The organism is Devosia sp. (genome assembly GCF_017744655.1).
Lineage (GTDB): Bacteria > Pseudomonadota > Alphaproteobacteria > Rhizobiales > Devosiaceae > Devosia.
On sequence record NZ_JAGIAW010000012.1, the window covers coordinates 1 to 56,517 of the forward strand.

Annotated in this window: 54 protein-coding genes, 2 tRNA genes and 1 pseudogene (1 of these 57 only partly in view); 41 read left to right on the top strand and 16 right to left on the bottom strand. The window is 60.3% G+C overall.

What is annotated here, in order from left to right; genetic code table 11:
• Nucleotides 1–149: 149 nt before the first annotated feature.
• On the top strand, nt 150–1,517 hold the full coding sequence (locus J7557_RS19115) for a type II toxin-antitoxin system HipA family toxin (RefSeq protein ID WP_291421638.1): 1,368 nt from the start codon (nt 150–152) through the stop codon (nt 1,515–1,517).
• A 191-nt stretch (nt 1,518–1,708) separates the two neighbouring features.
• On the opposite strand, the gene J7557_RS21525 is transcribed toward J7557_RS19115, so the two are convergent.
• Together J7557_RS21525 and J7557_RS19120 are read right to left on the bottom strand one after the other, a co-directional pair.
• Nucleotides 1,709–2,074 carry a substrate-binding domain-containing protein gene (locus tag J7557_RS21525; protein ID WP_367272914.1) on the bottom strand — a complete coding sequence of 122 codons (366 nt, stop codon included), beginning with the start codon at nt 2,072–2,074 and terminating at the stop codon, nt 1,709–1,711.
• Nucleotides 2,075–2,176: 102 nt separating this feature from the next.
• Nucleotides 2,177–3,103, bottom strand: a complete 927-nt coding sequence (locus J7557_RS19120) for a helix-turn-helix domain-containing protein (protein ID WP_291421640.1) — start codon at nt 3,101–3,103, stop codon at nt 2,177–2,179.
• A 155-nt stretch (nt 3,104–3,258) separates the two neighbouring features.
• Here J7557_RS19120 and J7557_RS19125 point away from each other — a divergent pair, with 155 nt between their 5' ends.
• From J7557_RS19125 to J7557_RS19185, 13 genes are all read left to right on the top strand, one after another.
• Nucleotides 3,259–4,422: an amine dehydrogenase large subunit gene (locus tag J7557_RS19125; RefSeq protein ID WP_291421642.1), complete on the top strand. Its 1,164-nt coding sequence runs from the start codon at nt 3,259–3,261 to the stop codon at nt 4,420–4,422.
• Nucleotides 4,419–4,952, top strand: a complete 534-nt coding sequence (locus tag J7557_RS19130; protein WP_291421644.1) for a MauE/DoxX family redox-associated membrane protein — start codon at nt 4,419–4,421, stop codon at nt 4,950–4,952. The genes J7557_RS19125 and J7557_RS19130 overlap by 4 nt, the downstream gene beginning before the upstream one ends.
• A gap of 22 nt (nt 4,953–4,974) precedes the next feature.
• Nucleotides 4,975–5,574 (top strand): methylamine dehydrogenase accessory protein MauD, encoded by a 600-nt coding sequence (gene mauD, locus J7557_RS19135; protein WP_291421646.1) that lies wholly within the window; start codon nt 4,975–4,977, stop codon nt 5,572–5,574.
• 27 nt (nt 5,575–5,601) lie between these two features.
• Entirely contained in the window at nt 5,602–6,141 is a 540-nt protein-coding gene (locus J7557_RS19140; protein ID WP_288430915.1) for a methylamine dehydrogenase light chain, read from the top strand.
• Nucleotides 6,138–6,581, top strand: coding sequence for a cytochrome c (locus tag J7557_RS19145; protein WP_291421650.1), 444 nt, complete (start codon nt 6,138–6,140; stop codon nt 6,579–6,581). Before J7557_RS19140 ends, J7557_RS19145 begins: the two co-directional genes overlap by 4 nt.
• Nucleotides 6,578–7,021: a hypothetical protein gene (locus J7557_RS19150; RefSeq protein ID WP_291421652.1), complete on the top strand. Its 444-nt coding sequence runs from the start codon at nt 6,578–6,580 to the stop codon at nt 7,019–7,021. Before J7557_RS19145 ends, J7557_RS19150 begins: the two co-directional genes overlap by 4 nt.
• A 252-nt stretch (nt 7,022–7,273) precedes the next feature.
• Nucleotides 7,274–8,629 carry an efflux transporter outer membrane subunit gene (locus J7557_RS19155; RefSeq protein ID WP_291421654.1) on the top strand — a complete coding sequence of 452 codons (1,356 nt, stop codon included), beginning with the start codon at nt 7,274–7,276 and terminating at the stop codon, nt 8,627–8,629.
• 29 nt (nt 8,630–8,658) lie between these two features.
• On the top strand, nt 8,659–9,837 hold the full coding sequence (locus J7557_RS19160; RefSeq protein WP_291421656.1) for an efflux RND transporter periplasmic adaptor subunit: 1,179 nt from the start codon (nt 8,659–8,661) through the stop codon (nt 9,835–9,837).
• Nucleotides 9,838–9,851: 14 nt separating this feature from the next.
• On the top strand, nt 9,852–12,989 hold the full coding sequence (locus tag J7557_RS19165) for a multidrug efflux RND transporter permease subunit (RefSeq protein WP_291421658.1): 3,138 nt from the start codon (nt 9,852–9,854) through the stop codon (nt 12,987–12,989).
• Entirely contained in the window at nt 12,982–14,757 is a 1,776-nt protein-coding gene (locus J7557_RS19170; protein WP_291421660.1) for an ABC transporter ATP-binding protein, read from the top strand. Before J7557_RS19165 ends, J7557_RS19170 begins: the two co-directional genes overlap by 8 nt.
• A 30-nt stretch (nt 14,758–14,787) precedes the next feature.
• Nucleotides 14,788–15,471, top strand: a complete 684-nt coding sequence (locus tag J7557_RS19175; RefSeq protein ID WP_291421662.1) for a response regulator — start codon at nt 14,788–14,790, stop codon at nt 15,469–15,471.
• Nucleotides 15,464–16,555 (top strand): HAMP domain-containing sensor histidine kinase, encoded by a 1,092-nt coding sequence (locus tag J7557_RS19180; RefSeq protein ID WP_291421664.1) that lies wholly within the window; start codon nt 15,464–15,466, stop codon nt 16,553–16,555. Before J7557_RS19175 ends, J7557_RS19180 begins: the two co-directional genes overlap by 8 nt.
• On the top strand, nt 16,542–17,117 hold the full coding sequence (locus J7557_RS19185; protein ID WP_367272915.1) for a GNAT family N-acetyltransferase: 576 nt from the start codon (nt 16,542–16,544) through the stop codon (nt 17,115–17,117). Before J7557_RS19180 ends, J7557_RS19185 begins: the two co-directional genes overlap by 14 nt.
• 145 nt (nt 17,118–17,262) lie before the next feature.
• On the opposite strand, the gene J7557_RS19190 is transcribed toward J7557_RS19185, so the two are convergent.
• A complete protein-coding gene (locus J7557_RS19190; RefSeq protein WP_291421668.1) occupies nt 17,263–17,775 on the bottom strand; it encodes a DUF6428 family protein in 513 nt (170 codons plus the stop codon).
• Nucleotides 17,776–17,816: 41 nt separating this feature from the next.
• Here J7557_RS19190 and J7557_RS19195 point away from each other — a divergent pair, with 41 nt between their 5' ends.
• The 7 genes and pseudogenes from J7557_RS19195 to J7557_RS21530 all read left to right on the top strand — a co-directional run.
• Entirely contained in the window at nt 17,817–18,191 is a 375-nt protein-coding gene (locus tag J7557_RS19195) for a helix-turn-helix transcriptional regulator (RefSeq protein WP_291421670.1), read from the top strand.
• Nucleotides 18,181–18,711: an arsenate reductase ArsC gene (locus J7557_RS19200; RefSeq protein ID WP_291421672.1), complete on the top strand. Its 531-nt coding sequence runs from the start codon at nt 18,181–18,183 to the stop codon at nt 18,709–18,711. Before J7557_RS19195 ends, J7557_RS19200 begins: the two co-directional genes overlap by 11 nt.
• Nucleotides 18,708–19,403: an MIP/aquaporin family protein gene (locus J7557_RS19205; RefSeq protein WP_291421674.1), complete on the top strand. Its 696-nt coding sequence runs from the start codon at nt 18,708–18,710 to the stop codon at nt 19,401–19,403. The genes J7557_RS19200 and J7557_RS19205 overlap by 4 nt, the downstream gene beginning before the upstream one ends.
• The gene (gene arsC / locus J7557_RS19210; RefSeq protein WP_291421676.1) at nt 19,400–19,822 is read left to right on the top strand and encodes an arsenate reductase (glutaredoxin); all 423 of its coding nucleotides are present in this window, start codon (nt 19,400–19,402) and stop codon (nt 19,820–19,822) included. The genes J7557_RS19205 and arsC overlap by 4 nt, the downstream gene beginning before the upstream one ends.
• Nucleotides 19,779–20,522: an arsenical resistance protein ArsH gene (gene arsH, locus J7557_RS19215; protein WP_291421677.1), complete on the top strand. Its 744-nt coding sequence runs from the start codon at nt 19,779–19,781 to the stop codon at nt 20,520–20,522. The genes arsC and arsH overlap by 44 nt, the downstream gene beginning before the upstream one ends.
• Nucleotides 20,523–20,642: 120 nt before the next feature.
• Nucleotides 20,643–21,866, top strand: a complete 1,224-nt coding sequence (locus J7557_RS19220) for an MFS transporter (RefSeq protein WP_291421679.1) — start codon at nt 20,643–20,645, stop codon at nt 21,864–21,866.
• 456 nt (nt 21,867–22,322) lie between these two features.
• Nucleotides 22,323–23,042, top strand: a pseudogene (locus J7557_RS21530) (alpha/beta hydrolase); the annotation flags it as partial.
• Nucleotides 23,043–23,217: 175 nt separating this feature from the next.
• On the opposite strand, the gene J7557_RS19235 reads toward J7557_RS21530, so the two are convergent.
• The 4 genes from J7557_RS19235 to J7557_RS19250 all read right to left on the bottom strand — a co-directional run bounded on the left by J7557_RS19235 (nt 23,218) and on the right by J7557_RS19250 (nt 26,434).
• Nucleotides 23,218–24,027: an alpha/beta hydrolase gene (locus J7557_RS19235; protein WP_291421685.1), complete on the bottom strand. Its 810-nt coding sequence runs from the start codon at nt 24,025–24,027 to the stop codon at nt 23,218–23,220.
• Between the two features lie 127 nt (nt 24,028–24,154).
• Complete coding sequence (locus J7557_RS19240) at nt 24,155–24,811, bottom strand: ferritin-like domain-containing protein (protein ID WP_291421687.1); 657 nt, start codon at nt 24,809–24,811, stop codon at nt 24,155–24,157.
• A gap of 11 nt (nt 24,812–24,822) precedes the next feature.
• Nucleotides 24,823–25,479: a ferritin-like domain-containing protein gene (locus J7557_RS19245; protein WP_291421689.1), complete on the bottom strand. Its 657-nt coding sequence runs from the start codon at nt 25,477–25,479 to the stop codon at nt 24,823–24,825.
• Nucleotides 25,480–25,651: 172 nt separating this feature from the next.
• Nucleotides 25,652–26,434 (bottom strand): DUF4394 domain-containing protein, encoded by a 783-nt coding sequence (locus J7557_RS19250; protein ID WP_291421691.1) that lies wholly within the window; start codon nt 26,432–26,434, stop codon nt 25,652–25,654.
• Nucleotides 26,435–26,587: 153 nt separating this feature from the next.
• On the opposite strand from J7557_RS19250, the gene J7557_RS19255 reads away from it, so the two are divergent.
• The 6 genes from J7557_RS19255 to J7557_RS19280 all read left to right on the top strand — a co-directional run bounded on the left by J7557_RS19255 (nt 26,588) and on the right by J7557_RS19280 (nt 32,535).
• The gene (locus tag J7557_RS19255; RefSeq protein ID WP_291421693.1) at nt 26,588–27,142 is read left to right on the top strand and encodes a sigma-70 family RNA polymerase sigma factor; all 555 of its coding nucleotides are present in this window, start codon (nt 26,588–26,590) and stop codon (nt 27,140–27,142) included.
• Nucleotides 27,139–27,837 carry an anti-sigma factor gene (locus J7557_RS19260; protein ID WP_291421695.1) on the top strand — a complete coding sequence of 233 codons (699 nt, stop codon included), beginning with the start codon at nt 27,139–27,141 and terminating at the stop codon, nt 27,835–27,837. The genes J7557_RS19255 and J7557_RS19260 overlap by 4 nt, the downstream gene beginning before the upstream one ends.
• A 390-nt stretch (nt 27,838–28,227) precedes the next feature.
• Nucleotides 28,228–28,521 (top strand): hypothetical protein, encoded by a 294-nt coding sequence (locus J7557_RS19265; protein ID WP_291421697.1) that lies wholly within the window; start codon nt 28,228–28,230, stop codon nt 28,519–28,521.
• Between the two features lie 65 nt (nt 28,522–28,586).
• A complete protein-coding gene (locus tag J7557_RS19270; RefSeq protein WP_291421699.1) occupies nt 28,587–30,296 on the top strand; it encodes a type I secretion system permease/ATPase in 1,710 nt (569 codons plus the stop codon).
• Nucleotides 30,293–31,606 (top strand): HlyD family type I secretion periplasmic adaptor subunit, encoded by a 1,314-nt coding sequence (locus tag J7557_RS19275; RefSeq protein WP_291421701.1) that lies wholly within the window; start codon nt 30,293–30,295, stop codon nt 31,604–31,606. Before J7557_RS19270 ends, J7557_RS19275 begins: the two co-directional genes overlap by 4 nt.
• An 11-nt stretch (nt 31,607–31,617) precedes the next feature.
• Nucleotides 31,618–32,535 (top strand): hypothetical protein, encoded by a 918-nt coding sequence (locus J7557_RS19280; RefSeq protein ID WP_291421703.1) that lies wholly within the window; start codon nt 31,618–31,620, stop codon nt 32,533–32,535.
• Nucleotides 32,536–33,524: 989 nt separating this feature from the next.
• Here J7557_RS19280 and J7557_RS19285 read toward each other — a convergent pair.
• Both J7557_RS19285 and J7557_RS19290 read right to left on the bottom strand, forming a co-directional pair.
• Nucleotides 33,525–33,601: transfer RNA gene (locus J7557_RS19285), tRNA-Arg, on the bottom strand.
• 50 nt (nt 33,602–33,651) lie between these two features.
• Nucleotides 33,652–34,719 (bottom strand): LacI family DNA-binding transcriptional regulator, encoded by a 1,068-nt coding sequence (locus J7557_RS19290; RefSeq protein ID WP_291421705.1) that lies wholly within the window; start codon nt 34,717–34,719, stop codon nt 33,652–33,654.
• Nucleotides 34,720–34,953: 234 nt separating this feature from the next.
• On the opposite strand from J7557_RS19290, the gene J7557_RS19295 reads away from it, so the two are divergent.
• The 8 genes from J7557_RS19295 (at nt 34,954) to J7557_RS19330 (ending at nt 43,752) form a co-directional block, all read left to right on the top strand.
• Nucleotides 34,954–36,198, top strand: coding sequence for an ABC transporter substrate-binding protein (locus J7557_RS19295; protein WP_291421707.1), 1,245 nt, complete (start codon nt 34,954–34,956; stop codon nt 36,196–36,198).
• A gap of 101 nt (nt 36,199–36,299) precedes the next feature.
• Nucleotides 36,300–37,241 carry a carbohydrate ABC transporter permease gene (locus J7557_RS19300; RefSeq protein ID WP_291421709.1) on the top strand — a complete coding sequence of 314 codons (942 nt, stop codon included), beginning with the start codon at nt 36,300–36,302 and terminating at the stop codon, nt 37,239–37,241.
• Nucleotides 37,238–38,170 (top strand): carbohydrate ABC transporter permease, encoded by a 933-nt coding sequence (locus tag J7557_RS19305; protein WP_291421712.1) that lies wholly within the window; start codon nt 37,238–37,240, stop codon nt 38,168–38,170. The genes J7557_RS19300 and J7557_RS19305 overlap by 4 nt, the downstream gene beginning before the upstream one ends.
• Before the next feature lie 4 nt (nt 38,171–38,174).
• Nucleotides 38,175–39,257: an ABC transporter ATP-binding protein gene (locus J7557_RS19310; protein WP_291421714.1), complete on the top strand. Its 1,083-nt coding sequence runs from the start codon at nt 38,175–38,177 to the stop codon at nt 39,255–39,257.
• 172 nt (nt 39,258–39,429) lie between these two features.
• Nucleotides 39,430–40,179 carry a sugar phosphate isomerase/epimerase gene (locus J7557_RS19315; RefSeq protein WP_291421716.1) on the top strand — a complete coding sequence of 250 codons (750 nt, stop codon included), beginning with the start codon at nt 39,430–39,432 and terminating at the stop codon, nt 40,177–40,179.
• A 2-nt stretch (nt 40,180–40,181) separates the two neighbouring features.
• Complete coding sequence (locus tag J7557_RS19320; RefSeq protein ID WP_291421718.1) at nt 40,182–41,324, top strand: Gfo/Idh/MocA family oxidoreductase; 1,143 nt, start codon at nt 40,182–40,184, stop codon at nt 41,322–41,324.
• A gap of 137 nt (nt 41,325–41,461) precedes the next feature.
• Nucleotides 41,462–42,520, top strand: a complete 1,059-nt coding sequence (locus J7557_RS19325; RefSeq protein ID WP_291421720.1) for a sugar phosphate isomerase/epimerase — start codon at nt 41,462–41,464, stop codon at nt 42,518–42,520.
• Nucleotides 42,521–42,600: 80 nt separating this feature from the next.
• A complete protein-coding gene (locus J7557_RS19330; RefSeq protein ID WP_291421722.1) occupies nt 42,601–43,752 on the top strand; it encodes a Gfo/Idh/MocA family oxidoreductase in 1,152 nt (383 codons plus the stop codon).
• Between the two features lie 35 nt (nt 43,753–43,787).
• Here J7557_RS19330 and J7557_RS19335 read toward each other — a convergent pair whose 3' ends face one another.
• From J7557_RS19335 to J7557_RS19345, 3 genes are all read right to left on the bottom strand, one after another.
• Nucleotides 43,788–44,654 (bottom strand): TraB/GumN family protein, encoded by an 867-nt coding sequence (locus J7557_RS19335; RefSeq protein ID WP_291421724.1) that lies wholly within the window; start codon nt 44,652–44,654, stop codon nt 43,788–43,790.
• Nucleotides 44,655–44,776: 122 nt separating this feature from the next.
• Nucleotides 44,777–45,082 carry an ETC complex I subunit gene (locus tag J7557_RS19340; protein ID WP_291421726.1) on the bottom strand — a complete coding sequence of 102 codons (306 nt, stop codon included), beginning with the start codon at nt 45,080–45,082 and terminating at the stop codon, nt 44,777–44,779.
• Nucleotides 45,083–45,110: 28 nt separating this feature from the next.
• Nucleotides 45,111–45,187, bottom strand: a tRNA-Pro gene (locus J7557_RS19345).
• 178 nt (nt 45,188–45,365) lie between these two features.
• Here J7557_RS19345 and J7557_RS19350 point away from each other — a divergent pair.
• Nucleotides 45,366–46,034 (top strand): phosphatase PAP2 family protein, encoded by a 669-nt coding sequence (locus J7557_RS19350; RefSeq protein ID WP_291421728.1) that lies wholly within the window; start codon nt 45,366–45,368, stop codon nt 46,032–46,034.
• On the opposite strand, the gene metC is transcribed toward J7557_RS19350, so the two are convergent.
• A complete protein-coding gene (gene metC, locus J7557_RS19355) occupies nt 46,016–47,191 on the bottom strand; it encodes a cystathionine beta-lyase (protein ID WP_291421729.1) in 1,176 nt (391 codons plus the stop codon). The two genes, J7557_RS19350 and metC, sit on opposite strands and share 19 nt — an antisense overlap.
• Before the next feature lie 226 nt (nt 47,192–47,417).
• Here metC and J7557_RS19360 point away from each other — a divergent pair, with 226 nt between their 5' ends.
• The 5 genes from J7557_RS19360 to J7557_RS19380 all read left to right on the top strand — a co-directional run bounded on the left by J7557_RS19360 (nt 47,418) and on the right by J7557_RS19380 (nt 53,220).
• Nucleotides 47,418–48,434 carry an amino acid ABC transporter substrate-binding protein gene (locus tag J7557_RS19360; protein WP_291421731.1) on the top strand — a complete coding sequence of 339 codons (1,017 nt, stop codon included), beginning with the start codon at nt 47,418–47,420 and terminating at the stop codon, nt 48,432–48,434.
• 112 nt (nt 48,435–48,546) lie between these two features.
• Entirely contained in the window at nt 48,547–50,085 is a 1,539-nt protein-coding gene (locus J7557_RS19365) for an ABC transporter permease subunit (RefSeq protein ID WP_291421733.1), read from the top strand.
• Between the two features lie 9 nt (nt 50,086–50,094).
• Nucleotides 50,095–51,222, top strand: a complete 1,128-nt coding sequence (locus J7557_RS19370; RefSeq protein WP_291421735.1) for an amino acid ABC transporter permease — start codon at nt 50,095–50,097, stop codon at nt 51,220–51,222.
• Nucleotides 51,223–51,226: 4 nt separating this feature from the next.
• A complete protein-coding gene (locus J7557_RS19375; protein WP_291421736.1) occupies nt 51,227–52,027 on the top strand; it encodes an amino acid ABC transporter ATP-binding protein in 801 nt (266 codons plus the stop codon).
• A gap of 161 nt (nt 52,028–52,188) precedes the next feature.
• Complete coding sequence (locus tag J7557_RS19380) at nt 52,189–53,220, top strand: amino acid ABC transporter substrate-binding protein (protein WP_291421738.1); 1,032 nt, start codon at nt 52,189–52,191, stop codon at nt 53,218–53,220.
• Here J7557_RS19380 and cls read toward each other — a convergent pair.
• The 3 genes from cls to J7557_RS19395 form a co-directional block, all read right to left on the bottom strand.
• Nucleotides 53,217–54,668 carry a cardiolipin synthase gene (gene cls, locus J7557_RS19385; RefSeq protein WP_291421740.1) on the bottom strand — a complete coding sequence of 484 codons (1,452 nt, stop codon included), beginning with the start codon at nt 54,666–54,668 and terminating at the stop codon, nt 53,217–53,219. The two genes, J7557_RS19380 and cls, sit on opposite strands and share 4 nt — an antisense overlap.
• Nucleotides 54,669–54,746: 78 nt before the next feature.
• Nucleotides 54,747–55,796 (bottom strand): cysteine synthase A, encoded by a 1,050-nt coding sequence (locus tag J7557_RS19390; protein WP_291421741.1) that lies wholly within the window; start codon nt 55,794–55,796, stop codon nt 54,747–54,749.
• Between the two features lie 152 nt (nt 55,797–55,948).
• A protein-coding gene (locus tag J7557_RS19395; RefSeq protein ID WP_291421743.1) for a deoxyribodipyrimidine photo-lyase crosses the window boundary here: on the bottom strand, nt 55,949–56,517 show its 3' end. 844 nt of this gene lie beyond the right edge of the window; the window shows 569 of its 1,413 coding nt (coding positions 845–1,413); its start codon lies off the right edge, out of view — the gene reads right to left on this strand; it ends in the stop codon at nt 55,949–55,951.

Sequence of the window (56,517 nt, forward strand, 5' to 3'; positions counted from 1 at the left end):
CCGCCAAAAACAAAGGAGAAACCTAGACCCTTGACCACAGCAACCGACCCAAAACAAAACTAACAGGCGGGTCACTTCTCAATGGAAAACCCGGGTCACTTCTCGGCGGAAATCAACAGCTTGGTTGATTCAACCACGCAGGTCTCGTCTTGAGTCTGGGCCCTGCGGTGGTGTGGACCAAAACGACGGGCCACCCCCGGCGACTAGGAACGGTTGTACAAGATGGTCAGAAGACCCTTCTGGAGCTTGATGCAGATTCTGCTGATTTGCCTGGCGTCAGTGTCGTGTATCCAAGCAGCGTCGCGGGACAGCGCTTGGAGTGGCAGGGCGACATCGAGGAGGCACTGCATCCGGCGCTGATGCCGTTGGTTCCTCCAATACGAAATGACAACCTTCAATACCGCATCGGCGCCGATCGACTTGGTCTACGGCGGGAAACGCCAAGCAAAGAGTGGCGCTTACTGACGGCAATCGGTCATGGTTCAATCGGCCATTTGGATGTCTTCGTTTCCGATGGCGAAGCCAGCCGATGGTATGACCGTGACGCACCAGCAGCGCCGGTCGATTTAAGAACCAGCGACCTGGTTCACCTCGCTACGCAGACTCTCGACAACCCGTTGGACCCGATTCCGCTCCGAGAACTCCTCAAGATCGTTGGGCAAGCGCCCTCCCCAGGCGGAGCAATGCCAAAGCTGCTACATCGCATGGTGTGGCCCGAGACTGGCCAACCGGTAGACGCGCTGATCAAGTTCGAGAAGGCCGGCCCGGGCAAGTACCAGGACATTCTTGTCCTTGAGGACTGGGCATACGGAGTTCATGAGCGTTTCGGCCTACCAGTGCCTGCCCGCGTCTTGCTCCATGATGACTATGGCAATCAGATCCTCGCCACGACGCGTTTTGACCGAATAGAGGGACGTCCTGTGCCGTGCGAATCCCTGTACGGCGCTCTCAAAATCCTGAACCGCAAGATTTTCGAAACACCGTTCACCGACGCATTCAAGACGGAACCAAATTTCTTGCAGGTGTCTCAGGCACTCATGTCGCCGCGGACCGGCATGAGTGCAGATCCAGGCGCAGACGGGGCGTCGATGTTTTCACGCATCGTGCTCTCGTTTTTGATCTGCAACGGCGACCTGCACTTGAAGAACACCTCAATTCTGGGTGGTCGGGGCCAAGCTAGATTGTCGCCGGTCTACGACCCAGCCCCCATGCGCCTTTACGGCTCTGGCGATGATAACCTGACGGCCATTAGCTTTGGAGGATTGCGGTTCTTCAGGTCGAAAATCCCGGAGGGGTTTGGTGCTAAGCTGGCAGAGCTGGGTACGCACTTTGGCTTGCGTCCGTCTCGTGCCAAAAGCGTCATTTCAGATGCTTTGGAATTAACAGCGCGCGCTACCGAGGAAATCGCGATGGCAGGTGCGGCCGAGAACATTGTTTTGGCTTTCGGCCAGCTGCAAGGGCCAGTTCGTGAAGAGCTGAAGGCTGCAGTTTTGAGAAACACACACGCTGGCGCTTGAGTGTTCTCGACGTCGCGCGACCCGAGCCTGCGGTTGAAGCGTGAACGAGAGTAACTCAAGGGATGCTTGATGGCGCCTCCCGACCCCGTTGCGGTCATTAGGCGCATTGTGTCCTTTGGCGAAAAGCAGACACGCGTGACGTGTCTCGTGATCAGAGAGATCCGCGTATTCTGGTGTTCTCATTCAGGCGCCTAGGAGCCCAAGCTACAATCTCGAACCACTTGTATAGGCTCGATGGCAAAATGCTCAGGGGCCTTACGGCCCTCGATGCGCTCGAGCAAAAGCCGGGTGGCCTGCATCCCTTGGAGCTGGCCTGGCTGGCCGACGCTCGTCAGGCTATGTTGGGGTAGCGCGCAATAATGGGTATTGTCGTATCCGACAAATGCAACGTCCTCGGACACCGATAGCCCCAGCTCCTTAGCAACGCCAATAACCTCGAAGGCGACATAATCGGTCCAGCAGAACACAGCGCGCGGCCGGCGCCGCCCGCTGAGAAGCCGAAGGGGCAGTGCTTCGGATGTCGGTGGCGTCCATGGCGGCGCTGACGACTTGGACATTCTTGCACATCCCCAGCTTTGCCATCTCCTCCCGGTATCCGAGTTCGCGATGGACTACGGTGACGCCTTCCGCGCCGATTGACACGTTCAAGGCATCATCGCCTAGCCGATCACGCTCCGGATGGTGTCCACCGGCAGTTCGTGAAACGTCTGAGTGTAATAGGCGGCAAAACGGCCGAGGTGGAAGAAGCCGTTCTCCATGGCAATCTGGGCAACGCCCTTGCGTGCTTCTTCGGGCTTGAGCAGGGCGCGGCGGACTCGGTCGAGGCGGTGCTGACGCAGCCAGACAAGCGGGCTGACCCCAACCGCCTGCATAAAGGCTGATCGCACGACGTGTTCCGGCAGGTCAATGGCCTGGGCGAGTTCGGTAACGGTCAGCTGGCTTTGCGATCTCGCCGCGATGATACGGCGAGCCTTTCGCACCACTGCATGTGCATAGCTTTCCGTCAGGGACTTGCGGTTGGTGCTGGACAGGAACGTGCAAAGGTCCGAAATCCGGTCGATGATGTGTTCAGGCAGTGCCGCACCCAGTTCGCGTGGCGATCTTTGCAGGTTTTCGGGCGCCACGGACATGATGGACGTGATCCAGGCGCCAAGCTCGTAAGCTCCGGGATAGGCTTCAATACTGCAGAGCGGTCCAGTCTTGCGCTTGTCGAGCGTTGGCAAGTCGTGTTCGTCTAGCGTGACGTAATAGCCTTGGGTATTCGGTGCGGTGAGCACATTGATTTCATGCCCACCCAGATGCAGGAAGCCGGGACCCTCGCGCCTGTTTCCATTGATGCGACTGTCCTCGGCCGGCGCCGGGAGCACGAGAACGACCTTGCCGCGCGGTGGGGCCGTGACCTCCGCCACACTGACATTCAGGCGTTCCTCGCTGATGCTGACGCGGCCAAAGTCGAGGCGCGTCACTGTACCTTCGAAGCGGCCGGAGCTGATCTGCGTGTAGCGCTGATCCCAGCCGATAAGGCCATGTTCCTGCTCTGAGGCGTCCGCGAAGGCGGAAATTGAAAAGGATGGTAGGGCGGGCATCGTTTTTAACCTTCGTTAGGCGAGTCCTAGCCGCCGCATAAAAATGGAGCAACAACATTTTATGCGCAAAAAATGAGCAAAACTATTTTCGGATTCGGATTTCCGTGATCGGCGCTAGCTGATGATCTGCCACCTCCACGAGATTGGAGATGGCAATGGCCAACAGATTTTCGCTTTTGACCTGCTCGGCCGTGCTGGCGCTACAGCTGGCGGTGCCAAACCTAGCTCAGGCGCAGGAAGAGCCCTTTGTTCCCGAAACTCTTACGGCCAAGGAAATGGTCGACCCTGGCCCCAAGGTGTTCGTCAACGTTCAGAACTGGGGCGGCGGGCCGAGCGTCGTGCGCTTTTACTCAGCGGACGATCTGCGTGTGGTCGGAACTGCCGACGCGGGCGCGCAGAGTCATTTCGCGATCTCAGCTGATGGCAAGACGGTCTATATCGTCTCGGGCTACTATAGCCGCCTCAGCTCAGGCACTGCCGAGCACGTATTGCGCATCTTCGATACCGATACGGCAAGCCTCACCAAGGAAGTCCAGCTTCCGGTCAAGGTGTCCCAATATACAGACGATGCATCGCTGATGCAGCTTAGTGCCGACGAGAAGTACCTCTACGTCCAGAACGCGACGCCCGCGACATCAGTGACGGTGGTCGATCTTGAAAAGGGCGAAGTGGTGCAGGAGGTCCCGTCTCCAGGCTGCTTCGGCATTTATCCGAGCCTGAAGGGCCATGCCTATTCCACCATTTGCGGCGACGGCACGTTCACGACAATGACGCTGAGCGCCGATGGCGCGACGTTCGAATCCCAAAAGAGCGACACGATCTTCGATCCCGAAGAAGACCCCATCTACCTGTCATTTGATCGTGCAGGTGCCGACCTGCTTTTCATTTCCTACAAGGGCGTCGTCCATCGCCTGTCCGATGCCGGGGGTATCATCAAGGCGGTATCGGCCACGCCGATTGCCGAGAGTGTCGAGGGCGATTGGGGGACATCGGGCTATACCGTCGTCAGCTATAACGAGCCGAACGGAATTCTCTTTGTTCCAATGGCATCCGGTCGGCATGATGGCTCGCATTACCATGATGCCGAGGAAATCTGGGCCTACGACCTAGAGAATAAGAAACTGCTTTACCGCACGCCGGTCGAGGGCATCACATCCGTCATCACCACGGATGAAGAGGTGCCAACCCTGTTCGGCCTTGATATCGGCGGCGGCAAGGTCGTCAAGTTCGAGGTGGATCCGGAGGCCAAGTTTGCCGCAAAGCCGGTCGCCGAAAACGCCACCAAGGGCTTCACCACGACCTTGGCGGCACGGCAATGAGCGGCGCCAGTCTCAACTCCCTCGTTGCTGCCGGTCTTACCGCCTTCATCAGCCTGATCTTCGCGCGGGCGGCCTGGCACAAGTTGGAAGAATTCACCGAATTCACCGGATTTGTCGCGGACTACAAGCTTTTGCCCGAGCGGCTCGTCATTCCCGCGTCCTGGGCCATTGTCGGCGTCGAACTCGCTGTCGTCGTGGTTCAATTGCTGCCGCAGGGCAGGGTGTTCGGGCTCGGTCTAGCCTTTTTCATGCTGGTTGCCTATGCCTCGGCTATGGCCGTCAACCTCAGTAGAGGCCGCTTCACCATTGAGTGTGGTTGCGGTGGAGCTGCCCAGCCATTGTCATGGTCGCTGGTCGGCCGCAATACGGCGCTTTCCGCGCTGGGACTGGCAGCGATCCTCCTCCCGCTTGGCCCGATGAGTGCGCCCGATGCAATGGCGGCCATCGCTTCCGGCTTCGCACTCTGGATGGGGTTCCTCCTCATCGAGCAAATCCTCGCCAATGCTTCAACCGCCCGGCTCACGCGCTGACGCCGCTTCGGAGACCAACGTCATGACACTCGTCTATTTCGCAATCGCCGTGCTTTTCGTGCTCGTGGTGGCGCTGACAATCGGGCTGCTCGCCCTCGGCCGGCAGGTGGGCATCCTTTTTGATCGCGTTTCGCCCATGGGCGCACTCGTCAACGATTCCGGTCCGGAAGTGGGCCAGATGACCCCACTCTTCAGCCTTGCCAGCCTCACCGGTGGCACCGTCAATATTGGGCCCAAGCCAGGCAAGGCGACGCTGGTCTTCTTCCTGTCGCCGACTTGCCCGGTTTGTAAAAAACTATTGCCAATCATCGACTCCGTTCGCAAAGCGGAATCGCGCTGGCTCGATGTGGTTCTCGCCAGCGATGGCCAGAAGGCGCAACACGAGCGCTTTATCGAAACGGCCAAGCTCGGAGACTATCCCTACGTGGTCTCGACCGAATTGGGTCTCGCCTATCGCGTCGCGCGCCTGCCCTATGCCGTGCTTTTCGATCAGCACGGGACCATTCGCGCCAAGGGCCTGATCAACAGCCGCGAGCAGTTCGACAGCCTCTTCAACGCCTATGACATGAAGGTCGCCTCGATCCAGTCCTATATCGATCAGCAGCCAGCGGTTCAGCACTAGTTCCCGAACGCATTTAGGAGAGCCGCCATGGCTAAACTCTTGGAAAATTTCTTCACCTGGATGGATGGAGCGGCCGAAACGAGGGCCCGAAACATCGCCCATCGCGCTGGGCGCCGCAGCTTCCTGCAAAAGGCCGGCTGGGCGCTGGTCGGCGGCGTGGTCCTGCCGATGCTGCCCTATGACAATTCAAATGGCGTCGCCTATGCACGAGGTCTCGGCGAGCCTGATGAGCTGCCCGAAGACTGTGAATACTGGCGGTATTGCTCGCTGCATGGTTCGCTTTGCAGCCAGTGCGGCGGATCGGTCACGCAGTGTCCGCCGGGTACCCAGCCGTCAAAGGTTGCCTGGGTCGGCACCTGCCGCAACCCCAATGACGACAAGGATTACCTCGTTTCCTACAACGACTGCTGTGGCAAGGGCGGCGGTTGTGGCGAAGGCTGCTCGCGCCAGGAAGGCGACCGCCCTGGCTATCTGATGGGGCTTGCGAGCGAGTCGAGCTGGTGCCAGGCCAATGATAACAAGGGCATTCACTGCACCGTCGCTATCGTCGTGGGTCTTGCCGAATGAGGCTTGCGCATATTTCCCTCCTGTTGCTGACGCTCTCCGGAGCGCCAGCAACTGCCGACGAGACCGGCAAGGCCCTCTTTGTCGACAGTTGCAGCGGCTGCCACCAACTTGAGGGCGCAGGCCAGGCAGGCCTTGCACCGCCCCTGACCGACAAGGCGCTATGGTCGGGCTTGGGACCGCGCAGTTCCGATTATATCGCTGGTGTCATGATCGGCGGGTTGACAGGCACCATCACCGCCGGCGGACAAAAGTTCATCGGTCTTGCCATGCCGCCGCAGGATTGGATGACCGATGAAGAACTCAAGGCGGTAGCGGATTACGTCCTTAACGATCTCAATGGCCTGACACTCGAGGTCTCAGACGAGACCCTTGCGGCGGCACGTCAATCGCCGCCCTCCCATGCCGATCTTCGCGCCATCCGCAAGGAGGCTATCCAATGATCGGGCGCGTCATCCTGTCGGTTCTTTTGCTTTCGACTGCGCCGGCACTGGCTGGCGAGCGCTCGGCGTCCGTCAACTACGTGCTGCGCTGCCTGGGATGTCATCTTCAGGACGGCACGGGTTTGCCTTCGGCGGGCATCCCTGACTTCGTGGGAAAGGTCGGCGTCTTCACGCACAACCCCGACACGAGACGCTATCTCCTGCATGTCCCTGGCGTCGTCAATTCCGGTCTCAGCGACAATGAATTGGCCGAACTGCTCAATTATATCATGGAAACCTTTGCCGGGGAGTCGTTGCCCGAAACGTACCAGCCATTTACGGCGGAAGAGGTCGCCGAGCTCATGAATGAAGACGTCGGCAATGTCGTATCCTATCGCCGGAAACTCGCTCATGATTTGAGCGCCCAAGGCTATCCCGTCGCCGACTACCCCTGGCCATAGAGACAACTTTGCAAAAGCTTCCATGGGCTTTGGAATGTTAGGGAGGGGCGACGATCGCTTCTCCGCCCTAGTTGCTGACCGAAAGTGCTTTTTCAGGTGCCGCAGAATATCTATGGCCACCATTTGCACGCAATCTGCACCATTCCTCGATGATTGCTGCACAAAGACCTGATGACTGAACCTTGGGCCGGATGCCGGTCGTGTTCATGAGCGTCTGGTTTAGTGATGTCCTCCTTCCGAATTGCAATTGTCTTGCCTGCCGTTTTGCTGGCGGGCTGCTCGAGCCTCACCACGCAATATGTCCGACCGGCACTGCCGAATACGTCGGCCTGGACCGATAGTGCAGGGATTTCCAACCCGGTCGCTGCCGTGCAGTGGTGGCGCAGCTTTGGTGATCCCAAACTCGACCAGCTTGTCGAGACGGTTCTTGCCAACAACAACGATCTGTTCGCGGCGAACCTGCGCGTGCGCAAGGCGCTGTTGCAGGCGGATCTGGCTGGGGTTGCAAGGCTTCCTCAATTGAGCGGGACGGGGAATGCGCAAGGCAATGTGCCGCTGACCGATACAAGCGCTGCCAGCAGCAATTTCAGTCTCGGACTGGGGGCGTCTTACGAGGTCGATCTCTGGGGCCGCTTGGTCAGCAGCAAGGATATGGCGGCGTTGCAAGCAGCCGCGTCAGCCGAGGATGTGGAGGCGGCGCGGACCACGGTCATCGCCTCGACCGTCGAGACCTATTGGCGCCTCGCTTATACGAACCAGGATCTGAGCGCAGCCCGCGCTTCGCTCGAGATTGCGCGTCAGGTCGAGGACCTCATCAAGAGCCAGACAGCAGCGGGTGCAGCCACTGAACTGGAACTGGCCGAGATACGGCAGACGGTCGAAAGCCAGGCCGCTTCGCTCTCCGATATCGAGCAGAACCGCGTCGTGCTGCGCAACGCGCTTGGTGTCTTGCTCAATGGGGTTGCCAATCCCGTAGCCGAGCCGCAGCAATTGCCGCGACGCACGCCGGTGCAGATCACCGCCGGTTTGCCGGCAGATCTGCTCGCGCGCCGTCCGGACCTGCGCGCTGCAGAATTGCGGCTGCGGGCGGCTTTGCGCAATGTCGACGGCACCAAAGCAAGCCTTTATCCGCAGATTACCCTGACCGGCAATCTCGGCTCGGCGAGTACCGACCTTCTCCAAATTCTCTCCAATCCAATTGCTACGCTTGGCGCCGGGCTTGCGCTGCCATTCCTCAATTTCCGGGATGGTGAATTGCGGGTGAAGGTCTCGGAGGTTGATTATCAGCTTGCCGTCACCGAATTCCGCTCGGCGCTGCTGACGGCCTTCAGTGACACGGGCACGGCGCTCAGCGCGCGCACGACTCTGAACCAGAAGTCGCAACGCTTAAGGGCTGCGCTCGAAGCCGCACAGTCGGCAGAAAAACTGACGGAAGAGCGTTACCGCGCCGGTTCTGTTGCCCTGCGGGTCTGGCTCGACGCACAGGAGCGAAGCCGGGCGGCAAATCGGGCGCTGTCGGCCAATCGGCTCGAGCAATTGGTCACCGAAGTCCAGATTTTTCGCGTGCTAGGCGGTTCACCTTCCGTCGCACTCCCAGCGGCACGCTGACCGCAGCACCCTGATTTCCGAGAAGCAAGATGATCTCTTCGAAATTTCGTTTCCTGCCGATAATCCTAATCGCAACAGCTCTTGCAGCCTGCTCAAGCTCGCAGCAGCAGACGGCTGCGACCACAGAAGAACAGGCGCCCCTTGTTTCAGTTGCCCAACTCGAAGCCAGTTCCATCACGGTCTGGGACGAACTGCCGGCGCGCGTTTCGGCTTTCCGCACTGCGGAGGTACGTGCGCAGGTCAGTGGTCTCGTCGTCAATCGGCTCTTCCAGGAGGGCACCGAAGTCAAAAAGGGACAGGCGCTCTTTGCGCTCGATTCCACGAGCTATGCGGCAGATGTCGCCAGCGCAGAGGCCACGCTCCAGAAGGCTCGTGCCGTCTTCGAGCAGACGACGGCAGAGTTCGAGCGCGCCGATGTGCTCAAGGCTAGCAACAATATCAGCGACCAAGCCTATGATCTTGCCAGTTCCCAGCGTGCGCAGGGCGCAGCCGATGTTGCCCAGGCCGAGGCCGCGCTCAAGAAGGCAAATCTCTCGCTTGACCTTGCGACGATCAAGGCGCCGATCGACGGGCAGATCGGAGCAGCAATGGTTGGCGAAGGCACACTCGCTGAAGCAACCAGCACGACAAGCCTTGCGACGATCCAGCAGATCGGCAGCGTCCATATCGATATTCGCCAGCCTGCTTCGCGTCTTGAGCATCTGCGCAGTCTTGCCAAAAGCGGCCAGCTCAAGGAACCGGGCACGATCCCGATCGAAATTCTTGCCGGCGAAGGCGAAGATGGTGTGATCGCGGCCAAGGCGCTTTTCTCCGACATCAGCGTCGATGAGGGCACCGGCAATGTGCGCCTGCGGGCTCAGGCCGAAAATGCCGACCGCCGGCTGTTGCCGGGCATGTATGTCAGGGCCCGCGTGCCCCGCGGCACCTATCCCGACGCTATCAGCGTGCCACAGCAGGCTGTCATTCGCGATACCTTGGGCATGCCCAGCGTTTTCGTGGTCGCCGACGGCACGGCAACGCCTGTGACCGTGACGCTGGGTGAGCTGGTCGAAGGCCGCTACATCGTGACGGGCGGTCTCAAGGCCGGCGACAGCATCGTCGTCGAGGGCCAGGACAAGCTTTCAACGGCAGGACCTGTTCGGACCATTCCTTTCGGCACCCAACCTGCTGCTGCGGCCCCGACGGCCGAGCCGGCCGCAACCCACTAGTTCAGGCGAACCAAATGCCCCAGTTTTTTATCGATCGCCCCGTCTTTGCGTGGGTGGTGGCTGCGTTCATCGTGTTGTTCGGCGTCATCGCCATCCCGCAGCTTCCCGTTGCGCGTTTTCCTTCCATCGCGCCGCCAAGCGTCAGTGTCTCGGCAAGCTATCCCGGTGCCTCGGCGCAGACCGTCAATGAGGGTGTCGTTATCCCGATCGAGCGCGAGCTCACCGGCGTCAAGAATCTGCTCTTTTTCGGCTCTTCGGCCGATAGCACCGGCGGCGCCAATATCACGCTGACATTCGCCCCGGGAACCGACCCCGAGCTGGCGATGGTGGATGTTCAGAACCGTTTGAAGGGCGTTGAACCGCGCTTGCCGGCCTTGGTGCGCCAGAGCGGTCTGACCGTTGAATCTGCAACATCGGGCTTCCTGGCGATCGTTACCCTCACCTCGGAGGGCAAACGCTTCTCCGCGCTCGATCTTGAGGATTATCTCGCCAAATACATCGTCCCCGAACTCAAGCGCATCAAGGGCGTGGGTCGGCTGCAGTCTTTCGGCACCGAAAAAGCCATGCGCATCTGGGTCGATCCCCTGAAGCTCGAAATGTTGGGCCTCAGCTTTGCTGATGTCACCGCGGCCATCCAGGGGCAGAACCTCCAGATCGCGCCGGGGCAACTTGGCTCAGGCCCGACCGTGCCGGGGCAGACCATCACCGTACCCCTGACCGTGCGCAGCGATCTCACGACGACCGACGAATTTGGCAGGATTGCCATCAAGGGCGAGCGCAACGGCGCCACAGTCCTGCTGAGCGATGTCGCGCGCGTTGAAATCGGCGCTCAGACCACCGGCTTTTCCATGCAGCAGAATGGCAACCAGGCAACCGGCGCCGCCATTCAGCTCTCGCCCGGCGCAAATGCCGTTGCGACGGCCGATGCCGTCAAGGCGCGCCTCGCCGAACTCAAGCTGTCAATGCCTGAAGGCATGTCCTATGCGCTTCCCTTCGACACCTCCCCTTTCATCAAGGTGTCGATCGAGAAGGTGATCTATACCCTGCTCGAGGCCATGGCGCTCGTCTTTGCGGTCATGTTCGTATTCCTGCAGAACGTCCGCTACACGCTCATCCCGGCCATCGTTGCGCCGGTGGCGCTGCTTGGTACGTTCGCGGTCATGCAGTTGACGGGCTATTCGATCAACGTGCTCACCATGTTCGGCATGGTCCTGGCGATCGGCATCATCGTCGACGATGCCATTGTCGTAGTTGAAAACGTCGAGCGCATCATGGCGACCGAAGGTCTCTCACCCAGGGACGCCACTCGAAAAGCGATGAAGGAAATTACGGGTGCAGTGATCGGCATTACTGCTGTGCTTGTCGCCGTCTTCATTCCCATGGGTCTTGCCAGCGGTTCGGTGGGCGCCATCTATCGCCAGTTCACCCTGTCGATGTCGGTGTCGATCCTCTTCTCTGCGTTCCTCGCCCTCACACTGACCCCAGCGCTCTGCGCAACGATCCTCAAGCCTGTCGACCATCATAAGAAGAAGTGGCCGCCCTTCGCGCTCTTTGACAAGGGTGTCGACAAGGTCACGCGTGGCTATGGCAGGACCGTCGGCGGCCTCCTGCGCCGTGGCGGACGAATGATGGCGCTCTATGCGGTTCTCGTCGGTGCCCTCGTTTTCTGGTTCCCGCAGATCCCATCCGCTTTCATGCCCGACGAAGACCAGGGCAATTACACAGTGTCGATCACGTTGCCGGCCGGAGCGACGCAGGAGCGTACCGATAAGGTGACGAGCCTATTCAATACCGAGGTATTGAAACGCGAGGCGACACAGGAAAACCTCCTGATCAACGGCTTCAGCTTCATGGGGTCGGGGTCGAATGCAGCCATGGCCTTCGTGACACTCAAGGATTGGAAAGACCGTGCCCATCTGCCAGCCAGTGAAGAAGTCGCTGCCATGACGGCGGCTATGGCCGATATTCCCGAGGGGTCGGTCATGGTGTCGCTGCCGGCGCCAATTGAAGAACTCGGTGGCGGGTCGGGCTTCAGCTTCGTGCTGCAGGATCGTGGCGGCAAGGGGCTCGACGCGCTCACCGCAGCCCAGAACCAGTTACTGGCTCTTGCCGGCAAGTCGACCAAGCTCGCAAGCCTTTATCAAAACAGCCTGCCCAATGGTCCCAATGTCGAGCTCGAGATCGACCGCAACAAGGCACACGCCCTCGGCGTCGCGTTCCAGTCGATCAGCGATACGCTCGCGACGGCTATCACTTCGAGTTATGTGGGTGACTTTTCCAATGGCGGTAAACTGCAACAGGTTATCGTCCAGGCAGATGCGCGCTATCGCATGAATGTCGACGATGTACTGAAGCTCTTCGTGCGTAACGACAAGGGCGGCATGGTCTCGCTGAGCGAAGTCGTGACGGCCAAGTGGAATAGTGCCCCCGCGCAGATTTCCCGGCACAACGGCTATCTCGCCAATTCCCTTCAGGGTGAGGGTGCGCCGGGAGTGGCCAATGGCGATGCCATGGCTGAGGTCGAACGTCTCGTCCAGCAATTGCCGGAAGGCTTTGGCATCGAATGGACCGGCGAGTCACTGCAGGAGCGTCAGTCGGGTGCGCAGATGCCCATGCTGATCGCAATTTCGATGCTGGTGGTCTTCCTGGTCCTTGCCGCGCTTTACGAGAGCTGGACCGTGCCGCTGTCGGTCATGATGATGGTGCCACTTGGGATCATCGGTTCGGTCGCTGCGGTGCAACTGGGTGGACAGTCTAATGACGTCTTCTTCAAGGTCGGCCTCATCACCGTTATTGGGCTTTCTGCCAAGAACGCCATCCTCATCGTCGAATTCGCCAAGGCAAAGCTTGCCGAAGGATGGGCATTGCGTGATGCGATCGTCGAGGCCGGGCGGCTGCGCATCAGGCCGATCGTCATGACCTCGCTTGCCTTCGCCCTCGGGGTCACGCCCCTCGTTCATGCCCATGGCGCCAGCGCCGAAACCCAGAAAGCCCTCGGAACCGGCGTCCTGGGTGGCGTCATTGCGGCCACGATCTTCGCGCTGATCTTCGTGCCGGTATTCTACTTCGTCGTGATGTCGATCTTCGGCCGCAAGCGGAAGACCGCCTCCGAAACTGCCGACCTCCCACCTGCGAGTTCCACCCATGCATGACCTCGACGACTTCGCAGACTACGAGGCCTCGGCCCAGCAGCACACGCCCTGGCGGCGTGTGCTCGCTCTCTTCCGTCCCCATATCAGGGCGCTTCTGATCGTCCTTGGCCTCATCGTCATCGCCGGCATAGCGGGGGCAACGGCACCGTTCATGATGCGCGGCATTATCGACGATGCTCTGCCGGCCCGCAATGCCACGCTCCTGGTCTGGCTCTGCAGCGGTCTTATCGGCATTGCCGTGTTGTCGGCCATCGCGGGCGTATTGCAGGCCTATGTGTCGACCCATATCGGCCAGCAGCTCATGCATGAATTGCGCGTGAGGCTCTATGAGCACCTGCAATCGCTCTCTCTCGCCTTTTTCGCTACCGCGCGAACCGGCGAGGTGCAATCGCGCATGTCGAGCGACATTGCCGGGCTCCAATCGCTGTTCACCAATACCGCGACGGACGTCGCCCGCAATGTCAGCGTCGTGCTGACAACCGTCGTCGCCATGGTGCTCCTCGACTGGCGCCTGGCGCTTGCCTCGCTCGGCTTTATGCCGATCCTGCTCTGGCTCAACAACCGCGTTGCGGCACTGCGCGAGCGCATCACGTTCGAGCAACAGGAGCGGATTGCCGACATGTCGGCAACGGTCACGGAATCACTCTCAGCCGGCGGGTTCATTCTCGGTCGCACCATGGGCCGGGCCCATCACCTCGTCCGCCTTTTCCGCCAGACGTCATCGGATGTCGCGCGGCTGGAACTCCGGTCCCACACGGCCGGGCAGTGGGAAATCGCCATCATCATGTTTGCGCTCGACATCCTGCCGGCGCTGACCTTTCTCATCGGCGGGCTGATGCTGGCCCAGGGTTTTGGTGTCTCGATAGGTACCCTGGTCGCGCTGATCGCACTGCAGGAGCAGTTGCTCTGGCCCATGCTCGAATTGTTCGAGGCCCGCGTCGAACTGCGCAAGGCGCGCGCCTTGCTGACACGGGTTTTCGCCACCCTGGACACCAAGCCAACGCTGGTCGAGCCCGCAAATCCCGTTGAAGTCGACGCAAAAGCCGCTCGCGGAGAAATCGTCTTCGAAGACGTCTCCTTCTCCTATCCGGCGTCCGAGCGGCAGACCCTTGATCACGTTGCCTTTCGTATACCGGCCGGCACGCACACCGCCATCGTGGGAAGCACGGGCTCGGGCAAGAGCACGCTGGGCTATCTGCTGGCGCGTCTTTACGATCCCGACAGCGGGCGGGTGACGCTGGATGGTATCGACCTCAGGGATTTCAGCTTTGAAACCCTCTCCCACATCCTCGGCGTCGTCACGCAGGATCCGTTCCTCCTCAATGCCAGCATCGAAGAGAACCTGCGGTTCGCCAAGCCCGATGCCTCTGCGGACGAAATCGGGGAAGCACTCAAACTGGCACAGCTTTGGGAAAAGGTCGCCACCTTGCCCAAGGGCACTGCGACCGAGGTTGGGGAACGCGGCTATCAGTTTTCCGGCGGCGAGCGGCAAAGGCTGTCGCTGGCTCGGACCATCCTGCGCAATCCCCGCGTCCTTTTGCTCGACGAAGCCACAAGCGCCCTCGACCCGCAGACCGAAAATGCTCTATCGGCAGCGCTTGCCTCGCGTCACAATCGTACGGTGGTGTCGATCGCTCATCGTCTTTCGACCGTACGCCATGCGGACCAGATTGTAGTCTTGGAAGAAGGACGCATCGTCGAAATGGGAAGCCATGATCAGCTCATTGCCGCGAATGGGCGCTATCGCCAACTGGCCACGATCGGCTGACCTCATGTCCTCGCAAATTGGATCGACGCCATGACCAATCAGCTCATTCTCATCATCGAAGACGACATCGAAATCGTCCGCATCCTGCAGGCCTATTTCGAGCGCGACGGCTATCGCACCGTCAGCGCTACCGATCCACTCATAGGCCTGTCGCACCACCAGCGCCTCAAGCCAGATCTTGTGGTTCTGGATGTCAAGATGCCGAAGATGGATGGCTTCGAAACGCTGGCTGCCTTGCGCAATGTCGATGACACACCCGTCATCATGGTCACGGCCCTGGCCGAAGATCTCGACAAGCTCCAGGCGCTGCGGCTTGGCGCCGACGATTATGTGGTCAAGCCGTTCAACCCTTTGGAAGTCGTGGCGCGCGCACGCGCCATTCTGCGGCGCAGCCAAGGTGGCCGGTCGACTTCGGTCCTGCGGCTCGGGCCGCTCAGCATAGATAGCGACGCCATGACCGTCCATGTCGGCACCGGCATTTTGGGACTCACGCGCACCGAGTATCGACTTCTCGAACATATGGCCCGCTCCCCCAACCGTGTTTTCGAGCGCAGCGAACTGATAGATGCTTGCCTGCCCGAAGGCGAGGCTATGAACCGCACTGTCGATAGCCATATGAGCAACCTCCGGCGCAAGCTTGGCGCTGCAGGATTGCCCGATCTGATCACCGGCATCCGCGGCGTTGGCTATCGTCTGGATACGCCAAATGGCTAGACAGGTCGGGACTGCGCTGCAGATCGTCTTAATCGCCATAGCGCTCGCCGTCGCTGGCGCTCTCGTCGCTTATCTCGGCTTTCCGACCTATTTCGACCTCGTCCAGCGCCTCTTTCCGCAGGTCTCGGAAACAGAGACTTTCTGGTCGTGGATCGATTGGAGCTATTTGCTGCTGACGCTGGCGATCGTTCTTCCCATCGCCGCCTTTGGAGGCGTCTGGCTTTCCCGGCGGATTGTTGTGCCTCTCCTTGAAGTCGCACGCGCCATTCGGGCCGTCGCTGCCGGCGATCTCAGCGCTCGCGCCAATCCCCACATCAAGGGCTTTGGCGAATCTGCCAGGCTCGTCGAGGATTTTAACGCCATGGCCGAACGCCTCGAACGCGCCGAAGCTGAACTCCGATACTCAAATTCTGCCGCGGCCCACGAATTGCGGACGCCTTTGACCATTCTCAAGGGCCGCTTGCAGGGTGTCGCCGATGGCGTTTTTACCCTCGATGACGATCTGGTTTCGCTGCTGATCGGTCAGGTCGACGGCATGACACGGATCGTTGAGGACCTGCGCACGCTTGGCCTATTCAATGCGGGTACGCTCGAACTCTCTGTGATCGATACGGACCTTGCAGCCATCGTGCATGCCGCGACCAATCTTTCCGCCGATGCGCTGCGCACAAAATCGATCACCCTTCATCTCGACCTCGAACCAGCGCCCGTTGCTGCCGATCCTGCAAGACTCCACCAAGTCGTACTGGCTCTCATCGACAACGCCATGCGTTACGCTCCTGGTAAGCCCTTATCCATCTCAACAAAGGTGGAGCATGGACATGCCGTGTTGACCGTCACCGACAGTGGTCGGGGCCTGTCGCCCGAAGCACTGAGGAATGCATTCGAGCCCTTCTGGCGGGACGAGGAGTCGAGAGCGCGCGACAAGGGCGGCAGTGGCTTGGGGCTGTCAGTCGTCAGAGCCATTGCCCATGCCCATGACGGCCAAGTGCGCAGTGAGAATCTACCCGGTCATGGCGCGCGCTTCACGGTCACTTTGCCGGCGCCAAAGGCTAGGTTCACAATGGAAAATGGCTTTGTATAGTCTGCAGATTGATCGGTTGGCTCTAAGACGGTTTCAAGCAAGCGATGCGGAAGCGCTGTTTGCTTATCTAAAAGCGCCCACTGCCAGCTGCTTCTTTTCGCTGAAGCTCGCTGACCTCACCGCCGCTAGAGAAGAGGCGGTTAAACGCTCAGAGGGCGAGGAGTTCATCGCGGTCTGTCTAAAAGCATCCGGCCAGCTTATCGGAGATCTGTTTGTCCATCCGGATCCAAAGTGGCCAGAAGGCGCGGATGAAAGGCCAGACACGGCTTCCATCGGATGGAATTTCAATCCAAATTTTGGCGGGCAGGGCTATGCATTGGAGGCCGCACGTGCCTTGTGCGCCGACCTCTTTGCCAATCAAGGCATGCGGCGCCTCTATGCCTATGTCGAAGACCACAATACGCCTTCGCGGCGGCTATGTGAGAAACTGGGCATGCGGGCGGAGGGCGTCTTTCTCGAGTATGTGACCTTTCAAGACGACGCGGACGGCAATCCGATCTACGAGAACACGATGCAATACGCGATCCTCCGACACGAATGGGATCGACCTAACGCGGCCTGAAACGTCCGCTTCTACCCAACCGGAATCAAAGGCAGACGGCCGGCTTCCACCCCGATGACGCCGGTCTCCTGCCGGACCCCATTCCAAACATTGGCGCGTTGGCGAAAACACCCTGAAACCGGACCTTCCTCAGGCGTTATGACGGTCAGCAGCAACCGCCTGCGTCGCCGGACGATGCGCAGCATGAGGTCGCGACCGCCTTATCAGCGCGATGACGCGGCTTGCAGATCGCAGCGCGAACCCCAAGCGTCAACACAGCCCGATTGGAGGTGATCGACAGGTTCGCCACGTCGAAAACACGCATCGATTCGCCCGGCTGCCCGATCTCGATTGTCAGGCGAGCGTCGTGGTCGAGACGCACCTTCTTGTCGACCCGGGCCAGGATCGCCGCGAGCTTTCCGGCGGTCATCTGTGGCTTTCCTTCAGACGGAATGTCTTCCACCTGCAGCACCGTCTCCTGCCAGGCGTCGGGATTGCCGCCGCAATCAAGGGTCACGAAAGAACCGGCCTTCACCTCGGTGACATGGTAGCCCGACTGTACCTCCCGGCCGCCGTAAATGATCGCCAGGGTCTTCTCGCTGTGGTCTGCGAGCCCCGCGAGGATGGCGCCAAGCGTGGATTCCACTTCGATATACGGGGCAGTTGCGTGCGCCTTCATGTTGGGCTATCCATTGTTTCAACATTCATTGAGATATTGAGATGAAACTCGAAGAATCGCAAGCCCTGAACGCATTCGGCGCCCTCAGCCAGGAAACCCGGCTGAGAATGGTGCGCGTCCTGGTGCAGGCAGGGCCCGAGGGCATGGCGGCAGGCGCCGTCGGCGAGGCCGTTGATGCTTCCTCGTCTAGCGCCTCGTTCCATCTTGCCCACCTGGAGCGCGCTGGCCTGATCCAGTCCCGGCGCGAAAGCCGATCAATCATCTACAGCGCCAATTTCGAGGGCCTCGCGGGTCTGGTCGAGTTCCTCATGCGCGACTGCTGCTCGGGCCATCCGGAAGTCTGCCTGCCCGCCGCGAGCGTCGCCGCTGAATGCTGCACCCCTGCCAACGCCAAGGAGACCGCCTGTGCCTGCTGATCACGTCTACAACGTCCTGTTCCTGTGCACCGGAAACTCTGCCCGCTCGATCCTGGGCGAGGCCCTGATCAATCACGTCGGCAATGGTCGTTTCCGCGGCTTTTCTGCCGGATCGATGCCTAAGGGCGAAGTCCATCCGCTGACCTTGCAGACCCTGCGGAATGCAGGCATTTCCATTGACGGCCTGCGGTCCAAGCCCTGGGACGAATTTGCTACCGCCGACGCCCCGAAGATGGATTTCGTCTTTACAGTCTGCGACAACGCCGCCGGCGAAGCCTGCCCTGTCTGGCCCGGCCAGCCCATGACAGCACACTGGGGTATCGAAGACCCCGCCGCGGTCGCAGGCCCCTATTTCAAGCAGCAGGCAGCTTTCGAAGACGCGCTGACCTATCTCCGCAATCGCGTGGCCGCCTTCATGAGCCTGCCGCTCGAAAGCATCGACCGCATGGCGCTGACTTCCAAGCTCCGCGGTATCGGCGCCATGGAAGGCAGCACCTCGAAGTCCGCCGGGGCCGCATGATCGACTTATCCCGCCGCCTGGCAGCCGAAACACTCGGTACCGGGCTTCTGGTCGCGACAGTCGTGGGTTCCGGCATCATGGCCGAGACCCTCACCACCGATGTCGCGCTGGCATTACTCGCCAATACCATCGCCACCGGCGCCATTCTCGTCGTGCTGATCAGCACGCTTGGGCCGATTTCTGGTGCGCATTTCAACCCGGCCGTGACCGCGGTGTTCGCCTTGCGGCGCGAGCTGCCGTGGCGTGATGCCGGCACCTATGTCATCGCCCAGATCGTTGGTGGAACCCTGGGGTCATTCGTAGCCCACGCCATGTTCGCCCAGCCCATTCTCCAGCTCTCGGGCAAGGTTCGCACCGGCGAAGCGCAATGGCTCTCCGAAGGGGTGGCAACCTTCGGTCTTGTGGCAGTGATCCTGGCGGGCATTCGGTTCGAGCGCAAATCGGTGCCGATGCTCGTTGGCCTCTACATTACCGCGGCCTACTGGTTCACGGCGTCGACGTCCTTCGCAAACCCTGCGGTCGCGATCGCTCGTGCCTTCAGCGACACCTTCGCCGGCATTCGTCCGATCGATCTGATCGGTTTTATCCCAGCCCAACTCGTCGGGGCGTTGTTGGCAGCAGCCTTGATGTCCTGGCTGCTCGCCGGCATTGGCGGCAGCAATCTCCCCATCAATCCAGAGGATCGCTCGTGAGCGTTACAATCTATCACAACCCCAGCTGCGGCACGTCTCGCAACACGCTCGACATGATCCGGCAGTCCGGCGTAGAGCCGACTGTCATCGAGTATCTTGTGACGCCACCAGATCGCGCCAGGGTCATCAAGATCATTGCCGATGCGGGGCTGACAGTGCGTCAGGCGCTGCGCCAGAAGGACACTCCATTTGACGCTCTGGCTCTCGGAGATCCGGATAAGTCCGACGACGAGCTACTCGACGCGATCGGTCAGCACCCGGTTTTGCTCAATCGTCCATTCGTCGTGACGCCCTTGGGCACCAAACTCTGCCGACCATCTGAAGTGGTCCTCGATATCCTCGAAAACCCCAATATCGGCCCCTTCACCAAGGAGGATGGCGAGGTCGTTATCGACGCCGAAGGAAAGCGTATTGTCTGATCTACCCAATATCGTGCCGGCCGCTTTCGAAGTACCGGACTTTACCCGCCTTGTTCCCTCAGCACCCACGCACAAGCCGCGCATCTTGATGTTGTACGGTTCTCTGCGGGAGCGGTCGTACTCGAGATTGCTGACCTTCGAGGCGCAGCATCTCCTTGAGAGCTTCGGCGCCGAGGTGCGCATTTTCCACGCCAACGGGCTGCCGCTACCGAATGATGCTCCCGATGATCACCCCAAGGTCCAGGAGCTCCGTGAAGCCATGCTGTGGTCCGAGGGCCAGGTTTGGACCAGTCCTGAGCGCCATGGCGCCATGTCAGCGGTTCTGAAATCTCAGATCGACTGGATTCCGCTGCCTGGCGGCGCCATCCGGCCGACGCAGGGGCGCACACTGGCGCTGATGCAGGTCTCCGGCGGGTCGCAGAGCTTCAATGCTCTCAACCAGATGCGCATCCTCGGCCGCTGGATGCGGATGGTCACCATCCCCAATCAGTCCAGCGTCGCCAAGGCGTGGCAGGAATTCGATGAAGCCGGCAGGATGAAGCCGTCGAGCTACTATGACCGCGTCGTCGACGTGATGGAGGAGCTGGTCAAATTCACCCTGATCAATCGCAGCGTCGCGGGCTACCTCACGTCTCGGTACAGCGAGCGCAAGGAAGAGGCGGTCAAACTCGAAGAGCGGGTCAGCCTCAAGGCGATCTGATGAAGGAAACCTCAGTGATACCAGGTCGAGCAATCCAGTCTTTGTAATCAGACCGTCATTTCACGCTGGCTAATAGCCCGAAATCCCAGGAGAGAGTCGGCCTCCGCCGCTCTTAGCATCATGACAGACTTAGCTGCTCCGGCGCCCGTCTCGGGAAAATCCTGGTTCATAACCGGGCTCGGCGTAGCTCAGATCGCCTCCTGGGGTTCGCTCTACTATTCGTTTCCCCTCATTGCGACAGCGATGGAAACAGACCTCGGTTGGGACAAGACCCTGATCTACGGATCCGCCACTCTGGGTGCGCTTCTGTCCGCCATGCTCGCGATCCCGATCGGCCAGGCAATCGACCGGGGGCAGGGGAGGCTGGTCATGGCCGGGGCGTCGGTGCTCGCCGGCCTGCTGCTGGTGCTTTGGGCGCTCACCGACAACATCGTCCTGTTCTATATCGGATCGGCCGGCGTGGGTGCACTCCAGGCAGCAACCCTATATGAGCCAGCCTTCGCCGTCGTCGCGCGCAGGGCAGGGCCTCTCCATGCTCGCAATGGCATCACCGCGCTGACATTGTGGGGTGGGTTCGCCAGCACTGTCTTCGTGCCGGTGGTTCAGATCCTGCTCGACCAATTCGGCTGGCGTGGCGCGCTCGAGGTTCTGGCCGCCGTCAACATTCTCCTCTGTGCGACGGTCTATTTCTCTGTCATCGATCCATCCCAGGACGCGCCGCGACCGGCGCCGGCTGCGGAACAGGCGTCCAGGTCGCATCTCAGCGAAGCATTGAAGAACCCCGTGTTCTGGTGGCTCGCCATATCGTTCACAGCCTACACGGCCAGCTTCTCGGCTTTGCTGCTGCACTTTTACCCGATGATGCTCGAGCGCGGCTTCAGCGAATACGCTGTTGTCGCGGCCATGACGATTATCGGCCCAGCGCAGGTGGCAGGGCGCATCTTCGTCATGGCCTTTGGCAAACAGGCGTCCGGACGACGGATCGGCTCTATAGTGGTGATCGGGTTTCCAGTCGCAATGGCGATGTTCGCATGGGCGCCGGCGGAAATCCTCATCGTTGGTGCCGCAGCTCTGGTGTACGGCGCTTCCAATGGAATCATGACGATCGTTCGTGGCATCGCCATTCCCGAAATGGTCAGCCGAGAGAGCTACGGCGCGATCAATGGAGCGCTGGTCGTGCCGATGACGGTTTCCAGAGCGCTGGCTCCGCTGGGCGCAGCGGCTCTCTGGAGCGCTACCGGCAACTATGCCGGCACCATGACATGTGTGGTGGCGCTGTCCGTGTTGATGGTGATCGCATTCTGGCTCGCTACAGCCACCACATCGAAGCTCAGGGAAAGTTGACAGCACTCAGGGCGATGTACGTGGTCTACAGAGGGACGTCGCTCAATGTGATGTAGTCTAGCGGTGGGGGGCTCAACCGCGATTGTGTCGTGAAGTCTACGTTTATCGTGAGATTCCGACCCCATCTCGGTCATTCTCGTAGGAATTCCGATTGCCCGAAAGCCGCCGCTCTAAATTCGGGCCTCTGCGGTATTAGTGCGCCAGGCGATTTACGCCACAGGGCGGACCAGAACATGGGGTGCGATTTTCTTCCGAGGTGCTGACGCTCGGATGCTTCCGCGACCCTTCCGAACGATCGGAACGTGTTCGATCTGGACGAAACATTTTTCTGCCTACCAACGTTGCTGCCTCGTTTGGTCAGGGCGGTAGTGGTGTTGTCGTTACTTCAGGTTTTTAATGCATTCACGCCGAAGGATCGCGGGTCGCAAAAGGTGGCGCGGGACATCGCTTTTGGAAATGAGCCTCGCCAACAGCTGGATATATACGCCCCTCGCGACGTCTCGAAACCATTGCCGGTCGTATTCTTCATCTATGGAGGCTCATGGAGCGACGGCGACCGCCACAACTACGATTTCGTTGGCAGAGCGATAGCGGCCCTCGGCTACGTCACCGTAATCGCGGACTATCGATTGTTGCCTGAGGTTGAATATCCCAGCTTCCTCGACGATGGCCTCACGGCGATGAAGTGGGTGACCGCAAACATCTCGGACTATGGGGGAGACCCCTCGAACCGCCCTGATGGGGCATTCTGCCGGAGCCTATAATGCGGTGATGCTGGCCCTTCACCCAAGCTATCGTATCACGTCAAAGCCAAGCGACCGCATTCGGTGTGTCGTCGGACTATCGGGCCCCTATGACTTCTACCCATTCGATGGAAAAATCAGCCGACGCACATTTGGCGGGGTGATTGATCCCCAGGATACGCAGCCCGTTCAGCACGTGACAAACGCAGCGCCATCCATGCTGTTGGGGACGGGCGATAAGGATCGGCTGGTCTATCCGCGGAACACCGTGGCGCTGTCCAATCTGCTGCGCCTAGCCGGCGTACAAGTGGATGAAATCCACTATTCCGAGCTCGGACATGCTCAGACCTTGCTGGCGCTGAGCCGCCCGGGTCGGCACGTCGCGCCAGTCCTGTCCGATGTTGCGGCGTTTTTGGCCCTACACCTTGCCTAATGCTAGTTTTGGTCAATCCAAGGGGGCGTATTTGGCGGCTTCGGCCTGCCGCCCAAACAAATAGGCCCGACGCAATGCGCCGGGCCGAAATGAAATTTTCTAAGTGTGCATAGTCAGTATGCAGATGTAACGCACTGGCATAGGTCGGGTTGCCCAATTGGCGCGCCACTCATAGCTATTTCCTGAGAAATTCGATCAGCCTCGAGTTGAATTCGACGTCGTGGCTGACATTGCAGCCGTGAGGCGCCCCTGCAAGGATATGGAGTTCACTTCCAGCAATTGCCTTGTGTGTACGGCTGCCTGAGCCTTCGAGAGGCACAATGGCATCTGCGTCACCATGCAGCACTAGTGTGGGGATGTTGATGGCCTTCAGGTCATCGCGGAAATCGGTGGTGCCGAAGGCTTCCATGCACCCCAAGGCTGCGGTCTGGTCAGACTGATGACACAGCGCAATGGCCTTCTGGCGATCCTCTTCGGAGACTTTCAAGACGCCGTTTGCCGAGAAGAAGTTCGTGGTGAAGCCATCAAAGAACTTGGTGCGGTCGGCCTTGAGGCTATCGGACATTTCGTTAGCGGCCTCCTTGGTCAACGGCCCCTCCGGATTGTCCGGGCCCTTCATCAGGTAAGGCGGTATGGCGGCGGCAAAGACTATCGAATGCAACCGATCCTGACCGAACTTTGGAATGTAACGCGCAACCTCGCCGCCACCCATCGAGAAGCCGACCAGCGTCACATTCTTCAGATCTTTCTGGTCAAGAATGGCTGACAGATCTGCCGCCAGGGTATCGTAATCGAACCCATCACTGGGTTTGTCTGACTGTCCAAACCCTCGCCGGTCATAGGTGATGGGTCGGAAGCCCGCCCCTGTGAGTGCCGGAATCTGCTTTTCCCAAGCCTCTCCCGATAGTGGCCAGCCGTGGATCAGAACAACAGGGCGACCTGAGCCGCCAAAATCTTCGATATGCAAACCAACATTCTCAGCCATTTCGGGCTCCCAAGATCAAACACCTAAAGTCCCAACGGGTGGTCCCAGCGTCAGTTCCGGAGTGCCGCCAGTACAAAAAAGAAAAGCGCCGCGGTGTTCCGCGGCGCTTGCGTTCAAACTTGTGAGTTCAGGCCAGGAATGGTGTCGCGGCGGCGAGCACGGCACTCTTGCTCATGGGCTTGTCGAAGGCGCCAGACCATCCGAACTTGAGCCCAATACGACGCACTTCAGAGGCGTGGCGCGCTTCCACCGAATGGATCTGCAGGGCCACAGTCAGGACCTCCTTCGAACCCATCAGGTTGCCCGCCTGGCCCTTGTAGGCGGCGACGCCGAGATCTTCGAAAGTCTGGCTAAGAGTGAGGAAGGTGTCGAAGTTCTCCCAGACGTCGGCATACTTGCCGCCGGCGGTAAAATCGACTCCGGGGGCTGCGACAGCCGCCGATCCAAGCACACCCTTCAGCAGCTTCACGTGGGCAGTCTCGTGGCCACCAATGGTGCGGAAGACGCTGCGATATTCCGACGGGATGACGCCGGACTTGTTGCCCTGATCGTAGAAGGCGGCCTCAAGATATTCCAGCGTCAGCGCAAAATTGAGCACGTCGGTAATCTGCTGGGGCAAGCCTTGTCCAAACGCCTGATTGGACGCGAGCGCAAGCACCAGTGGCGCGCTGGTCAGTACGCCGGCCGCCTTGGCATAGCGGGTGAAGATGTCGCGGCGGTTGGCGACAATCGTGTCGGCAAGTTCTGGCTCGATGGTGGAGAGGATGCTGTGTTCCTGGGTCATTTGTTCTCTCCTCACGGCAGGGTTGCGGCGGTGACTTCGGTGACGATGAACGGCGCCGCCTTGGGCAGCACCTGAGACGGCAGCAGGGCCTTGTCGAGGCCCTTGTGGTCGACATTGCCGCGACCGGCGGCTTCGGCGCTGAACGGTCTCAACAGGTCGGCAATGGCTGCGGCATGGCGCGCCTCAACCGAGACGATCGATCCTGCAGCCACAAGATAATCGGGATTGGAGATGAGCTGGCCGGCACCATTGTAGGCGGCGACGCCAAGATTTTCGAAGACGTCCGCAGTGCCCAACACGCTGGCGCGGCTCGAGAAGTCGACGGCGGAGAAATCGACTTCGAGAGAAGGAATGGCCTGGCGGCCAAGGGCGCCCTTGAGAAAGTCGCGATGGGCGATCTCGTGGTCACGTATCTGGACGAGAATGCGCTCGTCATTGACCTGCATACCACCAAAAGGATTTTGAAGCGCTTGCGTATAAAAGGCCGCTTCAAGCTGCTCCAGGGCATAGGCGTAGTTGAGGACGCCAATATCGCCATCGCCAAGCTCGGCGCCGAGAGCGGCTGAAATGCCAAAATTGGGAAGGAAGGCGCCAGCTACCGCAAGGGTGCCGGCAGCGCCGGTCCATTTCAGCAGGTGGCGCCGGGAAAGGCCGCGTGCACTTTGCATGATCTAGGTCTCCATTGGTGTGTGCAGTCACCTGGAGCTACGGGTCGGGCGGTTCTGGAAGTTTCGCTAATTATCTGCTCTCACGACGAATAATCAGCGAAACTTTATCCGTATAATGGCGTTCGCGCGTACCGGATGCTGGCCCAACCCAATAAGGGTCGGGCCATTTTCTTTATTGGAGAACAGCGATGTCGTGGAACCCATCGGCCCCTTCGATCTCACCCACCGCGGTCGCAGCGCCTGTCTCAAGATCGACGGTGTAGAGGGTAGGGCCCGCCACCAGATACGCGGTGTTGGTCAGGTCTTCGGTGGAGGAAATGTCGAAGGCGTAGTTGGCGACACTGTCGAACCCGAGCTTGCCGATGGCCGCCAGGGTGCCGTCATTGGGGGAGGTCTGCTGGATCAGCGCGACAATAGTGGCGTCGATGTCATACATCGCGGTCGCTTCGGGCTTGCCGATCGAGTTGATATAGGCGGCAGCTACGATGGCAGGTGTTTCCCCTGCGTGCATGTCTGCGTCTTCATAGGCCAGGGAACCGTCGACCGTCACCATGCCATCGTCGACATTGACGCGGAAATTGGTGCCATCGGTTGCCATGAGGCGAAGGCGGTCGGCCATGGGGTTGAAGTCCACGATGGCGCCGTCAAAGCTGGGCAGCATTTCCGACAGGGTGCTTTTTACCGTTGCCGCGCCAGAAGCGGTGTCGATGGTCACGATCTCGCCGGCCAGCGAGACACCGTAGAGCATCTTGTCGGCGGGGCGCACGTCGATGCCGGCGAGCCCCTCGACGCCGGTTACTTCCATCGAGCCGGAAACTTCCAGGCTCTCGGTATCGAACATGACCAGTGTGGTATTGCCAACAAGTCCAACGGCTGGAGCTGCGATGGCAGCCGTGGCGCCGAGCGTGATTGCGGCGAGGGAAAGCGTGCTGCGGAGGGCGAATTTTGCGAACATGGGTATCTCCTCGTTAGGCGGCACGGTTTTGCGCCACCGATATTGGGGTTACCCGCCAACCCAAAGGTCCAGATGCAGTACGCCAGAAAAAAATCTGCGGCTGCATCTGAAAGCCGCAGCAAGGGGTAATCGACAGAAGAAGAGAACTCGCCCATGCTCGTCCTTATGTCCGAACAGATCGATATTTCAGTCCTGTTGCAGCGCGTGGCCGGTGGCGAACGCGCCGCGTTGGCAAGTCTGTTCGATGCCGAGTCTGGACGCCTTGTTGCCATCGCCCAGCGCATTGTCCGACGGCGTGACCTGGCCGAGGAAGTTGTCCAGGAGGTCTTTGTCACCATTTGGCGGAAGGCGGCGCTCTATGACGCGGACAAAGGCTCGGCGCGAGGGTGGATCACGACGATCGTGCGCAACCGCGCGCTCAATCTCATTCGAAATGACGCCCGTATCGACTATCGGGACAGTCAGGACCTCGTCGATCTCGGCGACCGCCAGGGCGACGCGCTCGCAGCGTACAATGCTCTTGCCGAACGTGATGCTCTGCGTGCCTGTCTGGAACGTCTCGATGAACCCAAGCGCAGAGCAATTCTCCTGTGCTACGTCACCGGCCTTAATCACGGAGAGGCCGCTGCCACAATGCGGGCGCCACTCGGTACGGTGAAGGCGTGGATCAGGCGAGGGGTCATGGCGCTGCAGGAGTGCCTGTCATGACCGCTGAGGAAATGGAAAAGGTCGGCGAATACGTTCTCGGACTTCTTGACGAGGCTGATCGCCTGGCATTCGAGGCCGTCATGTCTCGCGATCCGGCGATTGCTGCTGCTGTTCAAAGCCTGCGGACGCGGTTTCAGGCACTCGATGAGACCACGTTACCGCTCCCCCCAAATCCAGAACTTTGGCTCCGGATTGAGGGGCAACTGGACGCTAAGTCTTCCTCCACTTCGACTGTTGTCCCTTTGTCCCGCCGGCCGCTCAAATCCCGCTCATGGGCGCCACTGGCAATGGCAGCGAGCCTCGTCGCAGCCCTCGTCGTCGGCTACCTCGTTGGCGAAACTAGCGGTAAGCCGCGGCCGATCATGATTGCGGTGCTTATCGATGAAGCGAGCGCCACACCGGGAGCAATCGTCGAGGCCTTCGCTGATGATAGCGTTCGACTGGTACCGCTCGACCGGTTTGATGTTCCCGAGGGCAAGATTTTGCAGGTCTGGACCCTGCCGGATGCCGCGACCGGTCCTGTGTCGCTTGGTACATTTACCGATCCCACGACGATCAAGCTCAACGGGCCAGACTTGCCTGCGCCGGCCTCGGGCCAGCTTTACGAGATTACGTTGGAGCCTTCCCCCGGCTCACCGACAGGGCGGCCAACGGGGCCGATCCTCGTAAAGGGATTTGCGAAAGCTCCGATATAGGCGTCGGGATTCACCGTCGGACGCAACGTCAGCATTTAGTCCATGGCCTCGTCAGCGAGGCCGTGGGCCCCTGGTTCAATCTGGGCCGATGCTCAGGTCACGCAAGCCAACAAATGCCGGGTCGCCCCACAAAAATCCTGCACGCGCACGATTCAATTGTGGCGCTCAGGGGGCAGTTTCACACACAGAAACGTGATGCGAGTCTAGAGCCCCAGAATTGCATGGCTTTGTAACTAATCACTTTTTTCGTTGGTTGGACAACAGGAACGGAGCCGGTCGGGGACCATTGTCCTCCCCGACACCGCAGCTTGCGGGTCACTCATGAGCGACACTCGCAATGGTGTAACTCCCCGCCCGACGAACGGGCAAACCCTAAGAAGGAACAATAAAATGTCGATTCTTGATCAGCTTCTCGGTGGTGGTGACAACGCTTCCGTTTCGAACAATTCGGACACCTCCAACAACGAAGTTGCAGCTAACCCTGTCTTCGGTCTCAGCCTTGACGATGTGCTGCATTCGTCGAGCACCGATGACGACGGCGACTCTTCGTCCTTCACCGGTATTGGTGGCTTGAGCCTTGGCCTCGGCGCCCCGATCTATCTCGGTTCGAGCTCGTCGAGCGAAAGCTCCGACCAGCAGGTTTCTGACAGCGATAGCGGCGGTCTGCTCGGTGGCCTGCTCTAAGCAGGAACCATCACAAATTGGCGGGGTTCTTCGGAACCCCGCCTTTTCCTTATCCGGGACATTTCATGGCAGCCGAGAGCAAGACCAATAACGAGCTGGGCGAGGCGGTCCGAGCCCAGCTGCCGCATTTCGCGGTGGCGGGGGTGTTCAGCGGCGTCATCAACCTTCTCTATCTGAGTTCGCCGCTGTACCTGATGCAGATCTACAATCGGGTGCTGGTGTCGGAGAATGTGACGACGCTGGTCCTCCTGACGCTGATCCTCGTTTGTGCGCTGCTGACCATGGGCGCGCTCGACGCGCTGCGCGCGCAATTGCTGGTGCGGGCCGGTATGCGCCTGGATCGCTCGCTGGCCGGTCGCGTCTTCGATGCGCTGGTGCGCAAATCGGCAAGGCTCGGGTTTTCCAAGGGCAGCCAGACGCTGCGCCAGCTGGATCAGTTTCGCACATTCATCACAGGGCCGGGGATTTACTTTGCTTTCGACCTCCCCTGGATCCCGCTCTATCTGCTCCTGCTGTTTTTCATTCACCCGGTGCTCGGCGCCGTTTCGACCTTGGGCGCTGTAGTCCTGCTGCTTCTGGCTCTCGTCAATGAGCGCACGACGAGGCCGTCTCTGCGGGTGGCCGAGACCGAGGGCAATCGCGCCTATGCCTTCAGCGAAAATATCCTCCGCCACTCCGACGTCGTCGTCGCCATGGGCATGCAGCCTTCCATTGAAGGGCATTGGCAGCGTAGCCGGGACACCATGCTCGCAAGCCAGGGCCTCGCCAGCGATCGCAATGCGGTCGTTTCTTCGGGCATTCGTTTTGCTCGACTGTTGCTACAGGCGCTGATGCTTGGCGCCGGTGCGTGGCTTGCCATCGGGCAGTTCATCCAGCCCGCCACCATTTTTGCGGCATCAATCATCATGGGGCGAGCCCTGGTGCCGGTCGAGCAGGGCGTTGCCACCTGGAAGCAGTTTACCGAAGCGCGTACCGCCTATCGAGAGGTCTCGAACCTGCTCAACGAGGTTCCTGGGCGGGAAGACAAGACGATCGTGCCAGCGGACCAGAACGGCCTTACAGCCGATGGTGTTGCCTTCCGTATTCCGACACGGACGGAGCCGATCCTGCGCGATATCAGCTTTTCCATAAGGCCCGGCGAGGCCATTGGCATTGTCGGACCGAGCGGATCGGGGAAGTCAACGCTGGCGCGTCTGCTTATCGGTGCGATTCCGGCGACGACCGGAACGCTTGCTTTTGGCGGCCTCAATTACAAGAGCTGGGATCCGACGGTGTTCGGCCGCCAGATCGGCTACCTGCCGCAGGATGTGGGGCTTTTCGCCGGCACGGTGCGGGAGAACATTGCCCGCTTCGGCGATGCCAAAATCGAGGACATTGTGCTGGCCGCCAAAAAGGCCGGCATACACGACATGATCCTGGCTTTGCCCAAGCAATATGACACCGAACTCGGACCGGAAGGCGTGGGGCTTTCAGGCGGTCAGAGGCAGCGATTGGGGCTTGCTCGGGCCCTCTTGGGTCAGCCAGCCTTGCTGGTGCTCGATGAACCCAACGCCAACCTCGACACGGCTGGTGAAACTGGCCTCCGTCACGCGCTAGAAGCGTTGAAGGCAAGCGGGACGACCATCGTCCTCGTCACTCATCGCACCACCGTGCTCGAAGTCGTCGACCGCATGATGTTTATCCGCAACGGCCGCCTCGAGGTCTTTGCGCCGCCCGAAGATGTCTATCGGCATATCAAGGACAATGTGGTGCCAGAACTGCGGGCTGCCGAATGACAAGTGCGGGTGAAACTCTCAATAACAGGTTTCTCAATCCGAGCGTACCGGCCCGGTTGGGCTTCATCACCATCTTCGTCTTCATCATGGTGATGGCGGGTTGGGGGGCACTGGCCCCGCTTTCGGGTGCCGTTGTCGCCAATGGTGTCCTGCAGGCCGAAGGCGGTCGCAAGGCCGTCCAGCATCCCTATGGCGGGGTCGTCACGGAACTCCTGGTGCAGGATGGTGACAGCGTGCGGGAGGGCGAAGTGCTGATGCGCCTCTCGGATGCGGAACCGCGGGCCCAGTATGATGTGCTTGCCGCCGAGCGCGATACGCTCCTCGCGGCGCAGGGACGGTTGCAGGCCGAGCTGGCCGGTGCCGATCAGCCAGCCTTTTCGGACGACCTGTTGTCGCGCAAGGATGAGCCGACGGTGCAGCAGGCGATGAACAATGAGATTGCCTTGATGGGCGCGCGGGCCGAGCAGTTCGAAACCCGTGAAAATGTGCTGGTGCAGCAGAAGGCGCAACTCGATGAGCGCGTCGCTTCAGCCCAGGCGCAAATCACCGGTCTCGACCAACGCCGCACCTCGATCGCCGGTGAGCTTGAAGACGCCCAGGCCTTGCTGGCGCAACAGTTGATCGAGCGCAGCCGGGTGCTCGAACTCGAGCGCTCGCTGAGCGACATCGACGCTCAGATATCGGTCTTGCGCACTGACATAGCGACCGCCGACAAGGCGATGGCAGAGGCGGATTTCGAGATTGCCGGACTGGCGCGCGAGCAGCAGTCGGCAGCGAGCGAGGATCTTCGGGCCAATCAGGCTGCCCTCGCAGCCTTGGCCCCGCGGCTCGCGGCGGCGCAGGATGCGCTCATGCGGACCGAGGTCGCGGCCACGGCCAGCGGCAGGGTGGTGGGGCTTTCAGTCATCACCGTCGGCGGTGTGGTTTCGCCGGGGCAGGAACTGCTGTCGATCATCCCCTCGGATGGGCCGATGATTGTCGAAGCGCAGATGCGGCTCGCTGATGTCACCGACGTTGCCACAGGCGAGGTTGCGGACATTCGCCTCCTCGCAGTCCCGGCCTCCGATCGGCCGTCGTTGAGCGGCACTGTAGAAACCGTGTCCGCCGACCGCGTCGTCGATGATCGAAGCGGGCAATCCTACTACGCCCTGCGCGTGGCGCTCGACGCGCAACAGGTGGCCGACGCGGGCGTAACGATGACCGCGGGCATGCCTGTTCAAGTCGTTATTCCCACCAAGGGGCGAACCCTGATCGACTATCTCACCAGTCCATTGCTGGACGAGGTGAGTGGCGCTTTTCGTGAGAGATAGGAGCTTTTTCGATGACCACACGTCACAAGCAAAAGCGCCAGGATGACGCTCGGCAACCGGCCCAGACGCCCGTTGCCGATGCCATTGTTCTCGGCACGGCCGCCGGCGGCCTAGTGCTCGGAACAATGCAGGCGCAGGGAGCGACGCCGGAGACGCATGACGGGTCCCAGATCGCGCCTCGCGTCGATGCACTAGTCCACGACACGACCGGAGCAGCGCCGATTGAACCAGTAAGTCCTGTCCCCGATGGGCCGTTGCAAGACGCTGGCGCTGCCCAGCCTATGGTCGACTCAGTCCAAGCAGCGGGCCCGTCGTCAATCGACCCTGTTGCCTCTCAAAACCCGCTCCCACCCGCGCTTCAGGATCAATTGGTCCATGAACTGTCGCAGCAAATCGCGGGGGCTATTTCCAAGGTTATGGAAGGCGCCGAACCCGGCATGAGCCCTGCCGGTTTCAGTCAGGCGATCTCGAGCGACATCGTTCATTCGGCGCAGGAGATCGTCGGCAGGCTCGACATAGGAGCGCTGCTGACGCAAACGCAGGCGCTGGGAAGCAACATCCTGGCGCAGGTCGATCCAGCCGGAATCGCAGACGGGCTAATGGCCGAGACCGATAACCTAGCCGACGTCCTACTGACCGACCTCGGAGCCTTGCCGGAGGAAATCCTGGGCAGCGCCGTTGGAGCCTTGGCCGATCTGCCGTCGTCCCTATTAGGGAATGAAGGGCCTGAAGGTTCAGGCGGTCTACTGTCCGAGCTGTTCTATGCCGATGGCGGCAGCGATGGTCTTTCGATCCCCGACCTGAGCGCAGCAGCATCCTCTCTGGTCGCCGGTGCGAGTGATGGCTCTGCCGGTCTACTCGGTTTGAGCTATGTCGACCTTGATGCTCCGCAGGGTGGACATGGATTGAACGCGCTCAATCTGCTTTGAGCGCGGCTGCAATGCGCGGCGGCGAATGTCTGCTTGGTCGGGTCGATGGACAAAACCAGACTGTCCGAAAACCACCCCCTTGCTGTCGGAATTTCTATTTTTGCACCCAGTTCGCCAAAATGGGTGCAAAAATGAAAATTCCGCCGATCCTAGAAATTGGAAAGGATGGCGATGGCCGACTTCAGGGTGCCGCATTCCGGGCACCCAAGCGCTCACCAAGGCCGTGTCAGGGAATGCCCCTTGTGCTCAAAATTGAGATCTGCCACTGTCGCCTAAGGCCCAGCCTCCGAGATCGCCACTGCGGTCGCACTAAGTCCCCAGCGAAAACGCTCGGGGATTTTGTTGTTTATGGGCGCACGCTCTTAATGTCGCGGACGTCCTGAGGCTGATCGCTAAGCAGATCGTGGCGCCTGCATGAGGCAGCTTCCTCTCCTGATTCCGGCCCAAATCTCATTTGGGCGACCAAACGAGGGGAGGAATCTGGCAAGGACCGAGCCGTTTCGGTGCCAACACACTCATAGCGACGGGAATAAAGACGGCGGCCACACGGCTCAGTTGGGCGCCAAATTCTCGATCTGGATCAACGGGAACGACAGTGCCGCAAAGGCCCGGAAATTCTGAAGAAATCAGCGATTTCCGCAACTCAAAGTCGCGCTTTGGATAATTCCAATAGCGAACTTAGAAGACGGAAGCGGATGAGCGCGCCTCGATTTCGCTTCGCGCCTCCGGTTCCCAAAACCCTTAAGTCGCGGGCCTGAGGTACACAGGCCGGGCAGGGGCGCAGTGTTCTGGCCCTCTAGCCGCAGGAAGAGTTCGGCTACGACATCGCTGATCTCTCGCCCCGTGCTGTCATCTTGGGAAAAGTGGTTCCCGCATTTGAAGCATCGCGCAGCGCTGGAAAATCCCGGAAATCCGGGCTTCTCAGGCAATGGATGCCTCACTTTTGGGAAAATCTATTCTCACTCAACATTTCTGTGGTCGGAAAAGTCTGGCGATCCCGACAGGACTCGAACCTGTGACCTTCAGCTTAGAAGGCTGCTGCTCTATCCAGCTGAGCTACGGGACCGCACGCGCCTTCCTTTAGCTGATCTGGCGAAAAAAGAAATGCCTGCGGCGTCAAGAAGAAGGGTTATCGGTGCCGGCTTTGTTGGTTCCGCCGCGGGCAATTCTGGCCGTGCTTTCGCGCACGACGAGTTCGGAACGCAACACGATGCGGAGCGGAATGCCGAGGGCGTCCGGGTCTTCCACAATATCGATCAGCGCCTCCGCCGCCATGCGGCCGAGCGCCTCGCGCGGTTGGCGCATCGTCGTCAATGGCGGCACATAATGCGGCGCCACCCCGAGATCGTCGAAACCCACCACCGAAATATCGCGCGGGCAGATGATTCCGTGCTGCCGCAGCCCCGAGAGAAAGCCGATGGCCGATTCGTCATTGGCCGCAAAAATTGCGGTGGGCCGTTCCGTCATCGAGAGAAAGCGAGCCGCCGCCGAAAAGCCGCTCTCCATGTCGAAATTGCCGCGAAAACTCCATTCCGGAACCGGGGTCAGGCCTGAAGCCGCCAGCGCCCTCGAAAACCCCGTAAAACGTTCGCGCGACACGACATTATGGTCCGGTCCCAGAAGATGTCCGATCCGGCGGTGACCAAGATCGATCAAGTGCTGCGTCGCGCGCTCCGCCGCGTCAACATTATCGGTCAGCACCGTGTGAAAGCCTGAATTCGGAATTTCCTCACAGGCCACGACAATGGGAATGGCGTCTGCCTGTCCGGCAAGGGCGTGGAGCAGGTTTGTGTCCACCGAACCATCCAGCAACAGCAGTCCGTCGGCGCGGTTCGAGAGCAGAAAATCCTGCAACCGGCGAATGGTTTCGTGGCCGAAATAAAGGTTCAGCACGAGCACGCCATAGCCCCGCGCCGCTGCCTCCCGTTCGATCGCATCGAGGATGGAGGAGAAGAAAGGATTCCTAATGTCCGGCAGGGCGACAAGGATGGTCTTCGCCGAGCGCTGCCGCAATGAGCGGCCGGCCTGGTTGAGCGTGTAACCGGTTACACGAACCGCCTCGGAAACACGGGCACGAGTCCCTTCGCTCACCTTTTCCGGCGAGGAAAGGGCACGGCTGACCGTGGCGGTCGAGACGTTGGCAAAACGCGCAACGTCTTGAATTGTCGGTGTTTTTCTTTCCATACTCACGTCCGGCAGCGCCCCCTCTCGCTGTCAGGATTGCATTCTGTCTAAATCGATCTTGACAGGTCCGCAAGACGTGTATGAAACTCCTGAAATCGATTGCACAACCAGTTTCGATTAGTTATGCAATCGATTACACGCGGCCGGTCGGGGTGTCTGGAGGAAACGGGGACCCGCAGGTCGGCAGCATGAATGGGGTACATAGCCCCTCGTGTTCGTTGGGAGGACATTCCTATGAAGAAGTTTGCAGTGGTTGCCGCTATGGCAACCGCGCTGCTCGGTTCGACGTCTGCATCGTATGCCGTCGATCTCGAAGTGACCCACTGGTGGACCTCGGCTGGTGAAGCCGCGGCCATCGCCGAATTCGCCAAGCTCTTCGAAGAGCAGACCGGCAATACCTGGGTTGACTCGGCCCTGGCTGGTTCGGGCACCGGCGCTAACCCCGTCATCATCAGCCGCATCATCGGCGGCGACCCGATGGGCGCCACCCAGATGAATACCGGCCGCGACGCCGAGGAGCTCATCCAGGCTGGTCTCATCCGTGACCTGACCCCGATCGTGGAAGAAATGGGCGGCCTCGACTTCTACGTCGACAAGACCCTCCTCGAGCCCTGCACCTACGAAGGCAAGATTTACTGCCTGCCGATCAACATCCACTCGTGGGATTGGCTGTGGCTCTCCACCGCTGCTTACGAAAAGATCGGCACGCCCGTTCCGAAGGATTGGAACGAGTATGTCGCTTCGTGGCCGAAGCTCGAAGAAGCCGGCATCCTGCCGTTCGGTCTCGCCACCGGCTGGCCGATCTCGGGCGTCCCGGGCGTTCTGATGTCGGGCATCGGCGGTAGCGATCTGGTTCTCCAGGTCAACCGCGACAAGTCGGGCGAAGCTGTTCGTGGGCCGGAATTCCGCAAGGTTGCCGAAGCCATGGACTCGCTCCGCAAGGTGATCTCGCCTGAGATGATGGTCCCGTCCTTCGGTGACGTCGGCACCCAGCTCCTCAAGGGCGAAGCTGCCGGTAACATCCACGGCGACTGGCTGCAGGGCGACCTTCAGGTTGCTGGCGGCGTCCCGGGCGAAAACTACGAATGTCTCCCGGCTCTCGGCCTCGGCGATCAGCTGACCGGCGGCGGTGACTCGTTCTACTTCCCGGTTCTGCCTGAAGGCACCGATCCGGCTGTGCTCCAGGCCCAGGCCGATCTGGCCAAGATCCTCGTCTCCCCCGAAGGCCAGTTGAACTTCAACCTGGTCAAGGGCTCGATGCCGATCCGCACCGACATCGATCTGTCCAAGGCCAACCCCTGCATGCAGAAGGCTCTCGGCCTGCTCGGCAACGGCCTGCTGCCCTCCGGTGACTTCGCACTCTCCAGCGACACCCAGCAGCAGCTCCAGGATCTCAACATCGAGTTCCTCGACGACGACAGCATCACTGTTGACGACTATGTCGAGCGCTATGCCTCGATCATCGAGTCGGCCGACTAAGACCCGTCTACCCGGGCGGGGGCCTGCTCCCGCCCATCGAGACCAGTGGTCGGCCTTGTTCCCTCGTGAACAGGGTCGATCACGCCTTCCTGGAGAGATACATGGCGGACACTGCCGTTCCCTTGGGGGCGAGCGCCGAAACGGTTAATCGGCCCGGCCTGCTCAAACGAACCCTGCTTCACAATCTGCCCGCCAAGATCGCGGCGTTGCCCATGATGGCGACGGTGCTGGTCGTCTTCGTGGGATGCACCATTTGGACGATCTACTACTCCATGACCAATTCGAAGCTCTTGCCCACCGGCAAGTTCATCGGATTTGAACAGTACGAGCGCCTGTTTGCGACCTCGCGCTGGAACGTGTCGGTCACCAATCTCATTGCTTACGGTGCCATGTCGCTGGTCTTCACCCTGGTGATCGGCTTCATTCTCGCCGTGCTCATCGATCAGAAGATCCGCTTCGAAAGCGCCTTCCGCACCATCATGCTCTACCCCTTCGCCCTCTCGTTCATCGTGACGGGCCTTGTGTGGCAGTGGATCATGAACCCCACCCTCGGCCTGCAGGGAACCCTGCGCAATCTGGGCTGGACCAACTTCACCTTCGATTGGATCGCCAACCCGCGCATGGTGCTCTTTGCGCTGCTCATCGCCGGCCTCTGGCACGGCACGGGCTTCTGCATGGTGCTGATGCTCGCGGGCCTGCGCGGCGTCGATGAAGAAGTCTGGAAGGCCGCCCGCGTCGACGGCATCCCCACCTGGCGCACCTATGTCTCGATCGTGCTGCCCATGATGCGCGGCGTCCTTGTTACCGCCGTCGTCATCATCGGTTCGGGCATTGTCCGTCTCTATGACCTCGTGGTGGCGCTCACCAATGGCGGCCCCGGCATTTCGTCCGAAGTGCCCGCCAAATACGTCTTCAATTACATGTTCTCGGGCGGCAATATCGGCCAGGGCCTGGCCGGCGCCACCATGATGCTGCTGACCGTGCTCATCATCATGATCCCGTGGGCTTATCTCGAATACGGTGGCAAGGGGAAACGCACATGAGCCAGACCACAACGATTGGCCACTCTGCGCCCGCAACCTCCGGCGCCGTCGTCGAGGCGCGCGGCCCCAAGCCCAAGCCCTTCTTCACCCCGCGCAAGATCATCATCTATTCGGTGCTGGTGTTCTTCTCGCTCTACTACCTCTTCCCGCTCTACGTCATGGTCGTCACCTCGCTGAAGACCATGCCAGAGATCCGCTTCGGCAATATCTTCGCCCTGCCGCAGGCGCCGAACCTCGATGCTTGGGTAAAGGCCTGGACCAGCGCCTGTACCGGCCTGACCTGCAATGGTCTTTCCCCCGGCTTCTGGAATTCGGTGAAGATCACCATCCCGTCCACCATCGTCTCGATCTTCATTGCGGCGGTGAATGGCTATGCGCTCGTCAACTGGCGCTTCAAGGGCTCGGAAATCTTCTTCGCCATCCTCATCTTCGGTTCGTTCATCCCCTATCAGGTGATGCTCTATCCGCTCGTGATGATCACCCGTGAAATGGGGATTTTCGGTTCCCTTCAGGCCGTCATCATCATTCACACCGTCTTCGGCATGCCGATCCTGACCCTGCTGTTCCGCAATTACTTTGCCTCGCTCCCGCAGGAACTGTTCAAGGCCGCGCGTGTCGATGGGGCAGGGTTCTGGCGCATCTTCTTCGAGATCATGCTGCCCATGTCGCTGCCGATCTTCGTCGTGGCGCTGATCCTGCAGATCACCGGTATCTGGAACGACTTCCTGTTCGGCGTCGTCTTTGCCGGCACGCAGAACTACCCGATGACCGTTCAGCTCAACAATATCGTCAACTCGGCCCAGGGCACGCCCGAATACAACGTGAACATGGCCGCCACCGTGCTTACAGGCCTCGTGCCGCTCACTGTTTACTTCGTATCCGGCAAGTGGTTCGTCCGCGGCGTTGCCGCCGGTGCGGTGAAGGGATAACCCAATGCAACACAGCGTTTCCATTCGCGATCTCTCCCTCAACTTCGGCAATGTGAAGGTGCTCGAGCACCTCAATCTCGACATTGCTCAGGGCGAGTTCATCGTGCTGCTCGGGCCCTCGGGCTGCGGCAAGTCGACCCTGCTCAATTGCATTGCCGGTCTTCTCGACGTTTCCGACGGCCAGATTTTCATCTCGGGCAAGAACGTCACCTGGCTTGAGCCCAAGGACCGCGGCATCGGCATGGTGTTCCAGTCCTATGCGCTCTATCCGCAGATGACGGTCGAGCGGAACCTCTCCTTCGGCCTCCGCGTCGCCGGCATGCCCAAGGACGAGATCGAGCGTCGCGTCGCCCGCGCTGCGGAAATCCTGCAGATCCAGCCGCTCTTGGGTCGCAAGCCGGCCAACCTCTCCGGTGGTCAGCGCCAGCGCGTCGCCATCGGCCGCGCGCTCGTGCGTGATGTGGACGTGTTCCTCTTCGACGAGCCGCTGTCCAACCTCGACGCAAAACTGCGTTCGGACCTGCGCGTCGAAATCAAGCGCCTTCACCAGCGTCTGAAGAACACCATGATCTACGTGACCCACGACCAGATCGAAGCGCTCACTTTGGCTGACCGTATTGCCATCATGAAGAATGGTGTCATCCAGCAGCTGGCCGATCCGCACACCATCTACAACAAGCCGACCAACCTCTATGTGGCCGGCTTCATCGGTTCGCCGTCGATGAACTTCATCAACGGCACGGTCGACGGCACCACCTTCACCGCCGCTGACGGCACCAAGATTCCGGTGGGCGCCTACGAATTCGCCGCCTCGCCGGCTGGTTCTCTCAAGGCCGTCCTCGGCGTTCGTCCCGAACACATCTTCCTTGGCGAAGATGCCGACGACGTGCCGTTCAAGACCACGGCCGAAATCGAAATAGTCGAGCCCATGGGTTCGGAGACCCTGGCCTGGACCAAGGTTGCCGGCGTGCCGGTAACCTTCCGTTGTTCGAGCGACATTCCGCTGGCCGTTGGCGACAAGGTGACCATCGGCTTCGACATCGCTCGCGGCTCGCTGTTCAACGCCGAGACCGAAAACCGTCTCTAAAAGACCGTTTACATCTTCCGGCGGCGCCATCCGTGGCGCCGCTTCTTTGCCGGACAGCCGGCTGCTTACTTTTGCGGCAATAGACCTGCCGTTGTGACGCGAATGCGCCGCCCGGTCTGGTTATCTGGCATCTCCCGATGCGGTCGCATGCAACACACCAAAGAGGCCTGTGATGGACTTTTCCTATCAACTTTACAGCGCGCGCAATGAAGCGTCGCTGGACGACACGCTCAAGACCCTTGCAGGGCTTGGCTATACTCAGGTCGAAGGTTGGGGTGGCCAGTTCGCCGATCCCGCCGCGCTTGCCGCGAGCCTCAAGAACGCCGGCCTCTCCATGCCGACCGCCCATATGGGCTATGCTCAGCTCGAAGACACCGACGCGGCACTGCGTATCGTTGAAACCGTAGGCATCCAGACGGTCTATTGCCCCGCGCCGCCGTCCGATGACTACCGTAACGGTACCGGCGATTGGCAGGGTTTTGCCGCTGGTCTCGCCAGGATCGCTGCGGCCTTCAAGGCCGCCGGCAAGGGCTTTGGCTATCACAATCACCATTGGGAATTCGCCAAGGACGCCAATGGCAAGACGCCGATGGAATTGATCCTCGACGCGTCGCCGGACACGCAGTGGGAAATGGATCTCGCCTGGGTCATCCGCGCCAACGAAGACCCCCTGTTCTGGATCGACAAGCTGGGCAGCCGCATCACGGCCGTGCACGTCAAGGACATCGCGCCCGCGGGTGAAAAGCTCGACGAAGACGGTTGGGCCGACGTCGGCACCGGCACGCTCGACTGGCCGAATTACATCAAGGCGATCAAGGCCAAGACCAAGGCGCGTTATTTCGTCGCCGAGCACGACAAGCCGAGCGACGCCATTCGCTTCGCTCGCAATGCGGCGGCCGCTCTTAAGGGCTACGGAGTCTAAAAATGGCAAAGACCTATGGCGTCGGCATCATGGGTGCCGGCAATATCTCGGCCGCCTACCTCCGCCTCGCGCCCCTGTTTAAGGGGCTCGAAGTGCGCGCCGTGGCCGACATCCTGCCCGAAGCCGCCAAGAAACGTGCTGAAGAATTCGGCGTTGCCGCCCAGACCCCGGACGAACTGCTGAAGAACAGCGAGATCGACGTGATCGTGAACCTCACGATCCCGGCGACGCACTACAAGGTGTCCTCCGACATCGTCTCGGCCGGCAAGCATGCCTATTCCGAAAAGCCCTTCGTGCTATCAGTCGAAGAGGGCCTCGCCCTCAAGAAGGCAGCCGACGAGCGTGGCCTCAAGGTTGGTTCGGCTCCCGATACCTTCCTCGGTGGTGCCCACCAGCAGGCCCGCGAGATCATCGACTCGGGCAAGCTCGGCAAGATCATGAGCGGCACGACCCACGTCATGAGCCGCGGCATGGAGCACTGGCATCCGAACCCGGACTTCTTCTTCCAGCCCGGCGGCGGCCCGATCCTCGATCTTGGCCCGTACTACATCACCGACCTCGTGCACCTGCTCGGCCCGGTGAAGCGCCTCTCGGCCTTCACCGGCAGCGCGCGCGCCGAACGTATCGTCAGCGCCGAAGGCCCGTATAAGGGCACCACGATCAAGGTCGGCACCCCGACCACGATCCACGGCGTGCTCGAGTTCCACTCCGGCGCCATCATCACCATCGGCGCCAGCTGGGACGTGGCGGCTCACGGCCACCACAATATCGAGCTCTACGGCACCGACGGCTCGATCTTCGTGCCCGATCCGAACTTCTTCGGCGGTGACCTCGTCACCACCGGCATCGAAGGCATCCGAACCCCGGTTTCGCCCTGGGATCACCCCTTCGGCAAGCCGAACCAGGATCTCGACAAGGAAGTCCCGCGCGCCAACTACCGTTGCGCCGGCCTTGCCGACATGATGCTCTCGATCGAGAACGGCCAGAACGCCCGCTGCGGCCTCGACGTCGCTCTCCATGTCGTCGAAGTGATGACGGGTCTCCTCAAAGCCGGCGAGACCGGCCATGTTCTGACCCTGCAGACCACCTGCGAGCGCCCCCTGGCCCTCGGCATTGAGGAAGCCAAGGCTCTGCTCAAGGCCTGATGAACGTACTTCATTGACAGGCATCGCATGCCGGTCAACATTGTAACCTAACATGTCAGGGCGGCGAGCAATCGTCGCCCTGATCATCAAGAGGAGCCCCGGGAGGCGGTTTTACGGGGCCACAAGAGGAGAATCTCATGGCCACCACCATCAAGGGCCCCGCAATCTTTCTCGCCCAGTTCGCGGGCGACAAGGCACCCTTCGACAATCTCGACAATATCTGCCGCTGGGCAGCCGGCCTTGGCTACAAGGGCGTGCAGATCCCGACCTGGGTGTCGAGCTTCATCGATCTCGAAAAGGCTGCCAATTCCAAGACCTATGCCGACGAGATCAAGGGCATCGTGAATAGCCACGGCCTTGAGATCACCGAACTGTCCACGCACCTCCAAGGCCAGCTCGTCGCCGTCCATCCGGCTTATGACGCAGCCTTCGATGGCTTTGCCCCGGCCTCCGTCCATGGCAATCCAAAAGCCCGTCAGGAATGGGCCGTCCAGACGCTGCTCAACGCTGCCAAGGCATCGAAGAACCTCGGCCTCAACGCCCACGCGACCTTCTCCGGCTCGCTCGCCTGGCCCTATATCTACCCCTGGCCGCAGCGTCCCGCCGGTCTCGTCGAAGAAGCCTTCGACGAACTCGCCCGCCGCTGGACCCCGATCCTCAATGCCTTCGATGATGCCGGCGTCGACGTCTGCTACGAGATCCATCCCGGCGAAGACCTCCACGACGGCGTCTCCTACGAGATGTTCCTTGAGCGCGTAAAGAACCACCCGCGCGCCAACCTGCTCTATGATCCCAGCCATTTCGTGCTGCAGCAGCTCGACTATCTCGACTACATCGACATCTACAAGGACCGCATCAAGGCCTTCCACGTGAAGGACGCCGAGTTCAATCCGACCGGTCGTCAGGGTGTCTATGGTGGCTTCCAGTCCTGGGTCGAGCGGGCAGGGCGCTTCCGCTCCATCGGCGATGGCCAGGTCGATTTCCCGGCGATCTTCGCCAAGATGGCCGCCAACGACTTCAAGGGTTGGGCAGTGCTCGAATGGGAATGTGCACTGAAGCATCCCGAAGATGGTGCCCGCGAAGGTGCCGAGCTCATCAAGAGCTACATCATCCGCGTCACTGAACACGCCTTCGACGACTTCGCTTCGGGCGGCACTGACAAGGCAGCAAACCGCAAGATGCTGGGCCTTTCCTGAGCCGAACAGCGGGTCATTGACGCATTCGCGCCAATGACCCACTCGACGCCAACAGTCTGCTAACGTTCAAGGAGCCAAAAATGGCTGAAAACGGCGCAAAGCGCATTCGTCTCGGCATGGTCGGCGGCGGCACCGGAGCCTTCATCGGCTACGTCCACCGCATCGCCGCCCGCATCGATGGCGATTATGATCTGGTGGCCGGCGCCCTCTCCTCGCGCCCCGAAGTCGCCAAGGAATCCGGCAAAAACCTCGGCCTTGCCGAAGACCGCATCTACACGTCCTACGAGGAAATGGCCCAGAAGGAAGCCGCCCGCCCGGACGGTATCGAGGCGGTTTCCATCGTCACGCCCAACCACATGCACTTCGGGCCCACCAAGGCCTTCCTCGAAGCCGGCATCCACGTCATCTGCGACAAGCCGATCACGTCTACCCTCGACGACGCGCGTAAGCTCTTGGAAATCAAGCCGAAAAACGGCGCAAAATTCCTGCTCACGCACAATTACACCGGCTATCCGCTGATCCGTCAGGCCCGCGAACTCGTCGCTTCCGGCGCTCTTGGAAAGATTCGCGTCGTCCAGGCCGAATACCCGCAGGACTGGTTGACCGAAGCCACGACCGACGACAACAAGCAGGCCTCCTGGCGCACCGACCCCGCCCGCTCCGGCGCCGGCGGCGCCATCGGCGATATCGGCACCCACGCCTACAACCTTGCCCGCTTCGTTACTGGCCTAAAAACCGAAGCAGTTTCAGCGGACTTAACCGCATTTGTCCCCGGTCGTCAGCTTGATGATAATGTGCACATCATGCTGCGCTTTGAGGGAGGGGCAAAGGGCATGCTGTGGGCCAGTCAGGTCGCCGTCGGCTGTGAAAACGGCCTGCAACTCCGCGTCTATGGCGACAAGGGCGGCCTCGAATGGCGTCAGGACAATCCGAACTACATGTGGTTCACCGAGTTCGGCAAACCCAAGCAACTGCTTACGCGCGGCGGCTCAATCTCGCTGCCGCCGGCCGCCTCGATGAATGTCCGTATCCCCTCGGGTCACCCGGAAGGCTATCTCGAAGCCTTTGCCACGCTCTACAGCCAGTTCGCCTCGGTGATCCGCGGCGATGGCGCTGCCTATGAAGACCTCTTGCCCTCGCTCGCCGATGGCGTCGAAGGCATGCAGTTCATCACCGCTTCGGTGAAGTCCAGCCAGAACGAAAGCAAGTGGACGCGCCTCAGCGACGTCTGATCTCTAGGTCGCCCGGCCTCGTGCCGGGCGACCCTCTACTGCACGCGTTCGCTCGAAAAGCCCTTATTTTCCAATAGCGTAACCACGCTATCCGGTCCCACCAGGTGTCCGGCCCCGACGACGAGAAACGCTTCTTCGTCGGTTTCCAGCATGGTCACGATCTGCTCGACCCAGTTCTCGTTCCGCTGCGTGATCAGCCGATCGACGAACGCCTCGCCATAGGCGCCGAGGTCGGCCAGGAAAATGTCGGCGACGACGTCGGGCGTTCCTTCGAGCCAGCCTGCAACCATGGTGTCGACCATCTCGGCGAGGCCATCGGTCTCCGCCAACGTCACCATCAGCATCTGGATTTGATCCGCCTCGCTGCCGCCCGCTATGGCTTCGATCTGTTGTTCTGCGGTCTCTAGAAACCCTTGCCGCTCCGCAGGAATTTCACTGACCAGCGTGGTTTCTACTCCCTTGGTCGGGTCATATCCGGCCGCCGTCAGCGCCGCGACGGATATGGTGCTCGCCGCCATCCAGGGCTGCATTGCGAGGAGGGTAGGGACCGGCACCGCATAGGTCTCGGCGGCCGCGCGAACCTTGCTCATCAGCTTGGCATCGATTCGATGGTTGAGCAAAACACCGTCCCGCGCAAAGCCGCGCTCCATGGTCAGCGCCAGGATACGCGTCTGCGCCGCCGCGCCGAGATCGGTTTCAAAATAGATTCGGTCTGCCTCATCGAGCAGGTTGTCGAAAATTTCCGTCCGCCATTCCATGCCGTCAGGCAGCATGTGGATCGAGCCGAAAAGCCAGACAGAGCTGTCCGCGTCGCTGACCTTCCAGATTGCCGGCGCGGCATTGGCGCTGCCGGCAAAAGTCAGTGTGGTGGCCAGAACGGCGAGGCTGCGGCGAACAAACATGCGGGCTCTCCCTGTTGGTCGGACTGACCTGACGATAGAGGGAAAGCTTGGTTTGAGCGACCAAAAACAAAAGCGCCACAATCGCTTGTGGCGCCTTACGGAATCTCTTGTTGACGCTGAGGTTAGTGCGTCCAGGGCGTCTTGCGGTCAGACTTGAAATTGTCCGGATAGCTCACGCGCTTGGGCGTCGCGTCATGCGCCGGCTGCACGGTATATTCGATGCCATTGCGCTGGGCATAGGCCTCGGCTTCTTCCAGCGTCGGGAACGAGAGCTTGATCTGCTGGCGCATATCGGAGCTGCTGGTATAGCCCATCAGCGGCTCGATCTTGCGGGCGATAGCGGGTTCATGAACCAGAACCCACTGCTTGGACTTACCCTTGCCGGACTGCATGGCGTTACGGGCAGGGCGGTAGATACGGGCGGTCATGCAAAGTCCTCAACACGATGCGTGCGAATGGTCGGAGTACAAAGATTCGAACTTTGGACCCCCGGTTCCCAAAACCGGTGCTCTACCAGGCTGAGCTACACTCCGACGTCGCGCCTTTCCGTTAGCGTGTTCGGCACCAAAGGGCAAGGGCGGCAATGCGGCACTGCACGCTATTGACGGCATCGCTGCATCCGACCAAATAGGCGCTATGGTTGACCTGAGCAAACGCTGGCCTTTAGGGCTCGATCGCCGAAACTGGCCGGATTACCTGGCCTTTTTCATCTTGGCCCTGTTCATTCTGCTTTTCTTCGATGCCTATGCGTCGCGCAGGGCCATCGCCTTGGCAGTCGAATGGCGCCAGCCATTCCAGTTCGTCACCCATTTCGGCCTGTCCGATTGGGTGTTGATTCCCAGCGGCATCGTCTTTCTCCTGAGTTTTGCGACCTATCGCCTCTGGAAACAGACGTCGCGCTGGCGACTAGCCCTTTATGAGCTGGCACTGCTCTCGGGCTTCATCTTCGCGGCAGTTGCCGGCACAGGGCTCCTGGTCAATCTGCTGAAACGCCTGTTCGGTCGCGGTCGCCCGACCGTATTCGAAGAGTTTGGCGCCTTCGACTTCCAGTACCTGCTGAACGATTGGACGTTTCAGAGTTTTCCATCGGGCCATTCGACCACGGCGATGGCAACCGCCATCGTTGTCGGCTTTCTCGCCCCGCGCTTCTTCCGCTTGTTCCTGATCATAGCGCTGGTCACGGGCGTGTCGCGCGTCGTGGTTGGGGATCATTATCCGACGGACGTGCTGGCCGGCTTCGTAATCGGCGCCGTCGGCACTTATGCCGTTCGCAATTATTTCGCCCGCCGGCGCTGGCTGTTCAAAGCCATGCCTGACGGGCGCGTGCGTTTCCGCGGTGTTCCGGCCCTGCGCCGGTTGGCTCAGCGCGCCCTGGCGTAGCGGTCAAAGCCTGCACGCAGGTCGGCTTTGAGGTCTTCCGTGTCCTCGAAGCCAATGTGAAGCCGCATGAGATGTCCTTCGTCGGTCCACGGCAGGGCTGAGCGTGCGCCCTTGATCGCGACGGGCAGGCAGAGGCTTTCGAAGCCGCCCCACGAATAACCCATAGAAAATATCTTCATCTGATCGACGAATGCCGCCAGGGCCTCGCGGGAGCCAGGTTGCAGCACAAAGGAAAAGAGGCTCCCCGAGCCGGTGAAGTCGCGCTTCCAAAGCGCATGGTCCGGATGGCTCGGCAGGGCAGGGTGAATCACTGCGGTGACTTCCGGCTGCTGCTCCAGCCAATGTGCGATTTCCAGCGCCCGCTCCTGATGGGCGGCCATGCGGATCGCCAGGGTTTTTAGGCCGCGCGAGACGAGATAGGCATCGTCGCCGGAGGTAAAGAAGCCAAGCAGCGTGCGCACCCGCGACACATCGGCCCAGGCCGCCTCGGTTGTCGAGATCGTGCCTGCAAAAGCATCGGAATGCCCGACGAACATCTTGGTACCAGCATGCACGACGATGTCGGCGCCAAGCTCCAACGGCTTGTGATAGAGCGGACTTGCCCAGCTGTTGTCGACGATCAGCCGCGCACCATTGGCGTGCGCCGCCTTGGCAATCGCTGGGATGTCCTGCACCTCGAACGTCAGCGAGCCCGGGCTTTCGGCCAGCACTGCCCGCGTATTGGGCTGCATAAGGTCCGCGATCCCGGCGCCGATACGCGGATCGTAGTAGCGCGCGGTGATTCCCATATGGGTCAGATAGCCATCGGCGAACTTGCGGCCCGGCTCATAGGCGCTGTCGGTAATCAGAATATCGTCGCCGGTCTTGAGGCAGGACAGCATGGCAATGGTAATGGCGGCCAGACCTGATGGCACGAGCTTGGTGCGATAGGCGCCTTCGAGCGCCGTCACGACCTCCTCGACGCCCTCCGTCGTGGGATTGCCTGCGCGCCCATAAAGGAAGCGCTGCTTCTGGGCGTCGAGATCGGCCAGGGTTTTGAAGAGCACGGTGGAGCCGCGATAAACCGGCGTATTGACGAAGCCAAACTGGCTATCGGGGTCGCGCCCGGCGTGAGTCAGGATGGTTTCCATGGAGGGCGGGTTCAAAAAAGAAGTCATGCCTGCTCTGTGCTCAAAATCGGATCAGTTTCATGGTCTGGCTAAAAAAGAGACAGAATTGCTGTCCCAATGCACCTTCTGCCCTTGACGTTGCCGTCGATAGGCGCTTGCATGCTTAACAGCATCTATTCGCCGCTCAAAGGCGGCGGGTGCCGCCGGAGACGCCGAAACGAAAGTTAGGAAAGAAACTCCGGGATAAGAGGGTCAGGAAACAAAAGGCAAACAAATGAAAAAAAAGCTCGTAACGCTTACAGCAACGGCGATACTGGGTCTTACGGCGGTCTCGGCTCAGGCCGCCATTTTGGATGACGTCAAGGCAAAGGGATATGTGCAGTGCGGCGTGACCGGCGGTGTGCCGGGCTTTTCCGCTCCTGATTCCAACAATGTGTGGACCGGCATCGAAGTCGATTTCTGCCGCGCCATGGCCGCAGCCGTCTTCAACGATGCCGAAGCTGTCCGCTACACGTCGCTGACCAGCCAGGAACGCTTCACGGCTCTTTCGGCCGGTGAAGTCGATGTGCTTTCGCGCACCACGACCTGGACCATGAGCCGCGACACGCAGCTCGGCATCAGCTTTGTCGGCACCATGTTCTATGACGGCCAGGGCTTCATGGTTCGCAAGGCCGACGGCATCGAATCCGCCCTTGACCTCAGCGGCGCTGCTATCTGTATCGAATCCGGCACCACCACCGAACTGAACGCAGCCGACTACTTCGCCGCCAATGGCATGGAATTCAACACGGTCGTGTTCGTCGACCAAGACGAAGTCGTGAAGGCCTACGAAGACGGCCGTTGCGACGTCTACACCACGGACTCCTCGGCTCTCGCCGCTGAACGTTCCAAGTTCGCCAACCCGGATGACCACATCATCCTGCCCGAAATCATTTCCAAGGAGCCGCTTGGCCCTGTGGTTCGCGCTGGCGACACCCAGTGGTTCAACCTCGCTCGCTGGACCTATTTCGCGCTGCTCGAAGCCGAAGAACTCGGCGTGACCTCGGCCAATGTCGACGAAATGCTCGGCTCCGATAACCCGGCCATCAAGCGCCTCCTCGGCGTTGAAGGCGACTTCGGCACCCCGCTCGGCGTGACGAAGGACTGGGCATACCAGATCATCAAGACCGTTGGTAACTACGCCGAGTCCTATGAACGCAACGTCGGTCCGAGCACCCCGATTGGGCTTGAGCGCGGCCTGAACGCCCTTTGGAAAGACGGCGGCATCCAGTACGCCCCGCCGATCCGCTAATCTGAACGAATTGTGCCGGCGCCCCAAAGTGGGCGCCGGTCTCTTTGTTCTGTCACCTATGGCGCCTCAAAAGGGCGCATAGCGGTTACTTGCGGCCAAGGGACAGCATCATATGACCACTCGCGAAATGGGGCACGACGCTGCCCCCCGCGTCAGCTTTTTCAATGATCCAGTGATCCGAGGGATCATCTACCAGGTCGTTGTCGCCGTTATTCTCATCGGCTTCATCTTCTGGATCGTCGGCAACACCGCGGCAAACCTCGCCGCCCAGAACAAGACCAATGGCTTTGACTTCCTCTGGAAGACGGCCGGCTTCGACATCAGCTTCGCGCTGCTGCCATGGTCGCGCGCCTCCTATTACTGGGAAGCATTGTTGGTTGGGATCACCAACACCCTCCTCGTTGCCTTTATAGGTATCGTTTTCGCCACCATGCTGGGCTTCACCATCGGCGTGGCGCGGCTTTCCAGCAATTTCATCGTCGCGCGACTGGCCGCGGTCTACATCGAAACCATCCGCAATATCCCGCTGCTGCTGCAATTGTTCTTCTGGTATTTTGCGGTGCTCAAGACCATGCCCGCAGTGCGCCAGTCGATTGCCCTGCCATTTGATTCCTTTATCAACCAGCGCGGCATCATGGTACCTCGTCCAACCCCGGATCAGGAGTTCGGCTGGGTCATGGTCGCCATTGTCGTGGCGCTGATCGTGGCGGGCGTGATTGGTGGTTGGGCAGCTCGCATTCGCACACGCACCGGTCGATATCCGGTCCAGATCGTCTGGCCCGGAAAACTGGCTGATGCAGTGGTGACATTCCTTGTCGCCTTCGTTGCCCTCGTAGTCTTACTGGGCGTCGTTTTTCCGATCGCAAGCTTTGTCCCCGTCTCCGCCATCGTGGCCGCTGCCGTGGCATTGGGGTCGCTTACCCGATACGCGGCGATCGCCAAGGCTGCGCTCACGTTTTTCGTGGCCTTCGTCCTCTGCAACGCTCTTCTGGGCTTCATGTTCAGCTGGGTGCCTTCGCTGATGGTCTCTCTCATCAGTGCACTGATCGCTCTGGTCCTTGGTCAGGTGGTCTACTCGAACACGGCAAATCGACCACCGAGCGATGCCCGCTTCCCCTTGGCCTTGCTGGTTCTGATCATCGTGGGCGTGCCCGCCTTGGTTTATTGGCTCACCGGCGCGACTTTGGCGTTCGAGGTTCCGGTTCTGGAGCGCTTCAATTTCAAGGGTGGCCTGCAGCTACCGCCTGAATTCGTTGCGCTAGCCTTCGGCCTGACCATCTACACCGCCTCGTTCATTGCCGAGACGGTTCGCGCTGGCATCCAGGCCGTGAACAGGGGGCAGACAGAAGCAGCCCAATCCTTGGGATTGAAAGACGGGGATCGTCTTCGCCTGGTTATTGTTCCTCAGGCCATGCGCGTGATCATCCCGCCTCTGACCAGCCAATATCTCAACCTGACGAAGAACTCTTCGCTCGGGGCGGCTATCGGTTATCCCGAACTCTTCAACGTGTTTGGCGGTACATCCATCAGCCAGAGCGGCCGAGCCATCGAATGCATGGCCATCATTATGGTGGTTTACCTGACATTCTCGCTGATCACGTCGGCGATTATGAACTGGTACAATGCCCGTGTACGGCTCGTGGAACGGTAGGAGGCGCACATGACCGATATCACCTATGTCCGCCCCAGCCTTGTTGAAGCCCGCCCGGCGCCTCGCAGCACCACCGGCGTGCTGGCCTGGCTGCAGAAGAACCTCTTCGCAACGCCTACCGACGCGGTTCTGACACTGTTCGGCGCACTGTTCCTACTCTGGGCAGTGCCGCCGCTCGTCAATTTCGTTTTTATCAACGCCGTTGGGATCAATGGCACGGTCGAAGAATGCCGTGTTGAAACCGCCGGGGCATGTTGGGCCTATGTCTGGTCGGAGATGGAGTTCTTCATCTACGGCTTCTACGATATGTCTGAACTCTGGCGCCCCAACATCGTTTTCGCCCTGGGTGCGGCTCTGCTCATCCCGCTTCTTATCCCCAAGGTGCCGTTTAAGCGGACCAACGCTCTGCTGCTGCTTATCGTCTTTCCGGTGATCAGCTATTACCTGCTCGCCGGCGGCGTCTTCGGGCTGAAGCCCATGCCGACCGAAAAGTGGGGCGGCCTGCTTGTTACCCTGATTATCTCCGCAGTGGGTATCATCGTCTCCTTCCCGCTCGGCATCATCCTGGCCCTGGGGCGGCAATCGAAAATGCCGGTGATCAAGATGCTCTGCATCGGCTTCATCGAACTCGTTCGCGCCGTGCCGCTGATCACCATCCTGTTCATGGCCTCGATCATGCTGCCGCTGTTCATGCCGCAGGGCACAACGGTCGATAAGCTGCTCAGGGCTCTGGTGGGCGTCACGCTGTTCAGCGCCGCCTATGTGGCGGAAATTGTGCGGGGCGGCCTGCAAGCCATCCCTCGCGGGCAATATGAAGCTGCCGCGTCACTCGGGCTAAGCTATTGGAAGCAGATGTACTTCATCATCCTGCCCCAGGCGCTGAAACACGTCATACCCGGCATCGTCAACAACGCCATCGCACTCTTCAAGGATACTTCACTCGTCTACATCGTGGGCATGAAGGATCTCCTCGAAGCGGTAAAGACCAAGAACGACACCGCGCTGGAGTGGCAATCAGGCAATACGGCCACGACCGGCTATCTCTTCGCCGCCGCCGTGTTCTGGATGTTCTGCTTCAGCATGTCTCGCTACTCCATGTTCATGGAGCGTCGTCTCAACACTGGCTACAAGAGGTAGCTCCATGTCCCAGGTTTCCGAAACCATCGTCGAACGGGAAATCGACACCAGCCACATGCAGGTCTCCAAGACCGAGGTCGCCATCGACGTCATCAACATGCACAAGTGGTATGGCGATTTTCACGTGCTGCGCGACATCAACCTGCGCGTTATGAAGGGCGAGCGTATCGTCATTGCCGGGCCCTCGGGCTCCGGCAAGTCGACGCTGATTCGCTGCATCAATCGCCTTGAAGAGCACCAGGAAGGCCAGATCATCGTCAATGGCACGGAGCTCACGGCCGACCTCAAGCGCATCGATGAGGTGCGCCGCGAGGTCGGCATGGTGTTCCAGCACTTCAACCTCTTCCCCCACCTTACCATTCTGCAAAACCTGACCCTCGCCCCGATCTGGGTGCGCGGCATCCCCAAGGCCGAGGCCGAGGCGACCGCCATGCACTATCTCGAGCGCGTGAAAATCCCCGAGCAGGCCAATAAATTCCCCGGCCAGCTCTCGGGTGGTCAGCAGCAGCGCGTCGCCATTGCGCGTTCGCTCTGCATGCAGCCCCGGATCATGCTCTTCGACGAGCCCACCTCGGCGCTCGATCCGGAAATGGTCAAGGAAGTGCTCGAAGTGATGATCAGCCTTGCCGAAGAAGGCATGACGATGATTTGCGTCACCCACGAAATGGGCTTTGCCCGTCAGGTGGCCAACCGCGTCATCTTCATGGATCAGGGCCAGATCATCGAGCAGAACGAACCCGAAGAGTTCTTCTCGAACCCACAGCACGAACGCACAAAACTGTTCCTCAGCCAGATCCTGCATTAAAGATCTCACACACCGGCTCTTCTCCCTTCGCGGGAGGAGAGCTGCCTGCGAATTGACGACCGCTCTCATTGTCCGGTGGAATTGCTCGCCTCCCAGCAATCGCCGCCTTGACCCGGCGCCTTGCCCTGCCAATATGCGGTGGCACAAAGGGAAGCCGCGGATTGACCTCAGTTTTCAAGCGATTGCTGCCGCTGGCAGCGGGCCTTGCCTGCGCCCTTTCGCTTGCCGTGACCGCTGCCAGCGCGCAGACGCTCGATGCGGTGCGCGAGCGTGGCTTCCTCGTTTGCGGTTCCAGCAATCCCCTGGCCGGCTTTGCCCAACAGGATGCCAATGGCCGCTGGTCCGGCTTTGACGTAGACCTTTGCCGCGCCCTTGCTGCCGCCGTCTTCGGCAATCCCGACCTCATCGAATTCCGCGCCTTCCGCGGCGAAGCCCGTTTCGCGCCGCTACAGACGGGGGCAGTGGACGTTCTCATGCGTAACGGCGCCTGGACCGCCGGCCGCGATCTCCGTTATGGCGCGCGCTACGTGACCCCCAGCTTCTTTGACGGGCAGGGGTTCCTCGTCCCGCAATCCCTCAGCGTTGTTTCGGCCTATGAGCTGAACAATGTGAGCGTTTGCGTCGTCGACACATCGGACGCCGTCGAAGCCCTTGATGACTTCTTCTTCTCCAATCAGACCAGCTATACCGACGTCGTCTATGAAGACATCGCCGATCTCATCGTCGCCTATCGTGCCGGCATGTGCGATGTCATCTCCGCCTCGGGCCGCCAGTTGCAGGCCATCCGCCGCGAACTCACCGACCCGTCGCAACACCGCATCCTGCCCGAGCGCATCTCCAAGGAAACGCTGGGCCCCGTCGTTCCGGGCGGCGACGATCAGTGGTTCGAGATCGTTCGCTGGACCATTTTTGCCCTGATCACCGCCGAGGAAGTTGGCGTTACGAGCCTCAACATCGACTCCCTGACCGCCGCCCGCTCGGCCGATGTCCGCCGCCTGCTTGGCGTCGAAGGCGATTTCGGCACATCGCTCGGCCTGCGCGCCAGCTTCATGACCGACGCCATCCGCGCCGTCGGCAACTATGGCGAACTCTACGACCGACATTTTGGCCCACAGACCGGTGCCGCGATGCTTCGTGGCCAGAACGCCCTCTGGAGCAATGGTGGCCTGCTCTACGCGCCGCCGATCCGCTAAAGCAGCGGCGACAGCAACCGAGCCGCCTGAGTCATGAAGTAGAGCGTCACCGGTCGCGTCGACACCTCCGCCAGGCTGACCTGCCGACAGGATTTGAAATCCTCGTCCAGCATGTTCTCGACTGCTGCCAAGGTTCGATCATCGGTGAACCAGAGCGTGATCTCGAAATTGATGGCAAAGGACCGGTTGTCGAAATTGACGCTGCCCACGGTGGCAATGTCGTCGTCCATCAGCACCACTTTCTGGTGCAGGAAGCCATCGGTATAGCGATAGACCGAGATGTCGTGTTCCACCATGGCATCGGCATGGGCGATGCTCGCGAGCCAGACCAGCGCATGGTCCGGATTGTCCGGCAACATGATCCGCACATCCACACCGCGCAGCCTCGCCGCGAAAAGTGCGGTCCTGATATCGGTATCCGGCACGAAATAGGGGCTGACGATCCATAGGCGCTTCCGCGCCCGCCCGATCAGATCGACATAGGCAATGGCGCATTCCTCGAGCTTGTCGGCGGGGCCGCTGCCCATGACCAGCACAGATTGATCGCCCGGCGTATCAAGCTCCTTGGGAGGCGTTGCGGGCAGGCGCTCGCCGGTCGCCCATTCCCAATCCTCGCGGAAGAGCAGCGCACAGCCAAGGGCAGCCGGCCCTGAAACGCGTACATGCGTATCGCGCCAGCGCCCGAATTTGGGGTTCTCGCCGAGATATTCGACGCCCACATTGTGCCCGCCGACCCAGGCATGCTTGCCATCCGCCACCACGATCTTGCGATGATTGCGATAGTTGATCCGTGTCGGCCCATAGACGCGCAGAAATTTGTGGCGCTGGTTGAACCCGGCAACCTTCACTCCGGCCTCGCGCATCTGCGCCCGGAACCGTTTGGGCATGCCGGTGCTGCCGATATCATCGTAAAGCAGCCGGACTTCGACCCCGGCCTTGGCTTTGGCGATCAGCCGCTCCGCCAGTTGCTGGCCCAGCCGGTCGTCGCGCACGATATAGAATTGCACGAGCAAATAGTGCTCGGCCGCCTCGATCCCGGCGAAGATGGAGTCGAAGGTCGCCGTTCCATCGATTAGTAGCTCGACATCGTTGCCCTTGAGGAAAGGCAGTTCCGAAACCTGGACCTGTACGGGCCATAGGGCATCCGATTCCCGGTCGATCAGCGCCAGGTCCTTGGCGCGCAGCGGCCTGTCGGCTCGGCCATTCTTGATCCGGTCGGTGGCATAATCGTCGAAAAACTTCCAGCCGAAGATCATGTAGAGAAAGGCGGTGGGGAAGGGCAGCAGCGCCAGCGAAATCAGCCAGGCAATCGAGCCCTGCGAGGTCCGGGAGTTGAAGATTTCCCGCACCGCGCAAACAAACGCCAACAAATAGATCGCCGCCATGATCGCCGCGACCAGATGCAGGTCGGCGACTATGGCCCGTAGGATATCATCAATGCCGAACACGGCGATCCTCTCACCTAGTGAGAGAGCACTGTATCAGCCGATGGCCGTTCGACAATCCCGCGTCGAGTTGTCCGACCCTCAGGCCGACTCCGCCTCGATGATGTCCGAGATATCGATCGGCGCGCGGTCTTCCATCCAGGCGGGGACCGGCAGGTCCTTGGAGCGCAGGAATTCGGGATTGAAGATCTTGCTGGCATAGCGGTTGCCGTAGTCGCAGAGCACCGTGACGATGGTCTTGCCCGGCCCGAGATCGCGCGCCATGCGCACCGCGCCAGCGATATTGATCGCGCTCGAACCACCGAGGCAGAGGCCTTCATATTCGAGCAGGTCGAAAATGTAGGGCAGGGCTTCGGCGTCGGAGATGCGGTAGGGCAGGTCGACCTTGAGTCCTTCCAGATTTGCCGTGATACGACCCTGGCCGATGCCCTCGGTGATCGAATTGCCTTCGGATTTCAGCGTGCCATTGGCGTAATATTCGTAGAGCGCGGCACCCTCGGGATCGGCAAGGCCGATCTTGATATCGGGATTGCGCGAGCGCAGCGCTTCAGCCACACCCGCCAGCGTACCGCCCGAGCCGACGGCAGTAATAAAGCCGTCGATCCGCCCATTGGTCTGGTGCCAGATTTCAGGGCCGGTGGTTTCGATATGGGCGCGCTTGTTCGAGACATTGTCGAACTGGTTGGCCCAAACCGCGCCTTCCGGTAGTTCGCGATTGAGCTTTTCGGCCAGGCGCCCGGAAATCTTGATGTAATTATTGGGGTTCTTGTAGGGCTTGGCGGGAACCTCGATCAGCTGCGCGCCATAGAGCCGGAGGGCGTCCTTCTTTTCCTGGCTTTGCGTTTCGGGGATGACAATCACCGACTTGAAGCCCAGGGAATTGGCCACCAGCGTCAGGCCGATACCGGTATTGCCAGCAGTGCCCTCAACAATCGTTCCGCCGGGCTTCAGTGCGCCGGACTTGACCAAGTCATGAATGATGAACAGCGCCGCGCGATCTTTTACCGACTGACCCGGATTGAGAAATTCGGCCTTGCCCCAGATTTCGCATCCCGTCAGTGCCGATACCCGGTTGAGGCGGATGAGCGGCGTATTGCCGATGGCGGAAATGAGGTCTTCGTGCTTGGCCATGATCGTCCGGGGACTCTTGTTGCTGAGCCATCAAGGTATGGGCCCCACCCGTCGCGAACAAGTGTCAAACACCGGCAATGGCACGACTTTCCGGTCTGTGGCTATGGAACGAAACCCCCGGCTGGCAGAGCTGAAAAAGGCGGTTTCTTTTTCTAAAGCTCTCCTTGCCGATCCAGCGCGCGCTGCCGGGATGTCTTGAGATCGACCAGGGGGCGCGGATAAGTCTTGCCGATGAAGACGCCTGCCTCCTGCAACACGGCATCCGGGGCGCTGGCCGGGTCGTGCACCCATTTGTCCGGCAGGTCTTTCAGCTCCGGCACCCATTTGCGGACATAGTCGCCAGCCGCGTCGAACCGCTCGCCTTGGGTGACAGGATTGAAAATCCGGAAATAGGGCGCCGCATCGAGCCCGCAGCCTGCGACCCATTGCCAGCTCGCCGGGTTGTTGGCGATGTCGCCATCGACGAGGCAATCCCAGAACCAGCGTTCGCCATGGCGCCAGTCGATAAGCAGATTCTTCGTGAGAAGAGATGCGACCAACATACGGACGCGATTGTGCATATAGCCGATCTGCCACAGCTCGCGCATGCCGGCGTCAATGATCGGAATACCCGTGCGGCCCTGCTGCCAGGCCGCCTCCGCCTTGGCATCGCTATGCCAGCGCATCCCCTGATATTTCTCCTGCATAGGGACTGTGGCTATGTCCCGGCGATGATAGAGCT

Excerpts from the sequence above, each read along its gene's own strand:
- J7557_RS19325 (WP_291421720.1), top strand. The coding sequence starts at position 41,462 with ATGGCCACCACCATCAAGGGCCCCGCAATCTTTCTCGCCCAGTTCGCG.
- J7557_RS19300 (WP_291421709.1), top strand. The coding sequence starts at position 36,300 with ATGGCGGACACTGCCGTTCCCTTGGGGGCGAGCGCCGAAACGGTTAAT.
- J7557_RS21525 (WP_367272914.1), bottom strand. The coding sequence starts at position 2,074 with ATGTCCAAGTCGTCAGCGCCGCCATGGACGCCACCGACATCCGAAGCA.
- J7557_RS19370 (WP_291421735.1), top strand. The coding sequence starts at position 50,095 with ATGACCGATATCACCTATGTCCGCCCCAGCCTTGTTGAAGCCCGCCCG.
- J7557_RS19280 (WP_291421703.1), top strand. The coding sequence starts at position 31,618 with ATGACCACACGTCACAAGCAAAAGCGCCAGGATGACGCTCGGCAACCG.
- J7557_RS19190 (WP_291421668.1), bottom strand. The coding sequence starts at position 17,775 with ATGAAGGCGCACGCAACTGCCCCGTATATCGAAGTGGAATCCACGCTT.
- J7557_RS19175 (WP_291421662.1), top strand. The coding sequence starts at position 14,788 with ATGACCAATCAGCTCATTCTCATCATCGAAGACGACATCGAAATCGTC.
- J7557_RS19365 (WP_291421733.1), top strand. The coding sequence starts at position 48,547 with ATGACCACTCGCGAAATGGGGCACGACGCTGCCCCCCGCGTCAGCTTT.
- J7557_RS19245 (WP_291421689.1), bottom strand. The coding sequence starts at position 25,479 with ATGCAAAGTGCACGCGGCCTTTCCCGGCGCCACCTGCTGAAATGGACC.
- arsH (WP_291421677.1), top strand. The coding sequence starts at position 19,779 with ATGGCGAGGTCGTTATCGACGCCGAAGGAAAGCGTATTGTCTGATCTA.
- J7557_RS19305 (WP_291421712.1), top strand. The coding sequence starts at position 37,238 with ATGAGCCAGACCACAACGATTGGCCACTCTGCGCCCGCAACCTCCGGC.
- J7557_RS19310 (WP_291421714.1), top strand. The coding sequence starts at position 38,175 with ATGCAACACAGCGTTTCCATTCGCGATCTCTCCCTCAACTTCGGCAAT.
- J7557_RS19180 (WP_291421664.1), top strand. The coding sequence starts at position 15,464 with ATGGCTAGACAGGTCGGGACTGCGCTGCAGATCGTCTTAATCGCCATA.
- J7557_RS19235 (WP_291421685.1), bottom strand. The coding sequence starts at position 24,027 with ATGGCTGAGAATGTTGGTTTGCATATCGAAGATTTTGGCGGCTCAGGT.
- J7557_RS19260 (WP_291421695.1), top strand. The coding sequence starts at position 27,139 with ATGACCGCTGAGGAAATGGAAAAGGTCGGCGAATACGTTCTCGGACTT.
- J7557_RS19320 (WP_291421718.1), top strand. The coding sequence starts at position 40,182 with ATGGCAAAGACCTATGGCGTCGGCATCATGGGTGCCGGCAATATCTCG.
- J7557_RS19195 (WP_291421670.1), top strand. The coding sequence starts at position 17,817 with ATGAAACTCGAAGAATCGCAAGCCCTGAACGCATTCGGCGCCCTCAGC.
- J7557_RS19360 (WP_291421731.1), top strand. The coding sequence starts at position 47,418 with ATGAAAAAAAAGCTCGTAACGCTTACAGCAACGGCGATACTGGGTCTT.
- J7557_RS19145 (WP_291421650.1), top strand. The coding sequence starts at position 6,138 with ATGAGGCTTGCGCATATTTCCCTCCTGTTGCTGACGCTCTCCGGAGCG.
- J7557_RS19185 (WP_367272915.1), top strand. The coding sequence starts at position 16,542 with ATGGCTTTGTATAGTCTGCAGATTGATCGGTTGGCTCTAAGACGGTTT.
- J7557_RS19165 (WP_291421658.1), top strand. The coding sequence starts at position 9,852 with ATGCCCCAGTTTTTTATCGATCGCCCCGTCTTTGCGTGGGTGGTGGCT.
- J7557_RS19295 (WP_291421707.1), top strand. The coding sequence starts at position 34,954 with ATGAAGAAGTTTGCAGTGGTTGCCGCTATGGCAACCGCGCTGCTCGGT.
- J7557_RS19205 (WP_291421674.1), top strand. The coding sequence starts at position 18,708 with ATGATCGACTTATCCCGCCGCCTGGCAGCCGAAACACTCGGTACCGGG.
- J7557_RS19390 (WP_291421741.1), bottom strand. The coding sequence starts at position 55,796 with ATGGCCAAGCACGAAGACCTCATTTCCGCCATCGGCAATACGCCGCTC.
- J7557_RS19340 (WP_291421726.1), bottom strand. The coding sequence starts at position 45,082 with ATGACCGCCCGTATCTACCGCCCTGCCCGTAACGCCATGCAGTCCGGC.
- J7557_RS19170 (WP_291421660.1), top strand. The coding sequence starts at position 12,982 with ATGCATGACCTCGACGACTTCGCAGACTACGAGGCCTCGGCCCAGCAG.
- J7557_RS19220 (WP_291421679.1), top strand. The coding sequence starts at position 20,643 with ATGACAGACTTAGCTGCTCCGGCGCCCGTCTCGGGAAAATCCTGGTTC.
- J7557_RS19290 (WP_291421705.1), bottom strand. The coding sequence starts at position 34,719 with ATGGAAAGAAAAACACCGACAATTCAAGACGTTGCGCGTTTTGCCAAC.
- J7557_RS19240 (WP_291421687.1), bottom strand. The coding sequence starts at position 24,811 with ATGACCCAGGAACACAGCATCCTCTCCACCATCGAGCCAGAACTTGCC.
- J7557_RS19130 (WP_291421644.1), top strand. The coding sequence starts at position 4,419 with ATGAGCGGCGCCAGTCTCAACTCCCTCGTTGCTGCCGGTCTTACCGCC.
- J7557_RS19275 (WP_291421701.1), top strand. The coding sequence starts at position 30,293 with ATGACAAGTGCGGGTGAAACTCTCAATAACAGGTTTCTCAATCCGAGC.
- J7557_RS19375 (WP_291421736.1), top strand. The coding sequence starts at position 51,227 with ATGTCCCAGGTTTCCGAAACCATCGTCGAACGGGAAATCGACACCAGC.
- J7557_RS19120 (WP_291421640.1), bottom strand. The coding sequence starts at position 3,103 with ATGCCCGCCCTACCATCCTTTTCAATTTCCGCCTTCGCGGACGCCTCA.
- J7557_RS19140 (WP_288430915.1), top strand. The coding sequence starts at position 5,602 with ATGGCTAAACTCTTGGAAAATTTCTTCACCTGGATGGATGGAGCGGCC.
- J7557_RS19330 (WP_291421722.1), top strand. The coding sequence starts at position 42,601 with ATGGCTGAAAACGGCGCAAAGCGCATTCGTCTCGGCATGGTCGGCGGC.
- J7557_RS19265 (WP_291421697.1), top strand. The coding sequence starts at position 28,228 with ATGTCGATTCTTGATCAGCTTCTCGGTGGTGGTGACAACGCTTCCGTT.
- J7557_RS19270 (WP_291421699.1), top strand. The coding sequence starts at position 28,587 with ATGGCAGCCGAGAGCAAGACCAATAACGAGCTGGGCGAGGCGGTCCGA.
- J7557_RS19160 (WP_291421656.1), top strand. The coding sequence starts at position 8,659 with ATGATCTCTTCGAAATTTCGTTTCCTGCCGATAATCCTAATCGCAACA.
- J7557_RS19150 (WP_291421652.1), top strand. The coding sequence starts at position 6,578 with ATGATCGGGCGCGTCATCCTGTCGGTTCTTTTGCTTTCGACTGCGCCG.
- mauD (WP_291421646.1), top strand. The coding sequence starts at position 4,975 with ATGACACTCGTCTATTTCGCAATCGCCGTGCTTTTCGTGCTCGTGGTG.
- J7557_RS19250 (WP_291421691.1), bottom strand. The coding sequence starts at position 26,434 with ATGTTCGCAAAATTCGCCCTCCGCAGCACGCTTTCCCTCGCCGCAATC.
- J7557_RS19335 (WP_291421724.1), bottom strand. The coding sequence starts at position 44,654 with ATGTTTGTTCGCCGCAGCCTCGCCGTTCTGGCCACCACACTGACTTTT.
- J7557_RS19255 (WP_291421693.1), top strand. The coding sequence starts at position 26,588 with ATGCTCGTCCTTATGTCCGAACAGATCGATATTTCAGTCCTGTTGCAG.
- J7557_RS19125 (WP_291421642.1), top strand. The coding sequence starts at position 3,259 with ATGGCCAACAGATTTTCGCTTTTGACCTGCTCGGCCGTGCTGGCGCTA.
- J7557_RS19315 (WP_291421716.1), top strand. The coding sequence starts at position 39,430 with ATGGACTTTTCCTATCAACTTTACAGCGCGCGCAATGAAGCGTCGCTG.
- metC (WP_291421729.1), bottom strand. The coding sequence starts at position 47,191 with ATGACTTCTTTTTTGAACCCGCCCTCCATGGAAACCATCCTGACTCAC.